Source organism: Mesorhizobium sp. WSM3626, assembly GCF_000513935.1.
Taxonomy (GTDB): domain Bacteria; phylum Pseudomonadota; class Alphaproteobacteria; order Rhizobiales; family Rhizobiaceae; genus Mesorhizobium; species Mesorhizobium salmacidum.
Genome location: NZ_AZUY01000049.1, coordinates 1 through 46385 on the forward strand (window position 1 = coordinate 1; position 46385 = coordinate 46385).

Annotated in this window: 39 protein-coding genes, 1 tRNA gene and 1 pseudogene; 17 read left to right on the forward strand and 24 right to left on the reverse strand. The window is 59.2% G+C overall.

The window, feature by feature from the left end; all coding sequences use genetic code 11:
* Both M653_RS0125695 and cysD read right to left on the reverse strand, forming a co-directional pair.
* Positions 1-933 (reverse strand): GTP-binding protein (locus tag M653_RS0125695; protein ID WP_032936110.1); only part of this gene is annotated, 933 nt, incomplete at its 3' end.
* Positions 934-935: 2 nt separating this feature from the next.
* Entirely contained in the window at positions 936-1841 is a 906-nt protein-coding gene (cysD, locus tag M653_RS0125700; RefSeq protein WP_027145902.1) for a sulfate adenylyltransferase subunit CysD, read from the reverse strand.
* A 467-nt stretch (positions 1842-2308) separates the two neighbouring features.
* Between cysD and M653_RS01000000133520 the strand changes: the two genes are divergently transcribed.
* Entirely contained in the window at positions 2309-3634 is a 1326-nt protein-coding gene (locus tag M653_RS01000000133520; RefSeq protein ID WP_032936112.1) for an O-antigen ligase, read from the forward strand.
* Positions 3635-3651: 17 nt separating this feature from the next.
* Positions 3652-4599, forward strand: coding sequence for an NAD-dependent epimerase/dehydratase family protein (locus tag M653_RS0125710; protein WP_027145903.1), 948 nt, complete (start codon positions 3652-3654; stop codon positions 4597-4599).
* Between the two features lie 45 nt (positions 4600-4644).
* Here the strand turns inward: M653_RS0125710 and M653_RS0125715 are convergent, their stop codons facing one another.
* From M653_RS0125715 to M653_RS0125725, 3 genes are all read right to left on the reverse strand, one after another.
* Entirely contained in the window at positions 4645-5184 is a 540-nt protein-coding gene (locus M653_RS0125715) for a sugar transferase (RefSeq protein ID WP_027145904.1), read from the reverse strand.
* Positions 5185-5305: 121 nt separating this feature from the next.
* Positions 5306-6238 carry a glycosyltransferase family 2 protein gene (locus M653_RS0125720; protein ID WP_027145905.1) on the reverse strand — a complete coding sequence of 311 codons (933 nt, stop codon included), beginning with the start codon at positions 6236-6238 and terminating at the stop codon, positions 5306-5308.
* Positions 6239-6296: 58 nt separating this feature from the next.
* Positions 6297-8285, reverse strand: coding sequence for a nucleoside-diphosphate sugar epimerase/dehydratase (locus M653_RS0125725; protein ID WP_027145906.1), 1989 nt, complete (start codon positions 8283-8285; stop codon positions 6297-6299).
* Between the two features lie 316 nt (positions 8286-8601).
* Between M653_RS0125725 and M653_RS0125730 the strand changes: the two genes are divergently transcribed.
* Both M653_RS0125730 and M653_RS0125735 read left to right on the forward strand, forming a co-directional pair.
* Positions 8602-9489 carry an ABC transporter permease gene (locus tag M653_RS0125730; RefSeq protein WP_245262344.1) on the forward strand — a complete coding sequence of 296 codons (888 nt, stop codon included), beginning with the start codon at positions 8602-8604 and terminating at the stop codon, positions 9487-9489.
* Positions 9490-9494: 5 nt separating this feature from the next.
* Positions 9495-10226, forward strand: a complete 732-nt coding sequence (locus M653_RS0125735; RefSeq protein WP_027145908.1) for an ATP-binding cassette domain-containing protein — start codon at positions 9495-9497, stop codon at positions 10224-10226.
* A 56-nt stretch (positions 10227-10282) separates the two neighbouring features.
* Here M653_RS0125735 and M653_RS0125740 read toward each other — a convergent pair whose 3' ends face one another.
* From M653_RS0125740 to M653_RS1000000136070, 3 genes are all read right to left on the reverse strand, one after another.
* Positions 10283-12244 carry a rhamnan synthesis F family protein gene (locus tag M653_RS0125740; RefSeq protein ID WP_245262345.1) on the reverse strand — a complete coding sequence of 654 codons (1962 nt, stop codon included), beginning with the start codon at positions 12242-12244 and terminating at the stop codon, positions 10283-10285.
* Positions 12245-12929: 685 nt separating this feature from the next.
* Positions 12930-13385: a hypothetical protein gene (locus M653_RS0125745; RefSeq protein WP_027145910.1), complete on the reverse strand. Its 456-nt coding sequence runs from the start codon at positions 13383-13385 to the stop codon at positions 12930-12932.
* Positions 13382-13822, reverse strand: a complete 441-nt coding sequence (locus M653_RS1000000136070; protein ID WP_032936115.1) for a helix-turn-helix transcriptional regulator — start codon at positions 13820-13822, stop codon at positions 13382-13384. Before M653_RS1000000136070 ends, M653_RS0125745 begins: the two co-directional genes overlap by 4 nt.
* A 602-nt stretch (positions 13823-14424) precedes the next feature.
* On the opposite strand from M653_RS1000000136070, the gene M653_RS1000000136955 reads away from it, so the two are divergent.
* On the forward strand, positions 14425-14571 hold the full coding sequence (locus tag M653_RS1000000136955) for a hypothetical protein (protein ID WP_156938270.1): 147 nt from the start codon (positions 14425-14427) through the stop codon (positions 14569-14571).
* A 165-nt stretch (positions 14572-14736) separates the two neighbouring features.
* Here M653_RS1000000136955 and M653_RS0125755 read toward each other — a convergent pair whose 3' ends face one another.
* Complete coding sequence (locus M653_RS0125755) at positions 14737-16566, reverse strand: rhamnan synthesis F family protein (RefSeq protein ID WP_027145911.1); 1830 nt, start codon at positions 16564-16566, stop codon at positions 14737-14739.
* A 60-nt stretch (positions 16567-16626) separates the two neighbouring features.
* Entirely contained in the window at positions 16627-17685 is a 1059-nt protein-coding gene (locus M653_RS0125760; RefSeq protein WP_027145912.1) for an NAD-dependent epimerase/dehydratase family protein, read from the reverse strand.
* Positions 17686-18105: 420 nt separating this feature from the next.
* Here M653_RS0125760 and M653_RS1000000135060 point away from each other — a divergent pair, with 420 nt between their 5' ends.
* Complete coding sequence (locus M653_RS1000000135060) at positions 18106-19275, forward strand: class I SAM-dependent methyltransferase (protein WP_280940121.1); 1170 nt, start codon at positions 18106-18108, stop codon at positions 19273-19275.
* Between the two features lie 38 nt (positions 19276-19313).
* Here M653_RS1000000135060 and rfbD read toward each other — a convergent pair whose 3' ends face one another.
* The 7 genes from rfbD to M653_RS0125800 all read right to left on the reverse strand — a co-directional run bounded on the left by rfbD (position 19314) and on the right by M653_RS0125800 (position 25589).
* Positions 19314-20192 (reverse strand): dTDP-4-dehydrorhamnose reductase, encoded by an 879-nt coding sequence (gene rfbD / locus M653_RS0125770; RefSeq protein ID WP_027145913.1) that lies wholly within the window; start codon positions 20190-20192, stop codon positions 19314-19316.
* Positions 20189-21259, reverse strand: a complete 1071-nt coding sequence (gene rfbB, locus M653_RS0125775; RefSeq protein WP_027145914.1) for a dTDP-glucose 4,6-dehydratase — start codon at positions 21257-21259, stop codon at positions 20189-20191. Before rfbB ends, rfbD begins: the two co-directional genes overlap by 4 nt.
* A 29-nt stretch (positions 21260-21288) precedes the next feature.
* Entirely contained in the window at positions 21289-21843 is a 555-nt protein-coding gene (gene rfbC / locus M653_RS0125780) for a dTDP-4-dehydrorhamnose 3,5-epimerase (protein ID WP_027145915.1), read from the reverse strand.
* A 2-nt stretch (positions 21844-21845) separates the two neighbouring features.
* Positions 21846-22727: a glucose-1-phosphate thymidylyltransferase RfbA gene (gene rfbA / locus M653_RS0125785; protein WP_027145916.1), complete on the reverse strand. Its 882-nt coding sequence runs from the start codon at positions 22725-22727 to the stop codon at positions 21846-21848.
* 235 nt (positions 22728-22962) lie between these two features.
* Entirely contained in the window at positions 22963-23775 is an 813-nt protein-coding gene (locus M653_RS0125790; RefSeq protein WP_027145917.1) for a class I SAM-dependent methyltransferase, read from the reverse strand.
* Between the two features lie 102 nt (positions 23776-23877).
* The gene (locus M653_RS0125795) at positions 23878-24903 is read right to left on the reverse strand and encodes an NAD-dependent epimerase (protein ID WP_027145918.1); all 1026 of its coding nucleotides are present in this window, start codon (positions 24901-24903) and stop codon (positions 23878-23880) included.
* 95 nt (positions 24904-24998) lie between these two features.
* On the reverse strand, positions 24999-25589 hold the full coding sequence (locus M653_RS0125800) for a biotin transporter BioY (protein ID WP_027145919.1): 591 nt from the start codon (positions 25587-25589) through the stop codon (positions 24999-25001).
* A gap of 114 nt (positions 25590-25703) precedes the next feature.
* Between M653_RS0125800 and M653_RS0125805 the strand changes: the two genes are divergently transcribed.
* Entirely contained in the window at positions 25704-26612 is a 909-nt protein-coding gene (locus M653_RS0125805) for an MBL fold metallo-hydrolase (protein ID WP_027145920.1), read from the forward strand.
* 41 nt (positions 26613-26653) lie between these two features.
* Here M653_RS0125805 and M653_RS0125810 read toward each other — a convergent pair whose 3' ends face one another.
* Together M653_RS0125810 and M653_RS0125815 are read right to left on the reverse strand one after the other, a co-directional pair.
* A complete protein-coding gene (locus M653_RS0125810; protein WP_027145921.1) occupies positions 26654-27439 on the reverse strand; it encodes a DUF1499 domain-containing protein in 786 nt (261 codons plus the stop codon).
* Positions 27440-27519: 80 nt separating this feature from the next.
* Positions 27520-29148: a fatty-acid--CoA ligase gene (locus M653_RS0125815; protein WP_027145922.1), complete on the reverse strand. Its 1629-nt coding sequence runs from the start codon at positions 29146-29148 to the stop codon at positions 27520-27522.
* A 320-nt stretch (positions 29149-29468) separates the two neighbouring features.
* Here M653_RS0125815 and M653_RS0125820 point away from each other — a divergent pair, with 320 nt between their 5' ends.
* Both M653_RS0125820 and M653_RS0125825 read left to right on the forward strand, forming a co-directional pair.
* Positions 29469-29822, forward strand: a complete 354-nt coding sequence (locus tag M653_RS0125820) for a hypothetical protein (RefSeq protein WP_027145923.1) — start codon at positions 29469-29471, stop codon at positions 29820-29822.
* 130 nt (positions 29823-29952) lie between these two features.
* Positions 29953-30342 (forward strand): DUF427 domain-containing protein, encoded by a 390-nt coding sequence (locus tag M653_RS0125825; protein ID WP_027145924.1) that lies wholly within the window; start codon positions 29953-29955, stop codon positions 30340-30342.
* 94 nt (positions 30343-30436) lie between these two features.
* Here M653_RS0125825 and M653_RS0125830 read toward each other — a convergent pair whose 3' ends face one another.
* The 3 genes from M653_RS0125830 to ppdK form a co-directional block, all read right to left on the reverse strand.
* Positions 30437-31177: a polysaccharide deacetylase family protein gene (locus M653_RS0125830; RefSeq protein ID WP_027145925.1), complete on the reverse strand. Its 741-nt coding sequence runs from the start codon at positions 31175-31177 to the stop codon at positions 30437-30439.
* 169 nt (positions 31178-31346) lie between these two features.
* Positions 31347-32447 (reverse strand): glycosyltransferase family 9 protein, encoded by a 1101-nt coding sequence (locus M653_RS0125840; protein ID WP_027145926.1) that lies wholly within the window; start codon positions 32445-32447, stop codon positions 31347-31349.
* 123 nt (positions 32448-32570) lie between these two features.
* Complete coding sequence (gene ppdK / locus M653_RS0125845; RefSeq protein WP_027145927.1) at positions 32571-35246, reverse strand: pyruvate, phosphate dikinase; 2676 nt, start codon at positions 35244-35246, stop codon at positions 32571-32573.
* 224 nt (positions 35247-35470) lie between these two features.
* On the opposite strand from ppdK, the gene M653_RS0125850 reads away from it, so the two are divergent.
* Together M653_RS0125850 and M653_RS0125855 are read left to right on the forward strand one after the other, a co-directional pair.
* Positions 35471-35815, forward strand: a complete 345-nt coding sequence (locus M653_RS0125850) for a VOC family protein (RefSeq protein ID WP_027145928.1) — start codon at positions 35471-35473, stop codon at positions 35813-35815.
* Between the two features lie 128 nt (positions 35816-35943).
* Positions 35944-36018, forward strand: a tRNA-Gln gene (locus tag M653_RS0125855).
* Between the two features lie 587 nt (positions 36019-36605).
* On the opposite strand, the gene M653_RS0125860 is transcribed toward M653_RS0125855, so the two are convergent.
* Entirely contained in the window at positions 36606-37058 is a 453-nt protein-coding gene (locus M653_RS0125860) for a hypothetical protein (protein ID WP_027145929.1), read from the reverse strand.
* A 406-nt stretch (positions 37059-37464) separates the two neighbouring features.
* Between M653_RS0125860 and M653_RS0125865 the strand changes: the two genes are divergently transcribed.
* The 5 genes from M653_RS0125865 to M653_RS0125885 all read left to right on the forward strand — a co-directional run bounded on the left by M653_RS0125865 (position 37465) and on the right by M653_RS0125885 (position 43750).
* Positions 37465-37713 (forward strand): hypothetical protein, encoded by a 249-nt coding sequence (locus M653_RS0125865; RefSeq protein WP_027145930.1) that lies wholly within the window; start codon positions 37465-37467, stop codon positions 37711-37713.
* A gap of 444 nt (positions 37714-38157) precedes the next feature.
* Positions 38158-39606 (forward strand): TolC family protein, encoded by a 1449-nt coding sequence (locus M653_RS0125870; protein ID WP_027145931.1) that lies wholly within the window; start codon positions 38158-38160, stop codon positions 39604-39606.
* A gap of 40 nt (positions 39607-39646) precedes the next feature.
* The gene (locus tag M653_RS0125875; RefSeq protein WP_027145932.1) at positions 39647-41779 is read left to right on the forward strand and encodes a type I secretion system permease/ATPase; all 2133 of its coding nucleotides are present in this window, start codon (positions 39647-39649) and stop codon (positions 41777-41779) included.
* Between the two features lie 50 nt (positions 41780-41829).
* Positions 41830-43119, forward strand: coding sequence for an HlyD family type I secretion periplasmic adaptor subunit (locus M653_RS0125880; RefSeq protein ID WP_027145933.1), 1290 nt, complete (start codon positions 41830-41832; stop codon positions 43117-43119).
* Between the two features lie 79 nt (positions 43120-43198).
* Positions 43199-43750: a ribbon-helix-helix domain-containing protein gene (locus M653_RS0125885; protein ID WP_280940122.1), complete on the forward strand. Its 552-nt coding sequence runs from the start codon at positions 43199-43201 to the stop codon at positions 43748-43750.
* Positions 43751-43849: 99 nt separating this feature from the next.
* Here M653_RS0125885 and M653_RS0125890 read toward each other — a convergent pair whose 3' ends face one another.
* The gene (locus M653_RS0125890; protein ID WP_027145935.1) at positions 43850-44803 is read right to left on the reverse strand and encodes a transglutaminase-like cysteine peptidase; all 954 of its coding nucleotides are present in this window, start codon (positions 44801-44803) and stop codon (positions 43850-43852) included.
* Positions 44804-45126: 323 nt separating this feature from the next.
* Here M653_RS0125890 and M653_RS0125895 point away from each other — a divergent pair.
* Positions 45127-46385, forward strand: a pseudogene (locus tag M653_RS0125895) (hypothetical protein); the annotation flags it as partial.

The window sequence follows — 46385 nt, forward strand, 5'->3', positions numbered from 1 at the left end:
GAGGACGAGCGTTATGGCCTGGCCGGCCACTGCCTGTTTGAGATCGCCGCCATAGGCGACGATGCGTTTGACATGCGAGGACTTGCCCGATTTGGCGACGACGACCGCGTCGCCTTGCGCAATGGTACCGGACGCGATGGTGCCGGCAAAACCACGAAAGTCGAGATTGGGGCGATTGACGTACTGGACCGGAAAGCGGAACGGCANCTCGGCCGTGNCTTCGTCGACCGACACGGTTTCGAGATGCTCGATCAGTGTCGGGCCGGAATACCACTGCATGGTTTCGGAGCGGCGGCTGACGTTGTCGCCGTAGCGGGCCGACATCGGGATCGGCATGATGGCTTGGAAACCGAGATCGCGCGAGAACTGCCGGTAGTCCTCGACGATCCTGTCGAAGACCGCCTGGTCGAAATCGACGAGATCGATCTTGTTGACCGCCAGCACGATGTGGCGGATGCCGAGCAGCGAGGCGATGATCGAATGGCGCCTTGTCTGGCGCAGCACCCCTTGCCGGGCATCGATCAGCACGATCGCCAGATCGGCGGTCGAGGCGCCGGTCGCCATGTTGCGGGTGTATTGCTCGTGGCCGGGCGTATCGGCAACGATGAACTTGCGCTTCGGCGTGGCGAAGAAGCGGTAGGCGACATCGATGGTGATGCCTTGCTCGCGCTCGGCCTCGAGGCCGTCGACCAAGAGCGCGAAGTCGATGTCGTCGCCCGTCGTGCCGTGCTTGCGCGAATCGCGTTCGAGCGCGGCGAGCTGGTCCTCGAAAATCTGCTTGGTGTCGGACAGCAGGCGTCCGATCAACGTCGACTTGCCGTCATCCACCGAACCGCAGGTCAGGAAGCGCAGCAGCGACTTNTTCTCCTGCGCGGCCAGATAATCGCGGACGCCATCCGTGGGAGCGAGGCTCTTCGCCATGATGTGGCGCATGGTCAGAAATACCCCTCGCGCTTCTTCTTTTCCATCGAACCGGCTTCATCGCGGTCGATCAGGCGACCCTGCCGTTCGGATGTGCGTGCCGTCAGCATCTCGCCGACGATGGCCTCGAGTGTGTCGGCGTCGGATTCGATGGCGCCGGTCAGCGGATAGCAACCAAGCGTGCGGAACCGCACCAACCTGTCCTCCACGACCTCGCCGGGCAGCAGCTTCATGCGATCATCATCCTTGAGGATCAACATGCCATCGCGTTCGACAACCGGCCGCTGCTTGGCGAAATAGAGCGGCACGATCGGGATGTTTTCCTGCAGAATGTACTGCCAGATGTCGAGCTCGGTCCAGTTCGACAAGGGGAAGACGCGGATCGATTCACCCTGCGCGATGCGAGTGTTGAAGATCTTCCACATTTCGGGCCGCTGGTTCTTCGGATCCCACACATGCTGGGCATTGCGGAAAGAGAAGATGCGCTCCTTGGCGCGCGACTTTTCCTCGTCACGGCGGGCGCCACCAAAGGCGGCATCGAAGCCGTATTTGTCGAGCGCCTGGCGCAACGCCACGGTCTTCATCACATGGGTGTGGGTGTTCGAACCGTGATCGAACGGATTGATGTTGTCGCGCACGCCGTCTTCGTTGACATGAACCAGAAGGTCGAACCCCAGCTTCTGCGCCATCTGATCGCGAAATGCGATCATCTCGCGAAATTTCCAGGTGGTGTCGACGTGAAGAAAGGGGAATGGCGGCTTGGCCGGATAGAACGCCTTCATCGCCAGATGCATCAGCACCGACGAATCCTTGCCGACGGAATAGAGCATAACCGGCTTGGTGAAAGCGGCCGCGACCTCGCGGAATATGTGGATCGACTCGGCTTCAAGCCGCTGCAGATGCGTAAGCGCTGATATCATGGACCGTGAGCGTTCTCTCGTGCCTTGCAACAGAAGTTCCTGCGTCAAATCATCGAGCCTTTTTGCGCCCGCTTCAAGCTTCGCTTCTGGACAAAGTGTTTCGTTCGGGCGTTCTAGCAGATCGTCGCGGCCCAGAACAATGCAGGACGAGCTCGGCAGCAGTCGGTTCGGGAATGAATTTTCCGTGCTAGTGGCAAAATCCGGAAATTTCTGCTTGAAGGGCCTCCAGCTGGGAAAGGCAGGAAAAATATTGCCTGTGAGAGCGCCGTGGCGGCGGCGCAGGGGTCAACCGGCCCCGAATGCGGGATTTCGGCGGCAATCGATCCGGACGCACTATCGAAACAGCGACCCAGCCGCTATACGCTTTTCGAGAGTGGGCAAGTGCGTGATGAAGCACGGGCAGTTTCGAGGCGAGCACTTTCGAAGATGTGCCGCATAAAATCTCTCTGGAATAGCAGGTCCGAGAATTGAACCGGCTTTCATCCATTAGGCAGCAATTCACGCCTTCGCGGATCAATATCTACTTCTCCATTCTCTGCTTCTTTTCTCCCCCGGTCCTGGGATCGGTGGTTAGCTTCGTGTTCAATGGCGGCGGCTTGTGGTCCGTCCTGTTGATCGCCTTGAAGAGAAGACGCTTCAATGTCGACCGCGCGATGATGCCGCTGACGATCGCGATCTATGCCTATTGCGCAAGCAATGTCCTGGCGTCCCTCGTCAACCACGTGATCGTCAAGGACGCGCGGCATCTTATCCCGCTCATCACCTTTCTGTTTTTTCCCATCTCCTATTCGACCTGGAGCATTACGCAGAAGGCAACGCTCGTCCGCATCATTGTGCTGGCCAGCATGGCTGCCTGTTTCGGGGCGCTGCTGCTGGCGGTCTATCAGCAGTATCGGCTTGGCATACGCGCCGAGGGCGGGGCCGGAAATGCGATCGTTTTCGCTGAGGTCCTCTGCCTTGCAGTGGTGACCTGCGTGGCTGCTGCCCTGTCCGGTATAGAGAGGTACAGGATCGCCCTCATCTGCGCTGCACTCGGCGGAACGGTCGCCATTATCTACTCCGGTACGCGCATCGTCTGGCTGGCGCTGCTGATTGCCGGTATCGCCGTTCTGCTGATCAACCAGCAGAGGCTGAGAGGGAGAAATGCCGTTCGCGTGCTTTTGCTGCTGGCCGCGATCGCAGTCACAATCGCGTTTTTCGGGTTCCAGACGATAGCGGGGCGTGTCGCCTTTCTGCACTCCGATTGGGATGCGCTGGCGGCCCATGGTGACCACACGACTGCTCTGGGATCGCGCGTCGCGCTTTGGGATATCGGCCTGAAGGCATTTCGGGAGATGCCATTTTTCGGACATGGGGTGGGTGCCACTCACGTCTTGATCAAGCAGGGCTTTCAGGACCAGTTCGGGATGGACGAAGGTTTCAGTCATTTCCATAACGGCTTCCTGACCGCCTTGGTGCAAGCAGGAATCCTGGGTGCGGTGACGCTGGCAGCGATCTTTGTGGTTGCCGCCAGAAATGCCGCCCGGGTCCTTCGCGACAGCGCCGATCCGATCGAGCGGTTCGGCGCCACCATGATTGTCGCCGTCGTGATCACCTACCTGACCGCCGGAATGACAGGCATCCTGATCGGCCATGACATTCTGGACTCGGTCTTTATGGTCTTCCTGGTGTCGGGAACATATCTTGCATGTGGGCGCCAGGCCGCGTTGGTGGAAGCACGGACGGTTTCACCAGCAAACAGCCAAGCCGTTCCATCAGTAGAAGGCCTGGCACCCCGGCCAGCCGCTCGATAGCCGGTCCGGGCAAGACAATGAAAGTCCTGGTTACGGGCGCGACGGGCTTCATCGGCCGCCAGGTGGTCCATCGGCTTCGTGAGGCCGGTGTCGGGCTTCGCCTCGCCTCCCGCCGGCCGGAGAGACTTGACGCGGGGTCCGACGCCGTGCCAATGCCGGGTTTCGATGCGCCGGCCGCGGCTTTCCTGGCGCTGACCAGGGACGTTACGGATATCGTCCATTGCGCGGGTCTGAACAATGACCAGGGCAATGCTACCGAAGCCGATTTTCGGGCAGCCAATGCGCAATTGAGCGCACGTCTGGCACATGCCGCCGCCACCCAGGCAAGCGGACGGTTCATCCATCTTTCCTCGATCCGGGCCGTGATCGGCGCGCGTGCCAGCGCAACGATCGACGAAAACACGGTCCCCGAACCGCAAGACGCCTACGGGCGCTCGAAGCGCGAAGCAGAAATCGCGGTGCTGGACGCCTATGCCTCCCATGGCCGTGCCGACGCCGCCATATTGCGGCTGCCTCCAGTCTACGGGATCGGCATGAAAGGAAACCTGGCGACGCTGATGCGGCTCGCCGATACGGCTCTGCCGATCCCGACAGGCGCGTTGACGGCAAACCGCTCGCTGCTGTCATCGCAATCGGCGGCACGGGCGGTGTGGCATCTGCTTTGCCATTCGCAGCCGCTTCATCCGGTCTATACCGCCAGCGACGTGACGCCGGTTTCCGTCGCTGCCATCATCGGTGCCTTTCGCCGCGGTTTCGGGAGGCCGACGCGCTTGGTGCCAATGCCGGCCGGACCGATGCGGGCGGCCGCCATACTGCTTGGCAGGCGGCCGTTCTGGGACAGCCTGACCGCGACACAGATATGCGACCCTTCCCTGCTTGCCTCGCAAGGCTGGGCGCCGGAATCCGGCACACTGGAATGGCTGACCGAGATAGCGCGGCTCCGAAAGCCCCGACTTCCCGTTTGACCACTGGTCCAAGGACTGGTTTTCTGCTTCTGGAGCACGGCGCGCTCAGCCGCGATAGAGCGTTCCGAACAAGATCCGAAGGTCGAGCCAGAACGACGCGGTCCTGAGATAGCTGGCATCGATTTCGGCCAGAAGTTGCGGGTTCGACATGTCGATGCCCCTGATCTGGGCCAAGCCTGTCATTCCGGGGAGAGCCTGCAAAACCCCGAGCCGCCTGCGGCATTCGATCAGTTCTGTTTGGGTCGGCAGGCAGGGACGCGGTCCGACCAGGCTCATTTCGCCGCGCAGGACATTCCAGAGTTGCGGCAACTCGTCGAGCTTGAATTTCCGCAAGCCCTTTCCAACCGATGTCACGGCGCTCACGGGGGTTTCATGCGAGGGCAAGGATGGCGTTCCCTGGTACATCGTCCTTAACTTGTGGCAGCGAAAAAGCGCCCCTTCGCGGCCAATCCGCGTTTGGGAAAAAATCACCGGACCTGGCGACGATGCACGGACGGCAAGAATGGCAAGCAACAGAATGGGAGAGGTTGCCACCAGCAGCACAGCCGCACCGGCGAGATCGAAGATTTTCTTGGCTGTCGTCATGAGTGGCCGATGGGCTCCCTGCCAGGGTTTCACGCGGCAACCGCGAGCGAAACCGGTCAATCCGGTCGGCGTAGCATGAGGTCGCCTTCCTGACCAAGCGCCGCCACGCGGTCCGCAATATTCAGATGCGACCCAGGATAAAGGCGAGATAGAGCCCAAGGGTCCCGGCAATAGTCTGTCGATAGACGCCGCTTTTGTGCAGGGCGCCCAGGCGTTGGAAAAGGCTACCTTGCCGACCGTTCGCGAACAAATCGAGGCATGCCAGCGCATCCGTCGTAAGGAGGTCGCGATTGACGGCAAGGCCGGCGAGATTGAGATCGGTCCAGTCCGCGAAGTGGCCCTTGAAGAGGCGGCCGAGCCGCGAGATCCGCGCCTGCCACGATGCATTGGCGCCGACCAGGTTTGCCGCATGCTGGCGGTAGCGCACCAATGGTCGCGGATCGTAGCGGACGACGCCGCCGGCACCGGTGACGATCAGATAGGCCCACCAATCATGGCTGACGAAACCGGTGCGAGCGGAGGCCTTGGCCAACAGATCGCGGGCGGCGCGGTTGAGCAGGATGGTGTTGCCGCCGGCAATGCTTTGCACCAGCGCGTTGCGGAAGGCCGGCGGACGGCTAAACAGCGGCGAATGGCCGACCAGGCTTCCGGTTTCGGCCATGGTCGCGGTTCGCGAGCAGAACATCAGCGGTTGCGCCACGTCAAATGTCCGCATCCAGCCAAGGGCGCTTTCAAGCCTGTCGGGCTCCCAGACATCGTCCTGATCGCTGAAGGCGTAACAATCCGCGTCAATGCGCGGGTCGAGGATCATCGACCGGAAATTGGCGGCAAAGCCTTGCCGCGGCCCTTCCACCAAATTTATCCGACCTTTTGCCCAGCGGGGCTTCCAGGCTTCGACGATGGCAACCGTGCCATCGACTGAGCCGTCGTCGGATATCCAGAGGTCGACCAGAGGATGGGACTGGTCGAGCAGCGACTGCATTTGCTCGTCGATGAAGGCGGCGCCGTCCTTCGTGGCCATCAGGACGGCAATGCGCAGATCTGTCTTACCCACTGATGTCAAACGCCTTGCTGCGCGAGGAAAACCGCTACGCACTTTTCCCGGAATTGCTTTAGCTCGCCTGCCCGGCCGTCTTCGGGACCGCGTCCTGCCGCGCGTTCGCCCTTGTCTTCGTCGCGCGGTCGAGATCGGCCAGGATGGTGAGCGAGGCGGCCTTGTCCTGGCTCTTCATGGATTGCTGCAATGCCGCAAGTGCTGCCTGGACATCCGACCACTGCGCCACATCGGTGCTCAGGCCAAAAATCTTGGCAATGCTGAGCTCGACCAATACCTCGTCTTCGCCGTGAAGTATCTCGTGGAGCTTTTCGCCCGGCCGGATACCGGTGAAGCGGATTGGTATATCCGTATAGGGGCTTTTGCCCGCCATGCGGATCATCGTTTCGGCCACTTCGACGATCGGCACGGGCTTGCCCATGTCGAGCATGTAGACGGCGTAGTCCTGGTCGGCCGGCCGCGACGCGGCATCGGCCGCCGACATGATGACGAGATCGACGGCCTCGGCGACAGTCATGAAATAGCGCGTCATGCGGCGGTCGGTTATGGTGACCGGCCCACCGGCCTCGATCTGCGCCTGGAATATGGTCGCCACCGAGCCATTGCTGCCGAAGACGTTGCCGAAGCGCACCGCGATGAACTTGGTGGCGGCGCGGCGGCCGCCCGGTTCGCCGGCCGGCGTTTCATGCAGGGCGCTGACGATCTGTTCGGCGGCCCGCTTGGTCATGCCGAGCACGGACGTCGGATCGACGGCCTTGTCGCTCGAGACCATGACGAATTGCGCCACGCCGCATTTGGCGGCGACCTCGGCGCAGACAAGCGTGCCGAAAACGTTGGTCTGGATGGCCGATTCCCAGTTCTCCTCCAGAAGCGGAACGTGCTTCAGCGCCGCGGCATGGAAGAGGATGTCGGGTTTGAACTCCGTGACGACGCGCGTCATCTGGCGCCTGTCCGCGACATCGACGATGCGGACCTTGAGGCGGTCGTGGTCCTTCTCGTCGACATACTGGCTCAGCTGGAAGATGCCGAATTCGGAATTGTCGGCGACCAGCACGGCCTCGGCTCCAAGCTCCAGCGACCGCTTGACCAGCGTTCGCCCGATGGAGCCGGCGCCTCCCGTGACCAGGACGCGCTTGCCGCCGACGAAGGCGCCGATGCGCTCGATGTCGGACGGCACAGTCGGGCGGCGCAGGATCGTCTCCATCTCGACGGCATCGAGAACGAGCTTTCCCTCCTGGCCCACCTGCGAAAGCCCAGCGAACTGCACGACCCCGATGTCGCCGTGACGCGCGACGCGGACCAGCTCGGAATATTCCTCGATCTCGTGTTCGGCGCCGCTGCCGAAAATCAGCAGATCGAGGCTCTTGCTGCCGGTCGCATAGTCCTCCAGGACATTGATCAGGCGCGGCCGGGTGGCCACCACGGGAACCCCTTGAATGCGCGTGCCCAGCGGTGCGCCACGCTCGGTCGCCATGATGCCGACAATGGAATGCTCGGCGGGCTGCGCCGTACGCGTGAAACGAATGATCAGGTCGGCCTCGCCGAGCCGCCCGACGAACAGGGCCTGCTTGGTCCGCGCCGTGTCGGCCTTGCGGTTCAAAATACCCCAGCTCGCGCCGTCACGCAGGAAGCGGTAGAACAGCCGGGGCGCCGAGATGATGGTGAAGGAGACGAGCAGGAAGACGATGAACTGGCGCTCGTTGAGGCCCGCGACGGGCTGGAAGAAACGCACGACCAGCGAAACGGCGTAGAGCACGAAGGTCAGGATCGCGCAGCTCTTCAGGATGTTGAAGAAATCAGGCGTCGAGGCGAAGCGCCAGACCGTGGTGTAGAGGCCGCAATATCTGAACAGAAGATGGCTTATGAGCACGATGCCGGCCCAGGTGAATAGACCCTCCGTGGAGAGCGCGCCGAACGAAAGATCCGACCGCGACAGAACGAGACTGAGCGCGACCGCGACCAGGACCATGGCCACGTCCTGGACCATGATGAAGGCGCGCCGCATCCCGGGCCTGAGTCCGAACACAGCTTCCAGGGAAGTATTCATTAGGCAGTACTAAACTCCAGACTGTCGGCATGACTACCAGCAAAGTGTGAACACGAGAAATCATTCGTGACCGTCACACTTCCAAGTAGCATCTCCGGCCCTCGCCTGCTGTATCGCATACTGCGGGGGACGAGGCATAGCCAGATGTTTTTTTGGAAGAATGAGAGGCAAGGGAAGCATGAAGCCCGATTCGTGGAAAATTGCCGCGAAGTCCGCATTAGCGCTTGCTTATAAACAGTACGTCATCAGCATGTGTGTCCAGTTTTGCCGCAGTTGACTCTGCTCCAGACCTCGTTAGGACGCAATGCGTTGCCATATGTCCATCGAAACGGCTATTAGACAGGGGCTTGGTGGTTCGCTATGGCCAGCGAAGGACAATGCGCCGAAACAACAGATTGCGATACTCCCAGCTATGATCGCTGCACTAAACGGGGCTTTTGACGACATCTCAAAAGCCATGAAATTACACCGGGTCTGGGTGGCGCTTGCCCATGAAGACATTGGCGACCAGCACAGACGCACGACACTCGGCCCGCTTTGGATGCTGGTCAACTATTTCGCTTTCGTCGGCACGTTTGTCTTTGTTTTCGTCACCAAGGACGCGAGCAACCCCAGCTACATAGCCTACGTAGCCATCGGCATGCTGGTATGGTTCTATCTCAGCGAAACAATCACCGTGAGCGTGTCGCTCTTCCAGCGCGAGGCGAGCTTCATTCAAGGCACGACACTGCCGTTGTTCGTGTACGTGATGCGATTGACGATGCAAAGCGTCATCCGGGCTGGTTATTCGCTAGCGGGATGCGTTCTTATTCTGTTGTTGAGCGGTTACGGCATCGACACGAACTGGCTGCTGTCGTTGCTGGGCCTGCTGCTTATCGTCCTGGCAACTCCTGCATTTGTCATGGTCTTCGCGTTCTTGGGCGCCTTTTTCCCCGACAGTGAGTTCATCGTCGGCAATATGATGCGGGTTGGCATGTTCTTGACGCCGGTCTTTTGGGTCTATAGCGGGCAAGAAGGCATCCAAAAGTATGCCTATCATTGGAATCCGTTCACCTATTTCCTTGAGGGCGTGCGTGAACCGATCACGGCGGGCATCTTTCCGACGCATGCTCTGGCGGTGACAGGTTACATCTGTATCGGCGCCTGGGCTATTGCGTTGCTGCTGCTGGGCCGTTACCGCAAGCACGTCGTTTTCCTGATCTGAGCCTCATGACCTCCATCAAACTGAACAATGTCAGCCTCGTCTATCGGCTGTTTGAAAAGCTGACGCTTTCGGCGCCTGGCCGGCGTCGCAGCGCTCTTGGCGGCAACATAGCAAAGGCGGGCACCAAACAGGTCGTGCAGGCGCTCGACGGTGTCAGCTTCGAGCTCAAGGCGGGCGACCGGTTAGGGCTTGTCGGCCCGAATGGCGCCGGTAAGACCACCCTGCTCAAGGTTCTATACGGAATCTACCAGCCAACGGGCGGCACGATGTCCATCGCCGGCAAAGTCGATGCGCTGTTCAACATCAGTATAGGTTTCCGACCCGAGGCCACCGGGCGCAGGAACATCGTGCTGAGGGGATTGATCAGCGGCTGGACGAAGGCCGAGATCGAAGAGAAGGTGGAAGAAATAATCGATTTCAGCGAACTCGGTGATTTCATCGATGTCCCGTTCAAGGCCTACAGCCAGGGCATGGCCGCGCGTCTCGCCTTCGCAGCGGCGACAGCGCTTGATCCTGAGATTCTGCTGATGGACGAGTGGATCGGCGCCGGCGATGCGGCGTTCCAACAGAAAGCCAAACGGCGCATGGACGAATTGGCAGAAAAAGCAGGTATCATTGTCCTGGCCAGCCACGATGAGAATCTGATCAACAGCGTATGCACAAAAAAGCTTACGCTTCGCAGTGGGCGAGTGGAGTCGCTACATCCGGTCGTGAAAGTCCCGTCCAGGAAGCATTGATTGACTCCTAAGATGCTGGCGCTTGAGAAACTCATACGCCATGCAGGTCTCAGCCGTCATCTCACAAGAGACATAAGGTTCCTGCCGATCCGATAGAATGGCCGCAAGACATAGAATACGGAGGGAGCCCTGGCGTGCAAAGACCTCTTGGCAGCCCCGATCGTCGTCACGATAGATTCCTTAAGGAGCGGCTGACGCGCGCCGACAAGAGAGTTGCCGTTAACCTCAACCACAGGAGCTAGAACAGGGTTGCCGTTGGCTTCGATCATAATGGGATGGCCATTCGCCTTCCAAATGCGCATTTTCTCAATGAGTGCGAAAAAGCTGTACACCGGAGAATGTGTCAGCATCTTTTGCAACTTATATTCGAGCATTGTGTAGTTGAAGGCAGCCTGTCTTGGGGACATGATCTGATGAGCGAGGTATCCCGCATCCTGCGCGACATAGACAATAGCCCGCTCCAAGGCATGCGGTAGATCGCCGTCCCGATAATTCCCCTCGGTTGGAAAATCGCTGAGCTTCCAATTCCTGTCGAACAGCTTCTGCAGTGCCTTGGGCCGAAACCAAAACATCGACCCGTATGGAGCCAATGGCGTATCCTCATCGAGAGGCACTTTGACGTCGATCTTTCTGAGCAGGTCCTTCACCGGCTCTTTATTGGAGAACCACGAATATCCCATCGTCATGAATGAAATATGGATAATAGGTGCGATGGCAATTCCGATAACCGGATTCTTTCGAAATAAGTCTATGACGTTCGCAACATAGCCTGGGCTGTTCAGAAGATTTTCCAACAGATGGTTCTTGAACAGCAACCCTTGCGCGGCAGAGACCTGTGGCGACTTCTTTGTGTGAATCCTGCAAACGAGATCGTAGTTGTCTTGCTGGAAGATATCCTTGCAAGAAATGAAGAGCGCCGCCATGTCGCGTCCACGGTTTTCGCTCACGACACGAACAATCGAATTACCTATACCTACCTCCTTCTTAAGACGAGCCTCGATTAACCTCTTCTTCTTGCTAGTATCTGTTGTCGCGATGAAATCGTATTTATTTCCTATATTCCTGGAGTATGACAGCAACTCATCCAAAAGCTCTACGTAAAAGACGTGAGCGCACACCGCAATTCGCAAATCATTCGGGGCGTTATCCTCAAGTATCTGATCGGGCAGCACAGACATCAATGCTGCATTGGTATTCAATATCCTCGGTGAGGCACCACGAGCAATGTTCCTCCAAACAAGACCTAAGTCGTAATCTGACGTTTCGCGTATGATATCGATAGCCTTTGGAAGGTTTATCGCATGAGCCTCATGAAACAGAGACTCGTGGAAAAATAATCGCCTTTTTAGTATTGGTATCCTATTCTTAATGGTTTCCTCAATATTAATAAAGCACGGGTAATCCGAACCGTAGTCATCCGGATTCTGATACGCTTCGTATTTGTATTTCAGCTTCGAAAAATGATCGCTGAACCGACTCTCGTGCTTCAGAACCGATTCATTATAGCTTCCTATCTCGGGCATTGTCTCCCAGTACCGGCGAAATGCCAAAGAGGTAAGCATCGGCTTCCGAATGGCTATGAAATGGGAATTGATGTGCCGAGGGAGATGGCCTTGTCCCGTAAAAGGGTTCGGAGTCATCTCCTTGTGAATCGTGATCCCCCAGAAATCGAGGGACTTCCTTTTCTCCATCTCTTCGAACATCTCCGAGAACGGATAGATGGGTCCATAAAATGTATGATTGTAGAGCAGAAGTTCATCATACTCGCCAAGATTTTCGTATCCGACCGACTCAATTCCGGTCTTATAGGCCCAAACATCGAATCCGCTGTTGTCTCGAATTATTATCTCTTCGACCAATGGCTTAACGGCCATTTCGGAATCGCGCGACAAAGAGCCGTTCGACACAAAAATGGTCTTACTTACGAATGGCTGCAGAGATTTGATCAGATGCAGAAAGTAGTCGTCGACGATCCCTTCTTCATCGTAAAAAAAGGCTATGGCTAGTCGCTTTATCATTTATCGGGTCCGGATGTTACAATGAGAGGACGATGCGCAGATTGGTCGATGTGGTGCATTTTCTCGGTCGCTTAGCGAGCATCTCCAGTTGTGAGACACCCGTCCATACGGAACAACAGCATGGTGGCACCCTGGTCGCCCAATGGAGTTTCACGGTGCAAATGAACGGGCTCGGCACCCTGTGTCAACCTTTGGGCAGCTCTGTCAACAATGCCGAGGGAGCGGTAGGTATATGGCTGCATTGCGGACCGGCTGCCTTATCCATACAGCGAAAACTGAAGCCTCCAACTCGAGAGTGGACGAAGTCGCGGGGCGGAATACGAGTGGAAGACGGTGGAAACTTGACTACTGACTGACGCCTGCGACATGGGTAGAGAGGAGTAAGTCAAATATCAACGAATATCCGCCGCAAGACCGGCCATTGGAACAATACGCAGATTGCCAGCGGAAAAACGAAACGAGTTCGGTATCTGGATTCCTTGCGCGGCCTCGCCGCATTGTGGGTTGTGGTAGGTTCACGTCGCGATGATGCCACAGCCGATCTTTGGCTTGCCCGAGTGGATCGGCGTCTACGTCACCCCTGACACAATGGGAGTCCCATTGTTTTTTGTCGTGAGTGCCTTTTCGCTGTGCTTAAGCATGCCAGGACGCTTGAGGCATGAACGACCACTAACGCTGGGTGCTTTCACCTAACTAGCTGCCCAATTCGCAATCGGCCGCCATGAATTTCCTCGCCATTACGGACGATTATAACCGACAATTTTGCTGGCTCTTCAAATGCCATCCCCGGAAGCTGCAACTGCACGGCAAGAGTCAAAATATGAATGGTTTCCGTTTCAAATTCGAAAGGAGATTTCTGCGGTAACTCATCGGCTGAAGCTGTCTGAATTGCCGTTTCCACCATGTCCGTCACGCCTGAGGTTTTATTTTCAACGCGGACCTTCACTGCTAACGATGGTATCACTTCCGGATAGCGCTCTTGGTATCTGATTGCGCACCATAGGCCGCCCGGCAAAGCCCAAGGGAGCGGTCCATCGAACAGAATTTCGTCGTTATAAACGCCGATGTAGATTTGCTTCCCGTTGGTCTCGTGTCGAATGTCATCGCAGAATATGACACCAGCGTGTGGATGAAGGATCATGCTGCTTCACTGCGAATTATTTGCGTGACGACCACATCCGTGGATGGGCTATTGCCATCGCTCACGCGGCGTGAGGTAACGCAAATACGGTTGGTGCTCGGTGCTCGCGTTGGGTTGCGTATCTCTCCAGCAGGCCCAAAGCGGCGGTTCGAATGGCGGTCTACCACCGTTACCTCAACGTCAACATCTAGAGCATTCGCGATGTCCGCTATGGTGCTGATTTCCCAATTGGGCTTCGTCCCTGAAAACCATCGAGAGATGGCGGATTTATTGATTCCGAGACGGTCGGCAAGTTGAGTGAGAGTGAACCCTGTCTCCACTTTCCTGGCCTGGATTACCGCCCAAAACGTACTCACAAAAGCAGAGCGCAGAATTCCCCGCTCGAACTCTTGAGCAAACTCTTGGTCGGAAATCGTCTTAGATTTCTTCATCCACATCGCGACATAGCCCCTTAAGGTACCCTAACGCTGTTGCTGCTCGAAAAGGCAGCACATTACCCATAGTGCCGCTCCAAAGACCGGGGATACCGGCGGCAGTGTCTCTGTAGTTCCTGTTCTTATGAAGCCCTAGCCAATGCCGACAATGCAACCCTAAGCCTACGAATATGCCGGCATCGAGGAAACGACCGAATAGGCGTACTTGGAAGTGCCTAGGCTTCCGAGCGCAAATCACCCAAACCTCATCAAGAGTATGTAACCGTTCCATGTCCGGACCCTGCTCGTCTGGATCCCCTTTAAGGCTCACCGCGATGTACCAACCGAAACAAAAATTCGCGATTTGCTCTTCCATTTCCGCCATTGGCAGATGGCTCAACTCGGGGTCTTTCCCGGCTAGACCCATATGAACCTTAGGCGTCACATAAAGAAACCGCTTGGCCTCCGCCCTCTGCCTAAGCGGTGGTCGCGCAACGAGACGACCTGTCCCCGTTGCTCGATACAAAATAAGATTAGTTGCGTTTAAAGTCAACTACTACCCCCGCCGGCGCAACCGTTTTCCTCTCGAATGGGAAACGTGACATTACCAGCCCAGGAGACAGCCTATGACAGATTTGACTTTGAGTGAGGCCCTACGCGAGAACCGCTTAGAAGATTTCATCAAACAACAGGAGGCCAATGGCATTGGCTCCGTGGATTGTCGCGACGATCGCGTGCGTGCTTCCGTGACTGCATTGATGTATTACTGTTAGAGCGACCGACCAACAACTATGGAAGAAGAATCGCGGACAAATTCTCAGGTCGGATGCCCAAACTGTCCTTAGATATTCAGAGAGCTTGAGACGTTATCCACCCTTCGCACAGCCTGCCGAAATACATCCGAGTGGGAGCGAGGACCGCACCTGCGAAGGCGGCTCCTACGCTTTCCTAGCCAGACGATTTCCAACTGCTATTATTGCTCGGTAAGGCGGCCTAAGGATACGAAAGAGAAAGGGCGATCTGCGTGTTGTCGCTCGCTTAAGGGCTAGAACCAGGACCCTGAACGCTGATTTCACGCCATAGTTTGGCGACTGACCGGAATAGAAAGCCGACAATTTTGCTTCCAGCATGGTATAATTTCGAGCCGCATGGCTGGGCGTCAGGACATGGCGGAACACGTAGCCGGCATCAAGCGCCACATATGCCACGATCCGTTCAATCGCATAAGGCAAGCTGCCGTCCTTATGACGTGCTCCAGCGAAGTCGCTCCATTTCCACTCGTGCGCGAATAACTTCCTTAGTGCCAGCGGTCTGAACCAGTACATTCCACCGTAAGGCGCCACCGGCATGTCGTCATCAAGGTGTATTTTCAGCCCCAGCTCTTCGGCGAGCAGTGCGACATTATCCTTGTTTCCGAACCAGGAGTTTCCCATCGTAGGATAGCCAATATGGACTATCGGCGGCATGACAAGTCCAATGGCGGAATTTTCCGCGAACAACCTGATTATGTTTTCGACATAGGCTTTCGAGTAAAGCAAATTATCGAGCATATGCAGCTTGAATTGGTCACCCCTGGCCCCATCCTGGGGGGATTTCTTAGAATGCACACGGCAAACAAGATCATATTCTCCATTTAAGACATAATCTCGGCAAGAAATCAGCAACGCTGACGTATCTCGGCCGTCATTTGAATCAACGACATGTATGATCACACGGTTGGCACCGCGCGCCCCGGCCATCGAGACTTCTATCATCGCCTTTTTTTCATCGGTGTCGGTCGTGACGATCAGGTCATATCCAGCGGGAATATTCTCCACATAGGCCAACATCTCCCCCGACATTTCGGGATAAAATATATGAGCTATAACAGCGATACGAAACGGCTCCTCCACCATATTTACCTCTGCGACCTCATCAGAGAGTACTGACATGAGAGCAGAATTGCTGTTGAGCGTTCTCGGCTTCGCGACTTTTCCGATACTTCTCCATACCAATGAAAGATCATATTCTGAATTTTTCTCGATCAGACACAGAGCCCTTGGTAGATTTATCGCCTCCCTGTCCAAAAATAGCGTATCCTGAAAAAAAAGCCTTCTCTTTAGAATCGGACTCCTGTTCTCAATGGTTTTATCAACCTCCATCAAAACAGGATAGTTAGTCTTGTAGTTATTCGGGTCAACATAGACCGAACATCTATATCCTATATCCTCAAAATGCTTGGTGAAGACGGTTTCGTGCTTCTTAATCGAATCCATATAAGAGTCGATCCGGCTCATTTGCTGCCAATACAGCTTGAAAGCTTCCGACTGATGAAGAGGCTTCCGGACCGCGATAAAGTGTGAGTTGAGATGAAATGGCAATTCCGATTTCATCGAGTTGAAAGGGTGTGGACGCATCGCACGGTGGGCCGATATGCCCCAAAAATCACACGCCTCACTGTCCATTTGCGAAAACATCTCGGAAAATGGAAAAATCGGACCATAGAATGTATGATTGAAGAGTAGCACTTCATCAAAGTCGGCAAGCCGCTCCCAGCCGATATCGGTCAGGCCGGCCTTGTAAGCCCAGACGTCGAATCCCCTGTTCTCCCGAACAATTAGTCTGTCGACAATCTGCGAGACGCGATCCGCGGATTCCTCATCCAAGAAGCCATTGGACACGACCATCATGTGTTCGACGAACGGCTTTAGTGACTCCAGCAGATGAAGATAATAGTCTTCGACCTTGCCGTTTTCATCATAGTGGAATGCGATGGCCAAGCGCTTCATTGTAATCCGCTACGCGCTTTTGGGTGAAACAGCGCAGCTTTTCGGCGCGATAAGTTGAGCTTAGCCAAGTCGTGAATCAATCCACTCGGAAAGCTGGCCGATCCCCTCGTCCACGCTTTTCAAAGGTCGCCATTCCAGTTCGCGCACCGTCCTGTCAATGTCGGCGACGGCACAGCGTACATCACCGTTGCGGAACATGCCGTTGACGTGCGGCTCGGGCGCCCCATACCGCTTCGCGACGATTTTCGCCAGATCAAGGACCGTGGTCTTGGAGCCCGTGCCGACATCATAGGCGAGCGATTGCGACAGATCTGTTGTCGTGGCCTTGTCGATGGCCGAGGCAACGTCGTCAATGAACACAAAATCCCTTCCGATATCGCCATCTTCATAGATCGGGATGCTCTTGCCTTCCTTGGCCATCCTGATGAACAACGACACAATTCCCGTGTAGCTATTCGTCAAGGACTGGCCGGGGCCATATACGTTTTGAAGACGAAGCACGTTGACGGCCGTTCCGAATGACAGGGCCCAGGCCCGCAATATCTGTTCCTGGGTTAGTTTGGTCGCCCCGTAGATACTGGTCGGATTCGGTATCGTTTTTTCCGCATCCATCGGCAGAGGTTCAAGGCCGGGAAAATCCCACTCCGCGCGCTCGAGCTGCTGCTTCGATCTCTGGCCCGGATAGGTTACTTGGCCGCCCCCCCTTGAACGCCATGCCCCTTCTCCGTAGACGGCGCGGCTTGACGCCAGGACAAAGCGCTCAGGAACATGCGATGCGGTGGCGAAAGCGTCCAACATGCGGGTTGTGCCAAGGACGTTCGCTATCGCGTGGCGAGAGCCCTCTGTGAGTGACTGTCCGGTGCCCGTTTCAGCCGCAAGATGCACCACAACTTCGGGCCGGGCGGTTTCCAACGCCTGCGTCCAGGTGGAAGCCTCGGTCACATCCGCAATCACGAGTTCAACGCGCGGATCAAGTTCGGCGGGACGCTTTCGCTCAGCGTGAATCTGCGGGTGCAAGATGTCCACGACGATTACGCGACCGAAACGATTCGCCAATTTGGTGGAGAGCGCACAGCCAATGAAACCGGCTCCGCCAGTCACTACACATGTTTTAGACATTCAGCATACCCGATTATTGATCCGGCTGTTCGTTACCATCGTCGATCTCATTTGAATAGACGCAGAGAGGCTCAGTTCCAGTTGGGCTGGCTTAAAGCATCAGCGCCCCCGCGTCCGCGCTTGCAAAAAAGATGCGCCACAACGGTTCTCTAACCAGATGTCCAATTTGACCACTTGGCATGCGAGCCGCCCGAATAGGTTTGACATGCGTTCCAAACGCCACAAATCAACGGCCATGGAATTGTTGAGGCGATCGACTGCTAGCCCGTTCGCCGCTAGAATTCCGGATTCTCGCAGCCCCTCTAACGCCTCATACCCTCGCCATATACCGCCCATAGCATTGTTTCGAGGCATCGGTTGCGGACGAGATGTGAGTTGGTTGGCAGGTAAGGAGTAGCATTTTTGAGAGATCACATTGCAGTGCAGGTTTCTCCTTCGAAAACGGATGATTTTTTTCGGGCACTTCTAAGTAGCAAACTGGATCCGGTCTTTTGGCCCACGGATTTGCTGGATAGAACAAGCGCGTGGTTTGGGCACATACCCTTCGCCCACTGGGTCGTCGGAGCTGCGAAGCCGCGCGTCTTGGTCGAGCTAGGAACACACGAGGGCGTTTCGTATTCCGCATTTTGCTCCGCGGTAGCGCGAATGCAGCTGGCGACTCGGTGCTACGCAGTCGATACTTGGCAAGGAGATGAACAGGCAGGCTTCTACGATGATAGCGTATTCCAGAAACTAAGTGCCTATCACACCCCACTCTTCGGAAGCTTTTCCAGTCTTTTGCGGACAACATTTGACGAAGCTCGTAGCCAGTTTTCCGACAAGTCAATAGATATTCTCCATATTGATGGTTTTCATTCGTATGAAGCGGTGAAACATGATTTCGAGACATGGCGAGACAAATTGTCAGACCAAGCGGTCGTCTTGTTCCATGACACTAATGAATTCGGAGAAGGATTCGGCGTGCATCGTCTCTGGGCAGAACTTAAAAGCGAATATCCCAGCTTCGAATTCTTACATAGCCACGGCCTTGGAGTTTTATGTGTTGGCTCGGCGTCCCCTCAAGCCATTCTGACTCTATGCAATCTTTCGGAACGCGACAGTGATCAGCTTCGCCAACGTTTCGATCTCCTAGGAACTCGTTGGGCAGCTGATTCTCAGAACACCAGGCTGGCATCCTTGCTGCATCTGGAACATCAGGCTGGCTTGCAACACCTTCATGAACGGGAGCGCTTGGCCGCCGAAGTCCATAACCTCGAAGAAGAGTTAAAGCAGGTTCGCCTAACCCACGAAGAAATTCTGGAGCAAACTCGCCTGGCCTACACGGAACTTTTGGCGCAGGCTGGCCAAGCTCAACAGGAATTGCAGCAAGATGTGACTCGGAAGCTTCAGGAAGCTGATGTCAAGATGAGAGAGACCGAACGCGCTCTCAGCGTGAAAATCGCGACGATCGAATCAGAAAAGAATGCTCTTCTTGGATCGACATCATGGCGATTGACGCGGCCGCTGAGAGCGATGAGGACGGCCACGTCGGCGTTATCGTTGAGCGGGTTTGCCAAAAGGTGCTGGACCACGCTTGGGAGGCGGCGGTGACAAGCTGAGATCCCGTGGGGCTTTTCGCGGTGTCCGTGTCAAGAAAGCCGCCGCACCACCTTCTCCGTCGACTGCCGCCAGTCCGGCGCGTTCCATCCGAACACATCCGCGAATTTAGCGCTTGATAGCCGGGAGTTGGCAGGGCGGCGCGCCTTGGTGGGGTAGTCCATCGTAGTGATATCCCGTACCCGCGCCCAAGAACCACCAGACTTCAGGCTTGTGTCCAGGATATGACGGGCAAAGCCACTCCAGTTGGTCTCGCCGGTGCCGGCCAGATGATAGGTGCCGAACGCGGCGAAGTCCTTGTCGCGGTGCAGCATGGCGGCCGCATGCAGGATCGCGTCGGCGATATCAAGCGCCGATGTGGGATTTCCCCATTGATCGGCCACCACCGAAATCTCGTCGCGGTCGGCGGCGAGCCTCAGCATGGTTTTCACGAAATTCTTTCCGAACGGGCTGTAGACCCAGGCGGTGCGCAGGATCAGGTGGCGCGGGTTGGCGGCCACCACCGCCTGCTCGCCGGCGAGCTTGGAGGTTCCGTAGACACCGAGCGGCGCCGTCGGGTCGGTTTCGACATAGGCATCGGCCTTGGTTCCGTCGAAGACATAGTCGGTCGAAAGATGGATGACGGGAACGCCGAGCCGCGCCGCGGCCTCCGCCACCTTGCCGGCACCGGTCGCGTTCACCGCAAAGGCCAGATCGGGCTCGTCCTCGGCCTGATCGACGGCGGTATAGGCGGCGGCCGACACGACGATATCGGGCTTCGCAACCGCGATGACGTCGATGACGGTATCGGGTCTTGCCAGGTCGAGCTCCGGGCGACCGAGGGCGACGACCTCCACGCCCGCGCGCGCCTGGCCGGCCTCAAGCAGGCTCGCCGCGACCTGGCCGTCGCGCCCGGTGACGAGGAGCCTCACGCGCCCACCTTGCGTGCTTCGCCCAGCCTTTCGCCGGCATAACGCTGTTCGCGGATCGGCCCCCACCACCATTTGTTGTCGAGGAACCAGTCTACGGTCCTGGCAAGGCCGCTGTCGAAATTCTCCCTGGGCGTCCAGCCGAGCTCGCGGCTTATCTTGGAAGCATCGATGGCGTAGCGGCGGTCGTGGCCGGGACGGTCGGTGACGAAGGAGATCAGCTCGCGATAGCGCCTGCCGCCGGCGCGCGGGCGCCTGGTGTCGAGCAGGTCGCAGATCGTCTCGACGACGGCTAGGTTGGTGCGTTCCGAATTGCCGCCGACATTGTAGCTCTCGCCCGGATGGCCTTTCGTGGCGACCAGTTCCAGGGCACGCGCGTGATCCTCGACGAACAGCCAGTCGCGCACATTGGCGCCGGCGCCGTAAACCGGCAGCGGCCTTTCGTCGAGCGCGTTGAGGATGACGAGCGGAATCAGCTTCTCGGGGAAATGATAGGGCCCGTAATTGTTCGAACAGTTGGAGAGTACGACCGGCAGGCCGTAGGTCTCGTGCCAGGCGCGCACCAGATGGTCCGAAGCCGCCTTCGAGGCGGAATAGGGCGAGGACGGCGCGTAGGGCGTCTCCTCGACGAACATGCCGCCGTCGAAGGGCAGATCGCCGAACACCTCGTCGGTGGAGACATGATGGAAGCGGAAACGGGCTTTCCTGTCGCCGGACAGGCCGCGCCAGTATTCGAGCGCGGCATTGAGCATCTTGTAGGTGCCGACGATGTTGGTCTCGATGAAGGCGCCCGGTCCATCGATCGAGCGGTCGACATGGCTCTCGGCGGCGAGGTTCATGACGATGTCGATATCGTCGCGGCGCAGTATATCGAGCACCGCCCTTTCGTCACAGATATCGGCCTGGGCGAAGCGGTAATTGTGGACATTCTCAATCGGCCGCAGCGAGGCCAGATTGCCCGCATAGGTCAGTTTGTCGAGGTTGGTCACCCGGTAGGCCGGATTGGCGCACAGATGCCGGCATACCGCCGAACCGATGAAGCCGGCACCGCCCGTCACCAGAAAATTCATCCCGTCGTCCTTACGCACCACACGCTCCATCAGGCGAACACCTCGGCCGCGGCCAACATAGGCGCCTTGAGGTCCTTGTCGGAAAGCTGGAACCCGCCGGCCAGCGACGGCCATTCTATGCCGATGGCAGGATCGTCGAAACGGATCGACCGGTCATGCTCGGGCGAATAGGTGTCGGTCACCTTGTACAGCACCTCGGTGTCGGGCACGAGTGTGACGAAGCCATGCGCGAAGCCCTTTGGCACCAGGATCTGGTTGCCTTTTTCGGCCGACACTTCGAGGGCGACCCATTTTCCGAAGGTTTTCGAGGCGCGGCGGATGTCGACCGCGACGTCGAGAATACTGCCACGGATAACGCGCAGCAGCTTGTCCTGGGCGCGCGGCGCAAGCTGGTAGTGAAGCCCGCGCAAGACGCCCGGGGCAGCGGAATACGAGTGATTGTCCTGCACGAAAGTCAAATCAATGCCGGCCTGCGAAAAGCGCTCGGCATTGTAGGTTTCCATGAAGAACCCGCGTGCGTCGCCATGGCGTTTCGGAACGATTTCAAGCACCCCATCGATGCCCAGGGATCTCACCTCCAGCATCTCTAGCCCTCCGAAAGATCGACGACGCGCCGGCGCAGATAGGCGGCGTATTCGTTCTTGCCCAGGCGGGCCGCGCGCTCCAGCACCATGTCCGCCGTCAGCCAACCCTGTTCGAAGGCGATTTCCTCCGGGCAGGCGACCTTGATGCCCTGGCGATGTTCGATCGTGCGCACGAAGGAAGAGGCTTCGTGCAGGCTGTCATGGGTGCCGGTGTCGAGCCAGGCATAGCCGCGTCCCAGCCGATGAACATGGAGCTGGCCGCGCTCGAGATAGACGTTGTTGACCGCCGTGATCTCGATCTCGCCACGCGGCGAAGGGCGGATGGTCGGGGCGATGTCGACGACATCATTGTCGTAGAAATAGAGACCCGTGACGGCCCAGTTGGACTTCGGTGTTTGTGGCTTTTCCTCGATCGTCAGCGCGGTTCCGGTCGCCTTGTCGAAAGACACCACGCCATAGCGCTCGGGATCCTCGACATGGTAGGCGAACACCGAAGCGCCCGTCTGGCGCGATGCCGCGGCGCGGCAAAGCTGCGACAGCCCGTCGCCAAAATAGATGTTGTCGCCCAGGATCATCGACACGCTGTCCTTGCCGATGAAATCGCGGCCGATGATGAAGGCTTCCGCGAGGCCATTGGGCTGCGGCTGCTCGGCGTAAGACAGTGCCAGCCCAAAATCCGATCCGTCGCCGAGTAAACCACGGAAAGCGGGCAGATCACGAGGCGTCGAAATGATCAGAATCTCTCGTATTCCCGCGAGCATCAACACGCTCAGCGGATAATAGATCATCGGCTTGTCGTAAATGGGAAGAATTTGCTTAGAGACCGCTAATGTTAGTGGATAAAGACGTGTTCCACTGCCTCCAGCAAGGATAATTCCTTTCAAAAAGCTCTCCTTGACATGCCAAAGCCCCCCGGCCCTGAGTGCCTGTGCTTAGGTTTCATGCATTGGCTTGTCAATGCGGCACACGACAAATGCATCGACCATGTTGAATACCGTCCATCGACGGGCGCCTCCCGCTTCGGCCGAACCCGTCTGATCCCATCCTGGCAAGGCCGAGGCCGTGATCACCGATCGCACTTTCGGCTTTATCGAGGACGGGCTTGGGGCATATCAACACCTAGGCCACAGCCATGATCACATATGCCTGGATTTTGGCGGCAACTTCGCCGTTGCCATGTCTGTCTGCAATGGCGGATGCCGCGTAGTCGGTCGCGGCGTCCAGTTTTCCAGCGTCCCTGGCCTCGATTTCGCTGCGAAGAACGGTGCCTTGACAATAAGCGACGGCCGGAAGGCGCGGCGAGGATGCGCGGCTTTGTTCGGCTCTCGTCTCGATCGCGACATCGGAGAAACCCGCGTCCTCCAGATCACGGCGGATCAGCACTTTGTCGTGGTAGCCGTGCGGCGTGCGTGTCAGGAAGCGCGGCGGATCGTCTGGGAAAATCCTCGCCAGCGCATTGGTCACGTCATCGGCGAACACATTCTCCTCGATGCGATCCCATACGTTGAACAAGAACCGTCCTCCCGGCTTCAGGACCCGCTTGGCTTCGCGGTAGGCGGAGGTGCGGTTTGGAAAGAACATCGCACCGAACTGACAACAGACGAGATCGAACGCCGCATCCTCGAACGGCAGCGCCATCGCATCCGCCTGGCGCCATTCGATGCGGCTGTCGGGTGTCTGCCGCGAAGCGGCGTAGTCGAGCATCGGCTGGTTCAGGTCGGTCACGACATAGCTTGCGTCCGGGGATAGTCTTGGTGCCAATGCGCGGGTGACGACCCCGGTGCCCGCGGCGATTTCCAGGACCGCGCCTGGCGACAGCGCCGCGGCTCGTTGCGCGATATCCACGGCGAACGGCTCGAAAATCAAGGGCACCATGTAGCGGTCGTAGTTTTCCGGAATCGAGCCCGCGAACAGCTTGTCCGTTTCCAACATGGCAATCCCCACCATCTGATGACTTGGGAGACTAGCACATTTTCTTGGTCCCTGGTCCTTTTCGACCGAAGGCCGGCCTCTACGCGGCCAAGAGCGCGTTCATCACGCCCGCCCAAAATAACCCTGGTACCACTCGACGAACCGCCCTACCCCCTCCGTGACTGAGGTGCGGGGGCGGTAGCCGACCGCCGCTTGCATCGCCGAAGTATCGGCGAAGGTGTCGGGCACGTCGCCGGCCTGCAGCGGCAGGAGCTCGATGACGGCCTTGCGGCCGAGCGCATTTTCCAGCGCCTCGACATAGGCGGTCAGTTTCACCGGGTTGCTGTTGCCGATGTTGAAGATGCGCCAGGGCGCGCTGCTGGTCGCCGGATCCGGATGGCCGGAGTCCCAGGCCGGGTTGGCCGCGGCAGGACTGTCGCTGGCGCGAATCACGCCCTCGGCGATGTCCTCGACATAGGTGAAGTCGCGCGTGTGGTTGCCGTTGTTGAACAGCTTGATCGGCTCGCCGGCCAGGATGCTCCTGGTGAACAGGAACAGAGCCATATCAGGTCGCCCCCAGGGACCGTACACGGTGAAGAAACGCAGCCCCGTGGTGGGCAGGCCGAACAGATGGCTGTAGCTGTGCGCCATCAGTTCGTTGGCGCGCTTGGTGGCGGCGTAGAACTGCAAGGGATGGTCGGCCGGGCGATGCTCGGAAAACGGCATGTCGGTGTTGGCGCCATAGACACTGGAGGTGCTGGCATAGGTCAGGTGCCCGACACGGCTGCTGCGGCAGGCCTCGAGTATGTTGGTGAAAGCGACGATGTTGCTCTCGACATAGGCGCGCGGGTTTTCCAGGCTGTAGCGGACGCCTGCCTGGGCGGCGAGATGGATCACCCGGTCGAAGGCGTGGTCGGCAAAGCAGCCATCAACCACGCTATGGTCGGCGAGATTGCCGTGGATGAAATGATAGCCTGCATTCGTGCCGCGGCTCGCCTCGGCCAGGAGCCGCAGCCGCGCCTGCTTGATCTCAGGGTCGTAGTAATCATTGATGCTGTCGATGCCGACAACCTCGTCACCGCGCTCCAGGAGCCGCCTGGCGACATGATAGCCTATGAAGCCGGCAGCGCCGGTGACCAGAACTTTCATCACAAAGGCCCGTCCGTAACATGCCTGGTGAACAGGCCCGAGCTGACCGCAGGCCAACCTCCGGCCCGGAGTGATCCGGGCCGGATGATCTCAAATCAGGAGCGCTTCAGCAATGACCAGACGGCCGGCACGAGGCTGGCCGCGAGAGCGACCTTGATCAGGTCGCCGACGATGAACGGCACGACGCCGAATTGCCAGGACTTTTCCGGACCGATGAGCAGCGCCAGCCAGGCGAAACCCATCGCCATCATGACCACTTCGGCAACCAGCATGGCGTTGAAAAGCTTGATCGGATGACGGTCCCAGCCGCGGTCGGCGGCCCAGCCGACAATCGCGGCCATGACCACGAAGCCGGCGAGATAGCCGCCGGTCGAGCCGAGCATATAGGCGATGCCTACGCCTTTTTCCGGCGTGCCCTGGAAGACCGGGAAGCCCATCGCGCCTTCCGCCATATAAAGCAGCAGGGTGGCGACGCCGAGCCGCATGCCGAAGGCGGCGGCGATCAGGAAGACGGCGAGCGTCTGCATCGAGATGTCGACAGGCCCGAGCACTACCTTGGTCTTGGCCGAAAGGGTCAACAGCAGCGTCCCGGCAATCGCCAGGACAAACTGCGTTGCCAGTCGCGCGGCACCTTCTTGCGGCAAGGCCAGAAAAACAAGCGGGCGCGTCGTCGTTGCGGTTGTCATGGTCTTCCCCATTCAATCTTGCCGCGAACCAACAATCGCGGCCTTGTGTTTTTCTATATTGGCTTGCGTGCTATGCGGCAATCGGTTTTGCCGTTCTTGGAATAATGTGGCGACATGGCCCTCAAATTCGATACCAGCTTCGACCCCGCTTATGGCCAAGGCGTAAGCGTGGCCCCAGACGTGCAACGCGTCACGGCTGGGAATCCCAGTCCCTTCACCTTTCATGGCACCAACAGCTATGTCGTGGGCCGCGACACGCTGGCGGTGATCGATCCCGGGCCGGATGACGAGGCGCATCTTCAGACCTTGCTCGACGTGATCGCCGGCCGGCCGGTCAGCCACATTTTCGTCAGCCACACGCATCGCGACCATTCCCCGCTGGCGGCCCGACTGAAGGAGCGCACCGGCGCCCAGGTGCTGGCGGAAGGACCGCACCGGCCGGCGAGGCCCTTGCATATCGGCGAAACCAATCCGCTCGACGCCAGCGCCGACACCGCTTTCGTTCCCGACATCGCGTTGCCGGACAGTGAACTGGTCAGCGGCGATGGCTGGGCGATCCGGACGGTCCTGACGCCCGGCCACACCGCCAATCACGCGGCATTCGCGCTGGAAGGCACCGGCATCCTGTTTTCAGCCGATCATGTCATGGGCTGGGCAACATCCATCGTCGCGCCGCCGGACGGGGCAATGGCCGATTACATGGCATCGCTGGACCGGCTGATCGAGCGCGGCGATCGCCTGCTGCTGCCTGGCCATGGTGGACCGGTGACGGCGCCGCGCGCTTTCATGCGCGGGCTGAAGGCGCATCGCAAGATGCGCGAACGAGCCATACTGGAGCGGATAAGAGCCGGCGACCGGACTATTCCCGCCATGGTCAAGGCTATCTACAGGGATACCGATCCCCGGCTGCACGGCGCCGCCGGCCTGTCGGTGCTTGCCCATCTGGAGGACCTGGTGGCACGCGGCGTGGTGGCGACGGACGCCGCCCCCGCCATGGATGGCACTTTCACGCCCGGCCAATAGACCTGCCCGCCCGCCCACGGTGTTCACCCGCCCGAAAATGGCTATTGGGCCGGCGCCGCGCCGACCTGGCCGGCGACTTCCTGGTCCAGTTCCGCCAGGAAATCGGTGATGCGCGCGGCATTGTCGCCAAGATCGTGGCGGCCGTAACGCGAGGCAGATCGCATATCAACGATGACCGTGTCGCCGTCATCCCTCACGCGAATGGCGACGTCCGCAGGAAGACCAAGAACGAAGCTCGAGGCGATGGCGGTAATGGTCACCTCTGTCTGCCCGGCGAGTTCGGGATAAGGCTCCGAAAGGTCCCAGCCGCGCCGGTCGAGCACGGTTTCAACGGCATTGACGACGGTCTCGAATGGTAGGTTGTAGCTGCGTGCGGTGACCAATGGATAGCTGTCGGTCTGCAATGTCTGCTCACCCGGCGTCGGCGGGGACAGCACGTTCATGTCCCTGGTCCGATCACCGACATCAAGCGCGGGCGGTTCATCGAAATCGGTCGAGATGTCGCGCAGTGGCGGATAGATCGTCGCCCAGTAGGCGGCAACGCCGTAGGGGGTGAGCACCAGCAGTGCCAGCAAGGCGCCGACGGTGAGATCACGGCCACCACGGTCACCAAAATTCCACAGCCTTGCAAAGGCCAGGCCGGCAAACAGCAGCGCCAGCGCCGCCAGCAGGGCGACAATGCCCAGCACCCACAGGAACACCGGCGTTTGGACGAGGCCGAAGCGATGGCCGACAAAGTTCGTCAGCAAAAGCACCATCGAAAAGGCGGCCGTGCGCCGCGACCAGCCGGCAGCCTTCGACGTTTGCCGTTCGGGAATGCTAACCATTATGCTCTGCGCTGCCCCAACCCGGATGGAGGTTTAGTGCCTTTTTGCGGCGGCTTGAAGCCGAAACACGCAACATCCCCTCAATCCGTCGGCAAGCGATAGTCCCTGAACTGCTGACGCAAGGTGATCTTCTGGATCTTGCCGGTGGCGGTGTGCGGTATCTCGCCGACGAACGTGACGTCGTCCGGCATCCACCATTTGGCCACCTTGCCATCCATGAAATCGAGAATCTCGGCCTTGGTCGGTTCCTTGCCAGGTTTGGCGACGACGACCAGCAAGGGCCGCTCGCCCCATTTCGAATGCTGGACGCCGATCGCCGCCGCTTCCGCCACATCGGGATGGCCGACAGCCAGATTTTCCAGGTCGATGGTCGAAATCCATTCGCCGCCGGACTTGATGACGTCCTTGGCACGATCGGTGATCTGCATGTAACCGCCGGCATCGATATGCGCGACGTCTCCGGTATCAAACCAGCCATCCTCATCGAACTGCTCCGCGCCCACACCGCCATAATAGGCGCGGGCGACGGCCGGGCCGCGCACCTTGAGCCGGCCAAACGTCTTGCCGTCCCAGGGCTGCGCGTTGTCGGCGTCGTCCGTCACCTTCATTTCGACGCCGAAAGGCGGGTAACCCTGCTTGCCCTGGACGTCGAGCCTCGCCTCGCCATCCAGGCCTGCATAGTCCGGCTTCAGGGTGCACAGCGTGCCGAGCGGCGACATTTCGGTCATGCCCCAGGCGTGGATGACCTGGACACCGTACTTGTCCTGGAATTTCGCCATGATCGCGCGCGGGCACGACGAGCCGCCGATCACGACCTTGTTGAGATGGGGAAGCGTCTTGCCGGTCTCTTCCAGATATTGCAGCAGCATCATCCACACGGTCGGCACGGCGGCGCTGAATGTCACCTTCTCCTGATCGAGCAACTCATAGATCGAGGCGCCGTCCATTTTGCAGCCAGGCATGACCAGCTTGGCGCCGGTCATCGGCCCGCTCTGGCCAAGGCCCCAGGCATTGGCGTGGAACATCGGCACCACCGGCAGGATCGTGTCGCGCGCCGACAGGCCCATGGCGTCGGGCATGGCAGCGATCATGGCGTGCAGCACGTTCGAGCGATGGCTGTAGACGACGCCCTTTGGGTCACCCGTCGTGCCGGACGTATAGCACATGCCGGCCGCGGTGCCTTCATGAAAGGTCTTCCAGGCGAAGTCGCCATCAACCTCGTCAAGCCAGTCCTCGTAGGCAACGACACCGGGCAGGGTCGTTTGCGGCATGTGCGCCTTGTCGGTGAGCACGATCACCTTCTTCAGCGATTGGACGGCACCCGCGATCTTCTCGAGCAACGGGATGAAGGTAAGGTCGACGAAGACGGCCTTGTCCTCGGCGTGGTTCATGATCCAGACGATCTGTTCGGGAAACAGGCGCGGATTGAGGGTATGGTAGATGGCACCGATGCCCATGATGCCGTACCAGGCCTCGATGTGGCGGGCGGTGTTCCAGGCCAGTGTCGCGATGCGGTCGCCCAACGCGAAACCGTCGCGCTCCAAGCGCTGCGCGACCTTGAGGGAACGACGATGGATGTCGGCGTAGGTGGTGCGCACGATCGGTCCCTCGATCGAACGCGACACGATCTCGCGCACACCATGCTGCCTTTCAGCGTTGTCGATCAGCTTGTGGCACAGTAGCGGCCATTCCTGCATCAATCCCAGCATGCCGTTCCCTCCCTCACGCTTTTCACGTCGCGCTTTTGATCGCATTGTGAAGCGAACCGGCGAATTGTCCAGCCACCTACGGGCGCAGCGGACGAAAGTCGGAGTTCGACCTGTATTTGGCAAACGATTGAATCCGGACGCTTTTTGATTTCGTTTGGCGGGCCTTGCTGCCATTCGAGTGACAGGGGCTTCAAATACATTACGTCGGCGCAAACTCTCGTGATCGGACCAACCGCAAAAAGTGTCATAATCCGGCCATCGTCGGTGTTAAACTTCGTTAACGGGCAAAGGGGTGCGATTGGCGACTGAGAGAGGTTCGCATGGACGCGCTCGACGATAAGGTTCTCGAGAGTACGCTTGCCAAAAGCCTGGCCGATCTGGTGCCGGACGAAAAGACTGTTTCCGAAGACGAGTTCGTAGAAGTTGTCGGCGGCGCGCTGGAAGCGGTCGGCGGCACGCTGCTGTTCAAGATGTGCGTCCAGAACGAAGGGGAAGGCCAGCATGTCGCGGCGGCATCCGTCGGCGATGGCGGCAATCGCCAGTTCCTGCTGCTCACCTTGCCAACCGGCGGCGGGGCGCTGAAAGTCGAGACCATTTCCAGAAGCAGCAATCCGGTGGCGGGCATCGCGGCCGCCTATGCCGGGCTGATGGATGCCTTCAAAACCGCCGCCTGAATTTCCGCGGCCATGAGAAGGCAATCTTCGCGCCACGCACGGGCGCATGGCGTCTGTTTTGTTTGTGACTACGGGTCTTGCGCAATCCGGCCGTCCACCACACTTTAGGTCGGGGCAAGGAGGAACCAGCATGGACAAGATCGCCAACCCGGCACCCGGCTTCCAGCGCAATCCCGACAAGATCATCACGATAGAGCCCTATTCCGGCACCGTCACGGTCCGCGCCGGCGATACCGTCATCGCGTCGTCCGCGAGGGCGAAGGTGCTGACGGAGGCCCCCTACCCCGCCGCCTTCTACATTCCGTTCGCCGACATCGATTTCGACAAACTCAGCCGAACGGACCACGCGACCCACTGCCCCTATAAGGGTGACGCCAGCTATTGGAGCGTGCTGCCGGCGGGCGAAGCGGGCAAGGACGCGATGTGGGCCTACCGCCAGCCGTACGACGAGATGACCGAGATCCGCGACCACGGCGCGTTCTATGCCAGCAAGGTCACCATCGAAGCCAAGCCGGACTGAACGCTTCGGCCCGACGCACTTAAGGGTGCATTGAGATTCGGTTCATGCCCAGTCGTTAGAGCGGTTCGGCGGTTCTATCAAACACTGAACCGCCCTACTCAGTGGTGCCGTGATCGCCCGTCCCGTCGGCGTCGTCGAGCCGCACGAAGGTCATGCCCTTGTCCTTGAGTGCCAGCAGGCCCTGCACCACGCCCTCGCCGGCGGCGTGGGTCGGCTGGTTGATGTGCGAGATAATGACGTCGCCATCCTTGGCAGCGGCGATACGCCTGGCGGTTTCCTTGGCGCCGAGCAGCGAGCCGCCGTCGCCATTGATCGAGAAGCCGGCAATCTTGAAGCCCAGCTTGCGAATCATCGCGATGGCCGAGGGGCTGTATTCGGCGGTTGCGCCACGGAACCATTTCGGCGCCGGCTCGCCGGTCGTGGCCAGAGCCGCGGCCCCTGACTCGACCTCGGCGAGCACAGCCTCCGGGCTGCCGGCGCTGCTTATGCCATAGATCTTCCGTGGCGTGTCGACCGCCGGAACATGGCGACCGCCGTGATTTTCCAGTTCGAACAGGTCGGGATGCGCCCGCATGATCGCGACGGCATCGGCGTTGCGCTTCAGCCAGATGCCGGTGACGAAAATGGTGGCCGGTATCTTGTTGTCCACCAGCGCCGAGAGAATGCGCGTGTCGGTCTTGCCGCCGCAGGCATCGAGCGTGAGCGCAACGCGGCCGGTTCCGCTTGCAGCCGGATTGATGTGCAGCGTGGGTTCGACCAGCGGCGCGGCATGGGCACCGGATATCAGCGCCGCCGACATGGCGATCGTGCAGAGATGTTTTTGCAGCAGACGCATCAAACCAAATTCCCGAAACCAAATTCTCGGCCGGCGACTTCAAGCCGCCATCCCAAAAAACCCGCATGAAGGCGGAAATCGGACGAGGGATAGCAGAAAAACGCCTGGCGCGGCAATTTGACCTCCGGCTTGGTGAACATTCGGCGACAGTCTTGCCGACCGATCGCCCTCAGACAACGCGTTCCTTTTTCAGATCGGTGCGTGCGAGGATCTCGCGCACGGCGTCGACGACCGGCTTCACCTCCAGACGCCAGACACAGCAAGCCTTGCTGGGGTCGGACCGGCGACACAAATCCCTGGCCACGCAATCGCAGGGCATTGACGGCCGAAGCGCGATGCTGGGCACGCCGACAGGTCCCCAGCGCGACGGATGCGTCAGGCCGAAAAGGCCGACAACCGGGGTACCCGCGGCAGCCGCCATGTGCATCGGGCCGCTTTCGTTGCCGAGAAACAGCCGGGCCTGTTCCAGGACCGCCAGCAGGCTCTCGAGCGAAAGCGCTCCGACCAGATCGACCACCGGCGTCACGGTCCCGGAAACGATCCGCGCGGCGGTTTCACGTTCGCCTGGCCCTCCCACCAGGACGACGCCCAGTCCGGTTTCGACCGCAACCTGGTCAATTGCCTCGGCAAACCGTTCCGGCTGCCATTGCCGGCCCTTGAAACTCGCGCCCGCATGGACGGCGACGAAGGCGTTCGGGTGGATATCGTGCGTGCCCAGAAGCGCCAGGGCTTTCGTGGCCTCGAATGTCGGCGGCTGGATGCTCGGTACCGTCACGCGCAAATCGATGCCGAGTGCTTCAAGAGGGGAGAGATAGCGATAGACAAAATGCTGCCCGCCAAACCCGTATGGTTTGGCAAACACATTGGCGGGCTGCCGCTCCAGCAGCTTCAGCGGCCTCTCGGGAGGATTGTAGCCGACACGCTTCCTGGCGTTGACGAGCCCGCTGACGACCCGAGAGGTCTTGGAATCGGTCAAATCGATCGTCAGGTCGAAGTGGAAGCGGCGCAGCGCCCGCACCACGGCATAAAGTTCTCTTCCACGTTCCAGCGGGTTGCCTCGCATGCGGGCCCGCCTGAACGCAACCACCTCGGAAGCGATGCCATGCGCAAGCACGAAGCTCTCGAAGTGGGCTTCGCAGAGGAATACGATCCTGGCACCGGGGAATTCGAGCTGTAGGTTCCTGGCGAGCGTCGAGGCGAGGACGATATCGCCTATGAACTTCGTTTGAATAATCAGGATCGAGTGGAACGGAGCGGGTGATATCTGCAACGTCTGTTTCCGGAGACAATTGGCGGTCATCCGCAAATTGGTCGCAAACAATGTCGAGATTACGCTCATGTCGCCAGCACATTCACGTGAGTTTTCATACAAAACCGTAAGCTTCGTACCGGTCTAGCCGCGTCCTGCCTTTGCGTGCACCGCGGCCTGCGCCGCCGCCAGCCTGGCGATCGGCACGCGATAGGGTGAGCAGGAGACGTAGTCGAGCCCGACATCCTCGCAGAAGCGGATCGACGAGGGATCACCACCATGTTCGCCGCAGATGCCAAGCTTGATGCTAGGCCGCGTCGCCCTGCCCTTTTGCGCCGCCATGCGCACCAGTTCGCCGACACCGTCGATATCGAGGGAGACGAACGGATCCTGCTCGATGATGCCCTTCTGGCGGTAGGTTTCCAGGAAGGAGGCCGCGTCGTCGCGCGAGATGCCGAAGGTGGTCTGGGTGAGGTCGTTGGTGCCGAAGGAGAAGAACTCGGCCGACTCCGCGATGATATGGGCACGGATCGCCGCGCGGGGGAGCTCAATCATCGTTCCAGTGAGGTAATCGATCTTGACGCCGCTCTCGTCCATGACGCTCTTGGCGACCGCGTCGATACGCGCCTTCACATAATCGAGTTCCTTCACCAGGCCGACCAGCGGCACCATGATCTCGGGCACCACCAGCGCGCCGGCTTTCCTGCCGGCCTCGACGGCCGCCTCGAAAATGGCGCGCGCCTGCATCTCGGCGATCTCCGGGTAAGAGACGGCGAGCCGACAGCCGCGATGGCCGAGCATCGGGTTGAATTCGTGCAGCGCCTCGGTGCGCTGTCTGAGCTTGTCGGGCGATACGTTCATGGCGGCCGCGACTTCGGCGACTTCCGCTTCCGTCTTGGGCAGGAATTCGTGCAGCGGCGGATCGAGCAGGCGGATCGTCACCGGCAGGCCGGCCATGATCTCGAACAGCTCCAGGAAATCCGAGCGCTGCATGGGCAGAAGCTTGGCCAGCGCGGCGCGCCGGTCCTTCTCGGTGTCGGCCAGGATCATCTCGCGCATGGCGACGATGCGGGCGCCGTCGAAGAACATGTGCTCGGTGCGGCAAAGACCGATGCCTTCGGCGCCGAAAGAGCGCGCCATGCGCGCATCGAGCGGCGTTTCGGCATTGGTGCGCACCTTCATGCGGCGCACCGCGTCCGCCCACTCCATGATCGCGGCGAAATCGCCTGACAATTCCGGCTGCAGCATCGCCACGGCGCCCTTGAGCACCTGGCCGTTGCCGCCATCGATGGTGATGATGTCGCCCTTGCGGAAGGTTTGTCCCATCGAGAGCAGCGTGCCGGCCCTGTAGTCGACACGCAGCGAGCCGGCGCCCGACACACAAGGCTTGCCCATGCCGCGCGCAACGACGGCGGCGTGGCTGGTCATGCCGCCGCGCGTGGTCAGGATGCCTTCGGCCGCATGCATGCCGTGGATATCTTCCGGACTGGTCTCTATGCGCACCAGGATCGCCTTGCGTCCTTGCGTCTTCAGATCCTCGGCATCGCCGGAGGAAAAGACGATCTCGCCGGTGGCGGCTCCCGGCGACGCCGGCAGGCCGACGCCGATAACGTCGCGCGCGGCTTTTGGGTCGATGGTCGGGTGCAGCAACTGGTCGAGCGAAGCCGGATCGATGCGAGCGACCGCCTCCTCCTTGGTGATCAGCCCGTCCCTGGCCATCTCGACGGCAATCCTGAGTGCTGCCTTGGCGGTGCGCTTGCCGGACCTTGTCTGCAGCATCCACAATTTGCCGCGCTCGATTGTGAATTCGAGGTCCTGCATGTCGCGGTAGTGCTTTTCCAGGCTGTCGGAGATGGTGACGAAGGACTGGAAGGCGTCCGGCATCAGCTTCTGCAGTGACGGCTTGTCGGAACCCGCCGCGATGCGCGCCGCCTCGGTGATGTTCTGCGGCGTGCGGATGCCGGCAACGACATCCTCGCCCTGCGCGTTGACCAGGAACTCGCCATAGAGCTGCTTTTCGCCGGTCGACGGGTTGCGGGTGAAGGCAACGCCGGTGGCCGAGGTCTCGCCCATATTGCCGAACACCATGGCCTGGACATTGACCGCCGTGCCCCAGCTTTCGGGAATATCGTGCAGGCGCCGGTAGGTGATGGCGCGGTTGTTCATCCAGCTCGATAACACCGCGCCGATCGCGCCCCAGAGCTGCTCGTGCGGATCCTGCGGGAACGGCTTGCCCAGCTCTTCCTCGACCTTGGCCTTGTAGAGCGCGATGACGCCTTGCCATTCGATGGCCGTCAGCTCGGTGTCGAGCTCATGGCCGAGGCTGGCTTTCTGGTCTTCCAGGATTTCCTCGAACACCTCGTGATCGAGACCCATGACGACATCGGAATACATCTGGATGAAACGGCGGTAGCTGTCATAGGCAAAGCGCGCATCGCCGGAATCGGCGGCCAGCGCCTCGACCGTCTCGTCGTTCAATCCGAGATTGAGTACGGTGTCCATCATGCCGGGCATCGACGCCCGAGCGCCGGAACGCACCGAAACCAGGAGCAGCTTCGACGGGTCGCCGAACCGGCGGCCAGTCAGCCGGCCGATATGGTCGAGCGCGACGGTGACGTCGGCTTCCAATCCCGCCGGGTAGGTACGGCCATCGGCATAGTAGGCATTGCAGACCTCGGTGGTGATCGTGAAGCCCGGCGGCACCGGCAGGCCCAGGCTGCACATCTCGGCCAGATTGGCCCCCTTGCCGCCCAACAGATTCCTGTCGCCGGCACGGCCTTCCGCCGCACCATCGCCAAAGGTGAAAACCCATTTGGTCATGCTTTGCTCTCCGGTTGCAGGAGATTGGAAAGATTGGCGAAACGGAAAGCTCCGCCCGTGTCCGACTTCGAGCGATATGATGCTGCAGTGCGAAACGCAAGCGCCGGGCAAGTCGTGGGGTCGCTACAATCGATTAAGAAAAAGCCATCGCCCGGGATGCGTCAAAAAGACTTGCCGCCTGATGGCTCCATGTCTAGAACATAAAGGGAACAAAGAGGTGCCTCATGAAACAGCCCGGAAAACTGGACTATCTGGAAATGCCGGCGACCGGCGGCACGCTGGACCGGATGAAAGGCTTCTACAGTGCCGCCTTTGGCTGGTCGTTCACCGACTATGGACCGACCTATTCGGCCTTTGCGGAGGGGCTGGACGGAGGTTTTCAGGCCGATGCGGAAGAAGCGCCGGCCAAGCCGCTGCCTGTGCTTTACAGTGAGAATCTGGAAGAAACCCTTCGCGCCGTCGAAAGCGCCGGCGGAACGATCGTCAAGCCGATATTTCCATTCCCCGGTGGTCGACGCTTCCACTTTGTCGACCCAGCCGGCAACGAGTTGGCTGTGTGGTCCGTATGATCCGTTGCGGATCATCTGGCGGCAATCGCGCTGCTGGTCAGCCGGGTGCCTTCGCGGTCGCTCATAAGCATTGTGCTTTTCGGCTGCTCTGCTAATAACGCGCCCGCACAGCGACTCTGACGGCTTATTGGGGCGTCGCCAAGTGGTAAGGCATCGGTTTTTGGTACCGACATTCCCAGGTTCGAATCCTGGCGCCCCAGCCATTGTTTATTTATTATTTAGAATCAGCCACTTACACAGAATTCAATTTCCTGATGTAGGGTATTCTAGGTCACCTGTTTAGGTTCCTATTCCGCCGAGCTGACCATCACTTTTTCGTCGGCTTTATGACGGGTAGTGTCGTCATCGTCGTGCCAGCTTGTTCTTTGCTGGAGGTCGGCCTGCGGCCAACCACGGAGATTTTCTTCATCGGGACCGATCCTTAAGTCTATTTGGCGGTTAACGCTTTGGCGGTCGAGGCTGTGGCGGCGGACCTATAGGGGTTCCTGTTCCCGGCGTCGGCCGTGAAGGAGTTGGCGTAGGCCCAGGTGACGGAGCAGCGGGACGCGGGGGCAAGCTCATATTTTCCCTGTCGTAGTTGGCGTTGTGGCAACTGGCGAGGAGGCCGGAGCGGCTGGCGCCGCAGCCGGCCCTGCTGCTGCGGCTGGACTTACGGCGACGGGCGACGAGCTTGGGAACAATGGTCGCGATACGGGTTGACCGGGCATGAGTGCACCGTTTGTCGATATTTCTGAATTAGAGACGACGGCCGTCGCGAATGGATTTACGGTACGCTTCGACATCTCAGACCTCATTCGCTCTGATAGGCAAAAATCAGCAGACAAATTGCTCCCATGGCAAACAAAATACCAGACACCGAATTCAATTTACGCGTTACTTTGTCCCAAAAATTGGAAACCTCTACCTCCCAATTTTGAGTCCGCATACAATTATCCAAGTGCTCAATCGCCACTTCTGCCGCCTTGGAGCTTACAAAGTAGGATAAGACATTGAGCAGAATTGCGAAGACGAACAACGTCCATGACACCACTAAAAACCCAAGAGCAACCTTTATATTTTGGTCTTGAAAACCCTTTAGAACTACAAGAGAAAAAGCCAAGGCGCCGGAAGATAGGGTCAGGATTGACTTATCGAATGATGACGATTGCTCGACACGGATTTCATCCAATCGATTCCTGTGAGCAAAGTATGTCTCCCAGTCCAAACCTGCTGGAGGTTCCGGTGCTTCGCTGGCGTCGCTCATCTCAAACGTCCAACACGAGTGATTCGCGATTAGCTTAGTCGAAAAGGTCGCGACGCGCTTCAGGGCCCGGTCTCACCAGCAGCCAACGGGCGAAAACCCTATAGACGCACGTTTGCCGAAGCTCGAAGGCTACGATGATTGCAGCCATATAGCGAGTGGTGCCGCCAACCATTGGCAACCTATCCGGTCCCGTGTGGGCTGGATACGCGCCACTCCTGCCTATTAGGTAAGAAACCGCCCACCAGGGCAGAAAGCATTCAATATGATCGAACTCGTTTTCCGAGCGGCCATTGATCCGCACCTAGTCAGTATGATCCTTGTGCTGCTCATCACAACAATGCATCAAAGAGAAGGACGGGTCGAACCTCGTCCTTCTCATACATCGTAAGTTAATCCCGGAGGGGACATGCAAACTATCGTAAGGCAAAAATTGTCTGAGGCCGGGATGCTCGGGGTGATCCTAATGATCGTAGGGCCGGTCGTGGCGGGGTTTGCATTCTTGTCGATCGCGTCGGCGGGCCGGTCGTTGACTGGCGTGGCGCCTGACGTGACATGGCTCTACATCGTCGCCATGGTCGGCAGCATGGCGACGATCTTGTCGCTGCCGTTCGTGATCGTCGGCAGGCGCTACATTGCCGAGGGTGTTGCTCAATAGCAGGTTCCAGCAAGCCGAAAGGGCGCGGTGTGATCCGCGCCCTTTCGCTTCTCCATATCCCTCGCCTATGGCCTCAGGTCGACGTAGCTTTTTGGAACCACTCCAGCACCCAAGAGAGCGTTCGTGATGATCTTGTCGCGTTCTTCTCTTATGCCGGTCGCATTGAGGACGGTTTCGACAAGAGCACCAAATTCTAGATCGTCGATTAAATGCCCCTCCCTCTGGCAGCGTGTCCTCTCAAGTTTCGACGCCGGCACTTGATCCCTCCGACATCTCAAATGTGTGCTATTTTTGCTACATTTTCTGGCCGTCTGCCCAAAATCTATCGTTTAGTCACAGCTTAATAATGAAACGTCCACGTTAATTTGTAAGATAGCGAACAAAGCTAGGCGCCGAGCCCGGCTGGGGCGCCCTAAAAAAGGGCGGGGAAACGTGGGTGGGAAAATGAAGACGACAGGTCTGTCGACCAAGGTCATGGGCGTTGGCCTCTTGATGACGGCTACCATGCTGAGCTGCTGGGGCGCGCATGCATTGACGCTCAAGGAGGCCATGGCGGTTGCGGTGGAATCCAACCCGGAAATCGGCCAGGCCATCGAAAACCGTGAGGCGATCGAGTTCGAGCTGCGGCAGGCGAAAGGGCTTTATCTCCCAAGCGTCGACCTGCAGGCATCTACTGGTGCTCGCCGCCTGGACAACTCCTCCCGCCGAGCGCTCTCCATCGAGCACGACGCGCTTTATCCCGCGGAGACCGATCTGACGGTTTCACAAACGCTTTATGATAGCGGCGCAAGACGAGCCGAACTCAACCGTCAGGCCTCGCGAGTCGATGGCGCCTCGTTCCGCGTGCTGGAGCGATCCGAGTTCATCGGGCTGTCGGTTGTCCAGGATTACCTGGAATACATGCTTCAGGGCTCGATCGTGGCAGAGGCAAAGAAGAATCTAGGCTTTCATCAAGCGATTCTCCACGACATCAGGGAAGGCATCGCAGGCGGCGGGTTGAACGAGGCCGACCGGCAACAGGCCGAGGAGCGCTTGTTCGCGGCCAAGGCCCGCATGCAGGAAGCCTCCGAGGAACTCGAGGCTTCGAGGATACGCTTCTTCAAGACAGTCGGGAAACCGCTGACCAATGCTTCGCGGCCCGGCGATGTTTCCTCCGCGCTGCCAAGGTCCCTAGATGACGCACTGGGCATTGCGCGGGAGAACAATCCGCGCGTCCACATGGCCAATAGCGATATTGCCGCCGCGGCCTCGCAGGTTGACGCCGCTCGGGCGAAATACGGCCCTTCGATCGTCGCCGAAGGCACCGCCCGGGCCGGATATGACATTGACGGCGACAATGGAGACACGTCCGATTTGCAGGCACGATTGGTGCTGCGTTGGAACCTGTACCGCGGCGGCATCGACAAAGCGAATGAGCAGGAGCAAATCCGCCGCGCCAGCGAGCAGCGGCTTGGGCTGCATCAGGTTCTGCGGGAGATCGAAGAGGCCGTTCGCACGTCCTGGGATCGCCGCTTCCGGCAAGCCGATCTGGCAAAGACCCTGAAGCTGCAAGCCGCTTCCAGCGAGAAGCTGGTTGCCTCTTATCGCGAGCAGTTCAAGGTCGGACAGCGCTCGCTGCTCGATGTGCTGGATGCGCAGAATACACGGTTCAACACAGCTACGCTGGCGGACACCGCGTCCTACGCATCCCTCTTTGCCCAATATCGGCTTCTGGCAGCGACCGGGCAGTTGCTGAAAACGATGGACATCCATCCGCCAAAGCAGGCCACGGCCTACGCCAAGGACGAATTTGCCGTTCCGGCGAACGCGGATACCGAAACCTATGCACGGACCCCGTCGGAACAGACGAACGATATACCTTTCGACATCCTTGCCCCGGTCAGGAAGAAGTGAGCCGGTGTAAAGGGGGGTTGAGGGTCCTGGCGGGCGGGTCGTGAATCAGCAGCCACATATTCTGTCGCCCAAGGAGGCATTCAAGGCCTGCTTTTCGGCGGTTGCCGCCTATCTCGGCAGGCCGAGCGCGGAAACCGTGCTGTTTGCCGGGGTGCCGATTTCGGACACGCGCATCGAGGTCACCGAGATCAGGCATCTTGCCGAACGCATCGGTCTCGAGACCCACGAATTCAACCATCGCGACTTCTTGCGCGGTCGCCTCGATCTTCCGGCAATTCTCTTCCGTGTCAGCCAGTTGCCGATCGCCCTGCTGGCGGAAATCGACGGTGACGGGTATCTCACTGCCCCGCAGGAAGACGGGCGCACGACCATCGGCAAATCCGAGCTGGCCGCAAGTTACATCAGCGGCGGCGTATCCTTCTCGATCACCTATGCCAACGCCACCGAAGGCATGAAGGTCGGGTCGGCGCAGCAGATCGAACGGCGCCATTGGCTGACGGGAACGATGGGCGCTTTCTGGCGTACCTATTCGAAGGTCGTGCTGTCGGCGATCTTCATCAACCTGCTGGCCATCGCCTCGCCGATCTTCACCATGAACGTCTATGACCGCATATTGCCGAACAAGGCGATATCGACGCTCTGGGTGCTGGCGATCGGTATCGGTGCCGTCATTCTCTTCGACCTGCTTCTGAAGACGGCCCGGGCCTCGCTCATCGACTATGCCGGGCGAAAGGCGGACCTGCGGATATCGTATTTGCTGTTCGAGAAGGTGCTGAATTCATCCTTGTCCGCGCGCCCCGGTTCGACCGGCGAATATGCAAATCGCGTCACTCAATATGAGTTCGTCAGGGAGTTCTTCACCTCCAACACCATCAGCGTCTTCATCGACACGGCCTTCGTCTTCATCTTCCTGCTGGTCATCTACGCGATCGGCGATTGGTTGGTCATCATACCGGCCTTGGCATTCGTGGCGTCGGTGATAGTCGGCCTCGTCACGCAACGCCGCATCGGCAAACGGGTCGCCGCCTCGATGAACGAGGCATCCCAGCGCCAGGCCTTGCTGGTCGAGTCCATCTCCACGCTGGAAACAATCAAGTCCCTGCGCGCCGAAGCCTATTTGCTGAGGAAGTGGGGCGAGCATTCGAAGAATGCGGCCAACACCTCCGAGAAGATCAAGCAGCTCTCGGCGGCGGCCGGCAACATCACCCAGGCCATCCAGCAGCTCGTGACGGTCGCCCTGGTCGTGGCCGGGGCCTATGCCTTTTCGGAAGGGCATGTTTCGACAGGAGCCATTATCGGCACGGTGATGCTGGCGAGCCGGGCCGTGGCTCCGCTCGGCCAGATCGCGATCACCTTGTCGAGATTTCGCCAGGCCATGCTCTCCCTGAGAATGGTGAATTCCATCATGGCCCAACCGGAGGACCGGCCGGACACGGTGGGCTTTGTCAATCGCCCGATCCGCAATGGGGCGATGACGTTCAAGAATGTCGGCTTCGTCTACCCCGGCTCGGAAAACGAGGTTCTGTCCGGCCTGAACTTCTCGGTGAAGCCGGGCGAGCGCATCGGCATCATCGGCCGCATCGGGTCAGGCAAGACAACGATGGGACGCCTGATCGGCAGGCTTTTCCTGCCGAGTTCAGGCGAGCTGCTGCTGGATGGCATCGACATCCGTCAGTATCACCCGTCGGAGGTGCGCGCCGCCGTGGGTATCGTCGCGCAAGCTGGCGATCTGTTTTCGGGCACCGTGAAGGAGAACCTGCTCATGGCAGCTCCCGAGGCGACCGACGAACAGATCATCGAAGCCGCAAAAGCCGCCGGCGTCGACGAGTTCGTCTCTCGCCATCCACGCGGCTACGACATGAATGTCGGCGAGCGGGGCACCAATCTTTCCGGCGGGCAGAGACAGACGGTGGCGATTGCCCGGCTGCTTTTGACCAAGCCGAAGATCGTCTTTCTGGATGAACCGTCCGGCTCGATGGACTTGGCTTCGGAACGACAGCTGATCAAGCAACTCAAGACAGCATTTGACCACAACACGACGCTGATCGTCTCGACGCATCGCTTCAGCATGCTCGAATTGGCTGATCGCCTTATTGTTGTCGAGCAGGGAAAGATCGTTGCCGATGGACCAAAAGAACAAGTCATTCAGGCGCTGCAGAGAACCAATACCTGAAGGAACAAATTATATCGGGCTGAAACCGATATAATAACGGGGCGTAGGAAATGCTTGCCAGGGAAGACCGCCCGCCGCTTTTTGCGACGGCATCCATATTCATCATAGCGGCGCTCTTCGTCGCCTTTGTCGCTTGGTCATCATTCGCCGAGGTCGACGAGATCGCGCGTGGCGACGGCAAAGTCATACCGGCCTCCAAGACCCAGGTCATCCAAGCCAGCGAGCCGGGCGTCGTTCAGGAAATCGCCGTTAAGGTGGGGCAGGTCGTCAGGAAGAACGACCTTATCATTCGTCTCGACAACACTTTGAACACGTCCAGCCTCGGCGAACAGCAGGCCAAGGCGCGGGCCCTGCAAACACGGATCGCCAGGCTCAAATACGAACAGAGCGGCAGCATCACCGGATCATTTCCGTGTCCGCAGGACATTCAGGCGGTGGCGCCGGAAATCTGCGACAACGAGCAAAATCTGCTCGTTGCCCGGCGCGAAAACTTCGACAACAAGCTGTCGGTGCTCAAGTCGCGCCTCGACCAGCGCGAAAAGGAACTCGACGAGGCGAACGCCAATCTCGACCGCCTGACAAAAAACCTGGCTGTGAGCGACCAGCAGGCGAAGCTGGTCGAGGCGATGGTCAAGAAAGGTCTGATGGCAAGGACCGAGCAGCTCAAGGTCGAGCAGGAGCAAACCGAACTCAACGGCCAATTGAACCTGGCCGGCGAGACGATAAAGAAGGCCAAGTCGGCGATCACCGAGGCGCAGCTCCAGGTCGAGGAACTCGGGCTGCAGTTGAAGCAGGAAGCGCTCGATGACCTGACGCAGGCCTTGGCCGATCTTTCGGTGGTGGACGAAACCATTCGCGGCGCGACCGACAAGGTCGCGCGAACGGATATCCGTTCTCCGGTGGACGGGATCGTCAACACGATGGAACTGAACACCGTCGGCGCCTTCGTCCAGCCCGGAACTGTCGTAGCCGGCATCGTGCCCACTTCCGAGACATTGCTGGTCGAAGCGCGTGTTTCGCCCCGCGATGTCGCCTTTATACGCCCCGACCAGGATGCCTTGATAAAGGTCACGGCTTACGACTTCTCGACCTTTGGCGGCATCGAAGGCAAGGTTTCCAACATTACCGCGGACAGCCTGGTCGATCAGAAGACGGGCGAGCCCTATTACCAGGTGCGTGTCTCAACCGACAAATCGACACTGGAGCGAGACGGAAAGGCATATTCGATCATCCCCGGCATGATCTGTTCCGTGGATATCAAGACCGGACGCAAGACGATCCTGAGCTACCTGCTGAAGCCGATCAACAAAGCACGTCAGGAGGCAATGAGTGAGCGCTAGCGCCATCTCTCCCCCGCCCCCCGAAGACCGTTTGCTTCTGCCGCTGCCGACAGAAGATTTCGAGCTCGAGTTCCGCGTCGTGGCGCGCGGCGGCGCAAGGCGCGGCATCCGTCTGGAACGGGCCTTCTGGCTTTCGCTGAAACAGATGGCCGAGAGCCGCAAATGCACCATCGGCATGCTGGTCGACGAGATCGCCGAAAGTCACGCGGAGAACGGAAACCTGACCTCGGCAATTCGGGTGGCCTGCATTCGCGCGTTGGGACACGAGAACCTGAATTTGCGCAGGCTTGCGTCGATCGGGACGGTAAACGCCATTCTGCTTGCCTGTCCGTCGCCGGCTTTCGCCCTTGCATCGACCAAGAAGATCGTGACGTTCAATGCGCCATTCCAGCAATTGGTCAAACGGCAGTTGCCGACGGCATTCGACGGAGACACGCGGCAGGACCTGAAGCTGGCGCTGGATCTCAACGTGGCGGATATATTCGCGCGCCTCGACACCAACGGCGACGTTGCCGTTGCGAGCGGATTTGTGATCGGCGCCGGCGAGCGCCGTTACCGGGGCCAGCTTAACGTGGTGCGCGCGCCGGTGCTGGACCTGGAATTGCTGATGGCTTTTGTCTTCAACGGTTAGAGTCGCTCATCGTTCGCAATTCCCGGCGAAAGCGCTATGCATTTTCCTGAAATTGCTCTGGGCATTCGGCCAGGACAAAAACGCGACCGCGCTTTGCCTTTACTTGACTTCCATCTGCGCGCCTTCGCCAGGCGCGACGGTTTCGAAACCGCCCTTGACGTCGGCCATCTGCGCGGCCCCCGGTTTGGACCCATGGATCCATGCCCGGTCGGTGCTGAACGAGTACAGTGGCTGATAGTCCGGAAGAGCGCTGTCCTTGAGCACCGTATTGTTGAGACTGTCGAGAATGTAAGCGCCGCTTGCAGTGCTCACCGAAAGCACGGCGTGGAAGAAACCTCGCTTGCGGTCCTGGAGAACGACGAGCGACATGCTGCGTGCCGGAATGCCGGCCCTCAGCAACGCCGTCATCTTGAGAATGGCGAAGTCCTCGCAGTCACCGGCGCGATTGGCGAGGATTTCCGAAGGCTTCGCCCAATAGTCGAGCTTGCCGTAAACGATGCTGTCCTTCCTGTAGGCGATCAGGTGGTTGATGCCGCTGTTGATGAACGACAGTTTTTCGACAAACCCCTTGCCTTGGGCAGCCGAAACCATGGCCGCGAAGGCCGGGCTCTTGTGGTCGCAGGGACTGCCGGCGGTGCAACTGGTTATGGCCTGGTAGACCGGTGCCCAGCGCGCCGAAACCGGAAAATTGCGCATGGACAGCGCAACCGACCCGAATACGCCCGGGATAATCGACGCAGTCTGCATCGGGTCGATATCCCTACCTTCTTGCGCCATCAAGGCGCTGGACCGGTCTTGCGCGGAAACGGGATTGTAGCCGTTCAGGACGAGGCTGATCTGGTAGGCGGCGGCCGGCTGCCAGGGCTGGTACCTCCGCAGCGAAATGCCGCCGAGGCCAGGCGGCGCCTGGACCGTCCCAAGCAGTGCCGTTTCGGGCAGGAAATCCCTGATGATCGGCCCGGCAAGGGCTGGCTGCGCCGCGCCGGCTATCCCCAGTGCCAGCAGAAGCAGCTTGAGTTTTCTCTTCTTCGGAGCATTCTTTTGTTTTTTCATGACGCCCACCTTTGACCGTGGACGCTACCAATCTTGTCTCAAATTACTGGAAATGAAGGTGGATAACTTTCCCGCAAAGTGGTTTTGCTATTTTGTGTAAAATTTTATACGTATTTATACTTCTATTTACCAAGTTTTTCGCGCTGGTCGCGGGAAAGCGCCGCCCATTCCAAGCAAGATATAACTGATTATATGTTCACAGTTTACCAAGCGTAAAAAAAGTCATCGAACGCATATCCAAATATATAGAATGGATTGACGGACCGTTGCAAAGTCGAGGCGCCGCCTGTCTCTTTCCGGGAAATGCCGGAGGGGTTAAAGCTATGACGACCAGTATTGAGTTGGACAACGTTTCGAACTCGTGGGACGAGCATTCCGTCTCCAACGATCACCACGACCTGACAGCGCCGATCCAGTTGGTGGCGCAGGCCGCGCCGGCCGAGCAAGCGGCGGCGCCGGCTCAAACAGCGCCTGCAGCGGCCGAGCCTGTGCCGGTCGATGTCGGCGGCGGCGCGCCAGCGGCTGCTCCGGCAGCGGCGAATGCCCCCCACGAATACGTGGCTGACGCAAGCAACGTCGTAAAGCTTCCCGCCAACGTCTCGATCGACAACATCAAGGTCGACGGCCACAACCTCGTGCTCGAGCAGGCGGACGGCTCGGTCATCGTCATCAAGGACGGTGCCCTGAATGTGCCGACCTTCATCATCGGCGAAGTCGAAGTGCCGCGTGTGGCCTTGATCGCCGCACTGGAAGCGAGCCATGTCGATGTCGCCTTCGGCGCGGACGGCTCGATATCGGCGGGCCCGGGAGGTTCGACCTCGAGCGCCGGCGGCAATTTCGAACAGCCTGCCGGCGGGATCGGCGACGGCTTCGGCCTGTCGGCCCTCCTGCCACCAACGGACCTGCAATTTGGGCAGCCGGATCATCGCGAATTGTTCCCGAGCCTCCTGGAAAACGATTCCACTCCCTCCATTGGCGCCATAGGGGAAGCGACGGTCCATGAGGCCGGCCTTCCGGCCCGTGGCGGCGAGTCGGCCGGCTCGGATGCAGCGTCGGACTCCGAGACGATATCGGGCACGATCGGCTTCACCTCGCCGGACGGCGTGTCGGAAGTGACGCTGGGCGGCCATGTGCTGACCGGTGCCCCGCAGACCTTCAGCGACGCTACCGGCTCGCTGACCGCAAGCTATGTCTTTGATGCTGCCTCGGGCGTTGGCACGATCAGCTACTCCTATACTCTCGGCGACAACACCTCGGGCGACAATACGAGCGTGAATTTTGCGGTTGGGGTGACGGATGGCGATGGCGACACGGCTCCTCCCGGCAACCTGGTCATCAATATCATCGACGACGTGCCGACGGCCCATGCCGACAGCAACGACGTGACCGAGGGTGTCCTGCTTACCGTCACGGCCGCGGCCGGCGTGCTGACCAACGACGTTGCCGGCGCCGACGGCGCCACCGTCAGCGGCGTGCGCGCCGCTGGTGCGGACACTTCAACCGCTGTGACCGGCGGGGTCGCCACCGACATCGCCGGCCTGCACGGCACGCTGCATCTCAACGCCGACGGGTCCTACACCTA

Coding starts and splice junctions, on each gene's coding strand:
- M653_RS0125805 (WP_027145920.1), top strand. CDS start 25,704: ATGGCCCTCAAATTCGATACCAGCTTCGACCCCGCTTATGGCCAAGGC.
- M653_RS0125820 (WP_027145923.1), top strand. CDS start 29,469: ATGGACGCGCTCGACGATAAGGTTCTCGAGAGTACGCTTGCCAAAAGC.
- M653_RS0125860 (WP_027145929.1), bottom strand. CDS start 37,058: ATGAGCGACGCCAGCGAAGCACCGGAACCTCCAGCAGGTTTGGACTGG.
- M653_RS0125745 (WP_027145910.1), bottom strand. CDS start 13,385: ATGATCCTTCATCCACACGCTGGTGTCATATTCTGCGATGACATTCGA.
- M653_RS0125830 (WP_027145925.1), bottom strand. CDS start 31,177: ATGCGTCTGCTGCAAAAACATCTCTGCACGATCGCCATGTCGGCGGCG.
- M653_RS0125795 (WP_027145918.1), bottom strand. CDS start 24,903: ATGAAAGTTCTGGTCACCGGCGCTGCCGGCTTCATAGGCTATCATGTC.
- M653_RS1000000136070 (WP_032936115.1), bottom strand. CDS start 13,822: ATGTGGATGAAGAAATCTAAGACGATTTCCGACCAAGAGTTTGCTCAA.
- M653_RS0125890 (WP_027145935.1), bottom strand. CDS start 44,803: ATGAAAAAACAAAAGAATGCTCCGAAGAAGAGAAAACTCAAGCTGCTT.
- M653_RS0125880 (WP_027145933.1), top strand. CDS start 41,830: ATGCTTGCCAGGGAAGACCGCCCGCCGCTTTTTGCGACGGCATCCATA.
- M653_RS0125725 (WP_027145906.1), bottom strand. CDS start 8,285: ATGAATACTTCCCTGGAAGCTGTGTTCGGACTCAGGCCCGGGATGCGG.
- rfbC (WP_027145915.1), bottom strand. CDS start 21,843: ATGCTGGAGGTGAGATCCCTGGGCATCGATGGGGTGCTTGAAATCGTT.
- M653_RS0125800 (WP_027145919.1), bottom strand. CDS start 25,589: ATGACAACCGCAACGACGACGCGCCCGCTTGTTTTTCTGGCCTTGCCG.
- M653_RS0125710 (WP_027145903.1), top strand. CDS start 3,652: ATGAAAGTCCTGGTTACGGGCGCGACGGGCTTCATCGGCCGCCAGGTG.
- M653_RS0125850 (WP_027145928.1), top strand. CDS start 35,471: ATGAAACAGCCCGGAAAACTGGACTATCTGGAAATGCCGGCGACCGGC.
- M653_RS0125810 (WP_027145921.1), bottom strand. CDS start 27,439: ATGGTTAGCATTCCCGAACGGCAAACGTCGAAGGCTGCCGGCTGGTCG.
- M653_RS0125740 (WP_245262345.1), bottom strand. CDS start 12,244: ATGATAAAGCGACTAGCCATAGCCTTTTTTTACGATGAAGAAGGGATC.
- M653_RS0125825 (WP_027145924.1), top strand. CDS start 29,953: ATGGACAAGATCGCCAACCCGGCACCCGGCTTCCAGCGCAATCCCGAC.
- cysD (WP_027145902.1), bottom strand. CDS start 1,841: ATGATATCAGCGCTTACGCATCTGCAGCGGCTTGAAGCCGAGTCGATC.
- M653_RS0125755 (WP_027145911.1), bottom strand. CDS start 16,566: ATGAAGCGCTTGGCCATCGCATTCCACTATGATGAAAACGGCAAGGTC.
- M653_RS1000000136955 (WP_156938270.1), top strand. CDS start 14,425: ATGACAGATTTGACTTTGAGTGAGGCCCTACGCGAGAACCGCTTAGAA.
- M653_RS0125730 (WP_245262344.1), top strand. CDS start 8,602: ATGTCCATCGAAACGGCTATTAGACAGGGGCTTGGTGGTTCGCTATGG.
- M653_RS0125735 (WP_027145908.1), top strand. CDS start 9,495: ATGACCTCCATCAAACTGAACAATGTCAGCCTCGTCTATCGGCTGTTT.
- M653_RS0125760 (WP_027145912.1), bottom strand. CDS start 17,685: ATGTCTAAAACATGTGTAGTGACTGGCGGAGCCGGTTTCATTGGCTGT.
- M653_RS0125715 (WP_027145904.1), bottom strand. CDS start 5,184: ATGACGACAGCCAAGAAAATCTTCGATCTCGCCGGTGCGGCTGTGCTG.
- M653_RS0125870 (WP_027145931.1), top strand. CDS start 38,158: ATGAAGACGACAGGTCTGTCGACCAAGGTCATGGGCGTTGGCCTCTTG.
- ppdK (WP_027145927.1), bottom strand. CDS start 35,246: ATGACCAAATGGGTTTTCACCTTTGGCGATGGTGCGGCGGAAGGCCGT.
- M653_RS0125815 (WP_027145922.1), bottom strand. CDS start 29,148: ATGCTGGGATTGATGCAGGAATGGCCGCTACTGTGCCACAAGCTGATC.
- rfbB (WP_027145914.1), bottom strand. CDS start 21,259: ATGAATTTTCTGGTGACGGGCGGTGCCGGCTTCATCGGTTCGGCGGTA.
- M653_RS0125790 (WP_027145917.1), bottom strand. CDS start 23,775: ATGTTGGAAACGGACAAGCTGTTCGCGGGCTCGATTCCGGAAAACTAC.
- M653_RS0125865 (WP_027145930.1), top strand. CDS start 37,465: ATGCAAACTATCGTAAGGCAAAAATTGTCTGAGGCCGGGATGCTCGGG.